Source organism: Wolbachia endosymbiont (group A) of Yponomeuta plumbellus (assembly GCF_947251575.1).
Lineage (GTDB): Bacteria > Pseudomonadota > Alphaproteobacteria > Rickettsiales > Anaplasmataceae > Wolbachia > Wolbachia pipientis.
Window position 1 is genome coordinate 173,014 of the sequence record NZ_OX366353.1, and the last position, 57,671, is coordinate 230,684.

General features: G+C 34.6%; 50 protein-coding genes, 2 tRNA genes and 5 pseudogenes (2 of these 57 only partly in view). 31 read left to right on the forward strand and 26 right to left on the reverse strand.

Annotation, left to right across the window (positions count from 1 at the left end; translation table 11 throughout):
• On the reverse strand, positions 1-303 hold the start of the coding sequence (ligA, locus tag OPR39_RS00920; RefSeq protein ID WP_015589197.1) for an NAD-dependent DNA ligase LigA. 1,686 nt of this gene lie to the left of the window's left edge; only the first 303 of its 1,989 coding nucleotides appear in the window; it begins with the start codon at positions 301-303; the stop codon falls past the left edge of the window.
• Positions 304-517: 214 nt separating this feature from the next.
• Between ligA and gltX the strand changes: the two genes are divergently transcribed.
• The 8 genes from gltX to OPR39_RS00960 all read left to right on the forward strand — a co-directional run bounded on the left by gltX (position 518) and on the right by OPR39_RS00960 (position 9,223).
• Positions 518-1,840 (forward strand): glutamate--tRNA ligase, encoded by a 1,323-nt coding sequence (gene gltX, locus OPR39_RS00925; RefSeq protein ID WP_015589198.1) that lies wholly within the window; start codon positions 518-520, stop codon positions 1,838-1,840.
• 793 nt (positions 1,841-2,633) lie between these two features.
• Complete coding sequence (dnaE, locus tag OPR39_RS00930) at positions 2,634-5,963, forward strand: DNA polymerase III subunit alpha (RefSeq protein ID WP_265039423.1); 3,330 nt, start codon at positions 2,634-2,636, stop codon at positions 5,961-5,963.
• 48 nt (positions 5,964-6,011) lie between these two features.
• On the forward strand, positions 6,012-6,785 hold the full coding sequence (locus OPR39_RS00935; RefSeq protein WP_065094495.1) for a 30S ribosomal protein S6: 774 nt from the start codon (positions 6,012-6,014) through the stop codon (positions 6,783-6,785).
• Complete coding sequence (rpsR, locus tag OPR39_RS00940) at positions 6,785-7,060, forward strand: 30S ribosomal protein S18 (protein ID WP_007548890.1); 276 nt, start codon at positions 6,785-6,787, stop codon at positions 7,058-7,060. The genes OPR39_RS00935 and rpsR overlap by 1 nt, the downstream gene beginning before the upstream one ends.
• 7 nt (positions 7,061-7,067) lie before the next feature.
• Complete coding sequence (rplI, locus tag OPR39_RS00945) at positions 7,068-7,622, forward strand: 50S ribosomal protein L9 (RefSeq protein ID WP_265038846.1); 555 nt, start codon at positions 7,068-7,070, stop codon at positions 7,620-7,622.
• 33 nt (positions 7,623-7,655) lie between these two features.
• Complete coding sequence (locus OPR39_RS00950; RefSeq protein ID WP_265038847.1) at positions 7,656-7,862, forward strand: hypothetical protein; 207 nt, start codon at positions 7,656-7,658, stop codon at positions 7,860-7,862.
• Positions 7,859-9,151 carry an adenylosuccinate lyase gene (gene purB, locus OPR39_RS00955; protein WP_012673216.1) on the forward strand — a complete coding sequence of 431 codons (1,293 nt, stop codon included), beginning with the start codon at positions 7,859-7,861 and terminating at the stop codon, positions 9,149-9,151. The genes OPR39_RS00950 and purB overlap by 4 nt, the downstream gene beginning before the upstream one ends.
• Positions 9,151-9,223, forward strand: a tRNA-Met gene (locus OPR39_RS00960). Before purB ends, OPR39_RS00960 begins: the two co-directional genes overlap by 1 nt.
• A gap of 170 nt (positions 9,224-9,393) precedes the next feature.
• Here OPR39_RS00960 and OPR39_RS00965 read toward each other — a convergent pair.
• Positions 9,394-10,674 carry an iron-containing alcohol dehydrogenase gene (locus OPR39_RS00965; protein WP_265038850.1) on the reverse strand — a complete coding sequence of 427 codons (1,281 nt, stop codon included), beginning with the start codon at positions 10,672-10,674 and terminating at the stop codon, positions 9,394-9,396.
• A gap of 42 nt (positions 10,675-10,716) precedes the next feature.
• On the opposite strand from OPR39_RS00965, the gene dapE reads away from it, so the two are divergent.
• The gene (dapE, locus tag OPR39_RS00970; protein ID WP_015589204.1) at positions 10,717-11,913 is read left to right on the forward strand and encodes a succinyl-diaminopimelate desuccinylase; all 1,197 of its coding nucleotides are present in this window, start codon (positions 10,717-10,719) and stop codon (positions 11,911-11,913) included.
• A gap of 117 nt (positions 11,914-12,030) precedes the next feature.
• Here dapE and nth read toward each other — a convergent pair whose 3' ends face one another.
• Together nth and icd are read right to left on the reverse strand one after the other, a co-directional pair.
• Positions 12,031-12,669: an endonuclease III gene (gene nth / locus OPR39_RS00975; protein WP_006279797.1), complete on the reverse strand. Its 639-nt coding sequence runs from the start codon at positions 12,667-12,669 to the stop codon at positions 12,031-12,033.
• A gap of 27 nt (positions 12,670-12,696) precedes the next feature.
• On the reverse strand, positions 12,697-14,133 hold the full coding sequence (gene icd, locus OPR39_RS00980) for an isocitrate dehydrogenase (protein WP_265038852.1): 1,437 nt from the start codon (positions 14,131-14,133) through the stop codon (positions 12,697-12,699).
• Between the two features lie 145 nt (positions 14,134-14,278).
• Between icd and OPR39_RS00985 the strand changes: the two genes are divergently transcribed.
• Together OPR39_RS00985 and OPR39_RS00990 are read left to right on the forward strand one after the other, a co-directional pair.
• Complete coding sequence (locus OPR39_RS00985) at positions 14,279-14,815, forward strand: RDD family protein (protein ID WP_006279799.1); 537 nt, start codon at positions 14,279-14,281, stop codon at positions 14,813-14,815.
• 22 nt (positions 14,816-14,837) lie between these two features.
• Entirely contained in the window at positions 14,838-15,314 is a 477-nt protein-coding gene (locus tag OPR39_RS00990; protein WP_006279800.1) for an RDD family protein, read from the forward strand.
• Positions 15,315-15,480: 166 nt separating this feature from the next.
• On the opposite strand, the gene rho is transcribed toward OPR39_RS00990, so the two are convergent.
• Together rho and OPR39_RS01000 are read right to left on the reverse strand one after the other, a co-directional pair.
• A complete protein-coding gene (gene rho, locus OPR39_RS00995) occupies positions 15,481-16,884 on the reverse strand; it encodes a transcription termination factor Rho (protein WP_007549497.1) in 1,404 nt (467 codons plus the stop codon).
• Between the two features lie 199 nt (positions 16,885-17,083).
• The gene (locus OPR39_RS01000; RefSeq protein WP_320109780.1) at positions 17,084-17,686 is read right to left on the reverse strand and encodes a cell cycle transcriptional regulator TrcR; all 603 of its coding nucleotides are present in this window, start codon (positions 17,684-17,686) and stop codon (positions 17,084-17,086) included.
• A 331-nt stretch (positions 17,687-18,017) separates the two neighbouring features.
• On the opposite strand from OPR39_RS01000, the gene OPR39_RS01005 reads away from it, so the two are divergent.
• From OPR39_RS01005 to trpS, 5 genes are all read left to right on the forward strand, one after another.
• Positions 18,018-19,826 (forward strand): peptidylprolyl isomerase, encoded by a 1,809-nt coding sequence (locus OPR39_RS01005; RefSeq protein WP_265038856.1) that lies wholly within the window; start codon positions 18,018-18,020, stop codon positions 19,824-19,826.
• 402 nt (positions 19,827-20,228) lie between these two features.
• Positions 20,229-20,549, forward strand: a complete 321-nt coding sequence (gene rpsP / locus OPR39_RS01010; protein ID WP_006279266.1) for a 30S ribosomal protein S16 — start codon at positions 20,229-20,231, stop codon at positions 20,547-20,549.
• A gap of 10 nt (positions 20,550-20,559) precedes the next feature.
• Complete coding sequence (locus tag OPR39_RS01015; protein WP_015589208.1) at positions 20,560-21,546, forward strand: polyprenyl synthetase family protein; 987 nt, start codon at positions 20,560-20,562, stop codon at positions 21,544-21,546.
• 61 nt (positions 21,547-21,607) lie between these two features.
• Entirely contained in the window at positions 21,608-22,177 is a 570-nt protein-coding gene (locus tag OPR39_RS01020) for a nucleotide exchange factor GrpE (protein WP_265038858.1), read from the forward strand.
• A 17-nt stretch (positions 22,178-22,194) separates the two neighbouring features.
• Positions 22,195-23,193 carry a tryptophan--tRNA ligase gene (gene trpS / locus OPR39_RS01025; RefSeq protein ID WP_006280207.1) on the forward strand — a complete coding sequence of 333 codons (999 nt, stop codon included), beginning with the start codon at positions 22,195-22,197 and terminating at the stop codon, positions 23,191-23,193.
• A 175-nt stretch (positions 23,194-23,368) separates the two neighbouring features.
• On the opposite strand, the gene OPR39_RS01030 is transcribed toward trpS, so the two are convergent.
• The 3 genes and pseudogenes from OPR39_RS01030 to OPR39_RS01040 form a co-directional block, all read right to left on the reverse strand.
• Positions 23,369-24,130 (reverse strand): alpha/beta hydrolase, encoded by a 762-nt coding sequence (locus OPR39_RS01030; protein WP_012673268.1) that lies wholly within the window; start codon positions 24,128-24,130, stop codon positions 23,369-23,371.
• Position 24,131: 1 nt separating this feature from the next.
• Positions 24,132-24,659, reverse strand: coding sequence for a c-type cytochrome (locus OPR39_RS01035; protein WP_015589210.1), 528 nt, complete (start codon positions 24,657-24,659; stop codon positions 24,132-24,134).
• A gap of 440 nt (positions 24,660-25,099) precedes the next feature.
• Positions 25,100-26,355 (reverse strand): annotated as a pseudogene (locus OPR39_RS01040) (IS4 family transposase).
• 211 nt (positions 26,356-26,566) lie between these two features.
• Between OPR39_RS01040 and OPR39_RS01045 the strand changes: the two are divergent.
• On the forward strand, positions 26,567-26,704 hold the full coding sequence (locus tag OPR39_RS01045) for a hypothetical protein (protein WP_265038859.1): 138 nt from the start codon (positions 26,567-26,569) through the stop codon (positions 26,702-26,704).
• A gap of 1,305 nt (positions 26,705-28,009) precedes the next feature.
• On the opposite strand, the pseudogene OPR39_RS01050 reads toward OPR39_RS01045, so the two are convergent.
• Together OPR39_RS01050 and OPR39_RS01055 are read right to left on the reverse strand one after the other, a co-directional pair.
• A pseudogene (locus OPR39_RS01050) lies at positions 28,010-29,339 on the reverse strand (IS4-like element ISWosp9 family transposase).
• Positions 29,340-29,467: 128 nt separating this feature from the next.
• A complete protein-coding gene (locus OPR39_RS01055; protein ID WP_174517027.1) occupies positions 29,468-30,706 on the reverse strand; it encodes an IS256 family transposase in 1,239 nt (412 codons plus the stop codon).
• A 166-nt stretch (positions 30,707-30,872) separates the two neighbouring features.
• Here OPR39_RS01055 and OPR39_RS01060 point away from each other — a divergent pair.
• From OPR39_RS01060 to OPR39_RS01075, 4 genes and pseudogenes are all read left to right on the forward strand, one after another.
• Positions 30,873-32,202, forward strand: a pseudogene (locus OPR39_RS01060) (IS4-like element ISWosp9 family transposase).
• A gap of 314 nt (positions 32,203-32,516) precedes the next feature.
• Positions 32,517-33,785 carry a proline--tRNA ligase gene (proS, locus tag OPR39_RS01065; RefSeq protein WP_265038860.1) on the forward strand — a complete coding sequence of 423 codons (1,269 nt, stop codon included), beginning with the start codon at positions 32,517-32,519 and terminating at the stop codon, positions 33,783-33,785.
• Positions 33,782-34,138 (forward strand): holo-[acyl-carrier-protein] synthase, encoded by a 357-nt coding sequence (locus tag OPR39_RS01070; RefSeq protein WP_007549151.1) that lies wholly within the window; start codon positions 33,782-33,784, stop codon positions 34,136-34,138. The genes proS and OPR39_RS01070 overlap by 4 nt, the downstream gene beginning before the upstream one ends.
• A 359-nt stretch (positions 34,139-34,497) precedes the next feature.
• The gene (locus OPR39_RS01075) at positions 34,498-35,994 is read left to right on the forward strand and encodes a proton-conducting transporter transmembrane domain-containing protein (protein WP_041573531.1); all 1,497 of its coding nucleotides are present in this window, start codon (positions 34,498-34,500) and stop codon (positions 35,992-35,994) included.
• Here OPR39_RS01075 and OPR39_RS01080 read toward each other — a convergent pair.
• From OPR39_RS01080 to OPR39_RS01100, 5 genes are all read right to left on the reverse strand, one after another.
• Positions 35,991-36,644, reverse strand: coding sequence for a type IV secretion system protein VirB8 (locus OPR39_RS01080; RefSeq protein ID WP_015589213.1), 654 nt, complete (start codon positions 36,642-36,644; stop codon positions 35,991-35,993). The two genes, OPR39_RS01075 and OPR39_RS01080, sit on opposite strands and share 4 nt — an antisense overlap.
• Positions 36,645-36,712: 68 nt before the next feature.
• Positions 36,713-37,507, reverse strand: coding sequence for a hypothetical protein (locus OPR39_RS01085; RefSeq protein ID WP_265038863.1), 795 nt, complete (start codon positions 37,505-37,507; stop codon positions 36,713-36,715).
• A gap of 73 nt (positions 37,508-37,580) precedes the next feature.
• Entirely contained in the window at positions 37,581-38,402 is an 822-nt protein-coding gene (locus tag OPR39_RS01090) for an AAA family ATPase (RefSeq protein ID WP_141457205.1), read from the reverse strand.
• Positions 38,403-38,419: 17 nt separating this feature from the next.
• Positions 38,420-39,007: an L-threonylcarbamoyladenylate synthase gene (locus OPR39_RS01095; protein WP_141457207.1), complete on the reverse strand. Its 588-nt coding sequence runs from the start codon at positions 39,005-39,007 to the stop codon at positions 38,420-38,422.
• A 118-nt stretch (positions 39,008-39,125) separates the two neighbouring features.
• Positions 39,126-39,596: a hypothetical protein gene (locus tag OPR39_RS01100; protein WP_015589217.1), complete on the reverse strand. Its 471-nt coding sequence runs from the start codon at positions 39,594-39,596 to the stop codon at positions 39,126-39,128.
• Between the two features lie 75 nt (positions 39,597-39,671).
• On the opposite strand from OPR39_RS01100, the gene miaA reads away from it, so the two are divergent.
• Positions 39,672-40,556 carry a tRNA (adenosine(37)-N6)-dimethylallyltransferase MiaA gene (gene miaA, locus OPR39_RS01105; RefSeq protein ID WP_265038865.1) on the forward strand — a complete coding sequence of 295 codons (885 nt, stop codon included), beginning with the start codon at positions 39,672-39,674 and terminating at the stop codon, positions 40,554-40,556.
• Here miaA and OPR39_RS01110 read toward each other — a convergent pair.
• Positions 40,553-41,383 carry a hypothetical protein gene (locus OPR39_RS01110; protein WP_265038867.1) on the reverse strand — a complete coding sequence of 277 codons (831 nt, stop codon included), beginning with the start codon at positions 41,381-41,383 and terminating at the stop codon, positions 40,553-40,555. The two genes, miaA and OPR39_RS01110, sit on opposite strands and share 4 nt — an antisense overlap.
• A gap of 296 nt (positions 41,384-41,679) precedes the next feature.
• On the opposite strand from OPR39_RS01110, the gene recG reads away from it, so the two are divergent.
• Together recG and OPR39_RS01120 are read left to right on the forward strand one after the other, a co-directional pair.
• Positions 41,680-43,701, forward strand: a complete 2,022-nt coding sequence (gene recG / locus OPR39_RS01115; RefSeq protein WP_265038869.1) for an ATP-dependent DNA helicase RecG — start codon at positions 41,680-41,682, stop codon at positions 43,699-43,701.
• A 670-nt stretch (positions 43,702-44,371) separates the two neighbouring features.
• A complete protein-coding gene (locus OPR39_RS01120; RefSeq protein ID WP_007549783.1) occupies positions 44,372-44,659 on the forward strand; it encodes a hypothetical protein in 288 nt (95 codons plus the stop codon).
• 15 nt (positions 44,660-44,674) lie between these two features.
• Here the strand turns inward: OPR39_RS01120 and OPR39_RS01125 are convergent, their stop codons facing one another.
• The 5 genes and pseudogenes from OPR39_RS01125 to OPR39_RS01155 all read right to left on the reverse strand — a co-directional run bounded on the left by OPR39_RS01125 (position 44,675) and on the right by OPR39_RS01155 (position 47,059).
• Complete coding sequence (locus OPR39_RS01125; RefSeq protein WP_022626355.1) at positions 44,675-45,133, reverse strand: hypothetical protein; 459 nt, start codon at positions 45,131-45,133, stop codon at positions 44,675-44,677.
• Between the two features lie 135 nt (positions 45,134-45,268).
• Positions 45,269-45,343, reverse strand: a tRNA-Gln gene (locus tag OPR39_RS01130).
• Positions 45,334-45,669, reverse strand: coding sequence for a divalent-cation tolerance protein CutA (gene cutA, locus OPR39_RS01135; protein ID WP_015589221.1), 336 nt, complete (start codon positions 45,667-45,669; stop codon positions 45,334-45,336). Before cutA ends, OPR39_RS01130 begins: the two co-directional genes overlap by 10 nt.
• 327 nt (positions 45,670-45,996) lie before the next feature.
• A pseudogene (locus OPR39_RS07365) lies at positions 45,997-46,937 on the reverse strand (IS5 family transposase).
• Entirely contained in the window at positions 46,922-47,059 is a 138-nt protein-coding gene (locus tag OPR39_RS01155) for a hypothetical protein (RefSeq protein WP_209452472.1), read from the reverse strand. The pseudogene OPR39_RS07365 and the gene OPR39_RS01155 overlap by 16 nt, the downstream one beginning before the upstream one ends.
• A gap of 122 nt (positions 47,060-47,181) precedes the next feature.
• Here OPR39_RS01155 and OPR39_RS01160 point away from each other — a divergent pair.
• The 4 genes and pseudogenes from OPR39_RS01160 (at position 47,182) to OPR39_RS01175 (ending at position 51,365) form a co-directional block, all read left to right on the forward strand.
• Positions 47,182-48,567, forward strand: a pseudogene (locus OPR39_RS01160) (IS4 family transposase).
• A gap of 378 nt (positions 48,568-48,945) precedes the next feature.
• Complete coding sequence (locus OPR39_RS01165) at positions 48,946-50,337, forward strand: hypothetical protein (protein WP_265038871.1); 1,392 nt, start codon at positions 48,946-48,948, stop codon at positions 50,335-50,337.
• A 177-nt stretch (positions 50,338-50,514) separates the two neighbouring features.
• On the forward strand, positions 50,515-50,862 hold the full coding sequence (locus OPR39_RS01170) for an IS630 transposase-related protein (RefSeq protein ID WP_022626382.1): 348 nt from the start codon (positions 50,515-50,517) through the stop codon (positions 50,860-50,862).
• Positions 50,863-51,029: 167 nt separating this feature from the next.
• Positions 51,030-51,365 (forward strand): transposase, encoded by a 336-nt coding sequence (locus tag OPR39_RS01175; RefSeq protein WP_049973597.1) that lies wholly within the window; start codon positions 51,030-51,032, stop codon positions 51,363-51,365.
• Positions 51,366-51,781: 416 nt separating this feature from the next.
• On the opposite strand, the gene ubiB is transcribed toward OPR39_RS01175, so the two are convergent.
• Complete coding sequence (gene ubiB / locus OPR39_RS01180; protein ID WP_265038872.1) at positions 51,782-53,212, reverse strand: 2-polyprenylphenol 6-hydroxylase; 1,431 nt, start codon at positions 53,210-53,212, stop codon at positions 51,782-51,784.
• The gene (locus OPR39_RS01185) at positions 53,209-53,949 is read right to left on the reverse strand and encodes a metal ABC transporter ATP-binding protein (protein ID WP_015589282.1); all 741 of its coding nucleotides are present in this window, start codon (positions 53,947-53,949) and stop codon (positions 53,209-53,211) included. The genes ubiB and OPR39_RS01185 overlap by 4 nt, the downstream gene beginning before the upstream one ends.
• On the opposite strand from OPR39_RS01185, the gene OPR39_RS01190 reads away from it, so the two are divergent.
• Complete coding sequence (locus OPR39_RS01190) at positions 53,941-54,822, forward strand: zinc ABC transporter substrate-binding protein (RefSeq protein ID WP_012673303.1); 882 nt, start codon at positions 53,941-53,943, stop codon at positions 54,820-54,822. The two genes, OPR39_RS01185 and OPR39_RS01190, sit on opposite strands and share 9 nt — an antisense overlap.
• A 56-nt stretch (positions 54,823-54,878) precedes the next feature.
• Here the strand turns inward: OPR39_RS01190 and OPR39_RS01195 are convergent, their stop codons facing one another.
• Both OPR39_RS01195 and rpmG read right to left on the reverse strand, forming a co-directional pair.
• Positions 54,879-55,154 (reverse strand): helix-turn-helix domain-containing protein, encoded by a 276-nt coding sequence (locus tag OPR39_RS01195; RefSeq protein ID WP_010082632.1) that lies wholly within the window; start codon positions 55,152-55,154, stop codon positions 54,879-54,881.
• A gap of 25 nt (positions 55,155-55,179) precedes the next feature.
• Complete coding sequence (gene rpmG / locus OPR39_RS01200; protein WP_015589280.1) at positions 55,180-55,380, reverse strand: 50S ribosomal protein L33; 201 nt, start codon at positions 55,378-55,380, stop codon at positions 55,180-55,182.
• Positions 55,381-55,529: 149 nt separating this feature from the next.
• On the opposite strand from rpmG, the gene OPR39_RS01205 reads away from it, so the two are divergent.
• Both OPR39_RS01205 and dnaK read left to right on the forward strand, forming a co-directional pair.
• On the forward strand, positions 55,530-57,302 hold the full coding sequence (locus OPR39_RS01205) for an Rne/Rng family ribonuclease (protein ID WP_007549119.1): 1,773 nt from the start codon (positions 55,530-55,532) through the stop codon (positions 57,300-57,302).
• Positions 57,303-57,388: 86 nt separating this feature from the next.
• Positions 57,389-57,671 carry the 5' portion of a molecular chaperone DnaK gene (gene dnaK, locus OPR39_RS01210; RefSeq protein ID WP_265038873.1) on the forward strand. It continues 1,640 nt past the right edge of the window, so only the first 283 of its 1,923 coding nucleotides appear in the window; the start codon lies at positions 57,389-57,391; the stop codon falls past the right edge of the window.

A 57,671-nucleotide genomic window follows, 5' to 3' on the forward strand; every position in this document is an offset into this window, starting at 1 on the left:
TATTTTGTCCTCAATTAAAAACCTCTTTATTTTAGACAAAAATTTCTCTACACCTTGTTCATCATAAGCATTCTCAAGAGAAAGCATAGGTTCTTGATGTTCCACCTTAGAAAACCTCTCATCAGGTGGAGCACCAACACTATCTTGTGTTGCATAAATTTCTGGCTCTATTTCAGCTAACTTTTTCTTCAGTTCATCATATTCAGCATCACTTATTTCTGGCTTATTTTTTTGGTGATACAAAACATTATGATAATTTATTTGATCTTGCAGTTTTTCTCTCATCTTTTCTAAGTTAGTCATGATACCAATATAATGCTACATTAGCCTTTGTCGTCAAGCTGTGAATTTTCTTGAATTTATCATATGGTCTTAATCCATCAAATATCAAAGGTGCCACAATGCTATAGCCATACTTATTCTTCTCTCGCTCAATTGTATTAGCAGATCTCACTTGCTTTAGCCATATATTTATATAAAATTAAAATAAATTAGAGTAAACAATATTGCTGTTTAAATGCTAACAAGATTCGCTCCAAGCCCAACTGGCTACCTCCACGTAGGAAACGTACGAACTGCCTTGGTTTGTTGGATGTACACACGCAATCAAAATGGAAAATTTTTACTCCGTTTTGATGATACTGACCTTCAGCGTTCAGATGTCAAATATATAAATGATATCATACAAGATTTGAAATGGATTGGTATCAATTGGGATGCAAGTTTCAAGCAATCAGAGCGCTTTGAGCGTTACAATGAGGTGTTTTTGCAGTTAATAAAAGAAGGGCATATTTATGCATGCTATGAAACAAGAGAAGAGTTAGACATTAAACGAAAATTGCAGTTAAAACAAGGACTTCCCCCTGTATATGACAGAAGCGCGTTACTTCTAACTGAGCAAGAGAAAATTAGTTATGAGCAAGAAGGAAGAAGACCACATTTTAGATTTAAGTTGGATAGAAATGAGGTTGTTAAATGGAATGATGAAGTTAAAGGTGAAATAAATATTGCAACCAGTAGCATAAGTGACCCTGTGGTAAAAAGAGAAGATGGAATTTACACATACATGTTACCTTCTGTTATTGATGATGTTGACTTTAATGTAACCCATGTTGTACGCGGGGAAGATCATGTAACTAATACCGCAGTTCAGCTCCAAATGATTAAAGCATTAAAAGCGAAAATCCCTACATTTGCTCACCTTTCTCTGCTACATTTTGATGATAGCAAGATATCCAAGCGAGCCGGCGTGCTAGATATCAAATCTATAAAAGAAGATGAAATTGAACCGATGGCACTAGTTAGTTATTTAGTGAAGCTCGGAACATCCAATCCAATTGAAGCTTGTGCCTGTATGCAATCTTTGATTGATTCATTTAATATTAAAAAATTTAGCTCAGCATCTGTACAATTCAGCTTGAGTGAAATATATAAGCTAAATAGCAAAGTTCTGCAACAAATGCCATTTGAAATGGTGCAAGACCGTTTAAATCAAATTGGAGTGGACTCCTCAGAGTTTTGGTATTTTATAAGGAACAATATAGAAAGGTTTTCTGAGGTGGCCAAGTGGTGGAAAATATGCAAATCTGATATAGAGCCTGTGATTCTTGATAAGGAGCTTATAAAAATTGCGTTCAATGCATTGCCCCAAGGTGATTGTAATGAAAACACGTTGTCAGAATGGGTCAAAACTATTCGACAAACAGTGGATATAAAGGCAAAAAACCTATTTACGCAGTTGCGTTCAGCTTTAACAGGAACAGAAACAGGACCAGAGCTCGCTAAACTATTAATTTTTATCGGCAAAGAAAATATCATTGCAAGGTTAAAAGAAAAGTGAAAACTAAAGAATTATAGCTAATGCAATCCCTACGTCATACCGCGATTCATTCGCGGTATCCCTTAACATAGATCCCTTACTTAACCGTCATACCTTAACATAGATCCCGCTAACAAGCAGCGGGATGACGAGCTTATCGTCATACCATCGCAAACCGTCATACCGCGATTCATTCACGGTATTTCTAGATCCCGCTAACAAGTAGCGGGATGACGGTTGTCGTTTAGCCATAAATATTAAGAAATTTACTAAATGAAAAAAAAGGCAAAAGAAGCCCTGGGGTTATTATCTGCTTTAAAATATTGGCGTTTTTTATGTTTTAAACGCTTGACAAGCGAGATTCAGCCGCTTTTAATTGCAACTAACTTACGCTGCAAATGTTTAAGAAATTTACTAAGCAGAAAAAAAGACAAAGAATCCCCGAGTTAGCTAGTCTTTTACTATCTCTGTCGAGTATTGGCATTTTTTGATGTCTTGTAACGCTTTATAAGCGCGTTCAGCTTATTTAGATAAAAATCTAGATGTAGATGAAGTTTTGTAAAGACATACAGTATCTATATACTGCAAAAAATTGAACATAAGACGCCGATACATTAAGTAATCCTTACCTTTTAATCTGCAGATTGGCGAAAGCAAATACAATAGCTTCACTGTTATGATAAGGGGGCTGGCGAAGGGTGTCAAGGAAGTTTTTGTATTTTAATTTTAGAATTTTATAGGCTTTTGTTCTCATGAAAATTATGTTCTCATGAGTAAATTAATGTTATCCTTTTTTGTTGATCTAAAGTTTCTTATGTTCATACACTTACGTGTTCATAGTGTTTATTCGCTGCTTGAAAGCTCGGTTAAAATTGAGGAGCTGATCGGCCTTTGTTTGCGAAATAAAATGCCAGCGGTTGCAATTACTGATTCAGGTAATTTATTTGGTTCACTTGAGTTTGCAGAATATGCGGCAAGTAGGAGAATACAGCTAATAATAGGATGCGATATTATAGTTAAACATTCAGAACAAAATTTACCTATATTATTGCTTGCAAAAAATGAGCAAGGGTACACTAATTTAGTCACTTTGGTGAGTGAGTCTTTTAGAAAGCGCAAGAATAACAGCGATATTCCTTACGTTGATTTTGATGAGCTATTGAATTTAAGTACGGGTCTGATCGCTTTAACCGGTGGATGTTTGGCTCAACTATTGTTGGGGCAAGATAAAGAAACGGTTGAAAAACTGCTTTCAGCATTTAATGGTCATTTATATGTTGAATTGCAGCGTCATGGGCTGAGCAAGGAGCTAGAGCTTGAAGAAACTTTAATAGATTTTGCTTATCAGCACAATATACCACTGGTTGCAACAAATGATGTATTCTTTACAAATAGATCTGACTATGAAGCTTATGATATATTAACGTGTATATCAGAGGGTAGTTATGCTCTCGAAAATAACAGGAAAAAGCTAACCTCTGAGCATTATTTCAAATCTGTGGCAGAAATGGAGGAGCTGTTCAGTGATATTCCTGAAGCAATTCATAACACTTTAGTAATAGCTAAGCGGTGCTCTTACATGCCAAGAAGCAGGCAGCCTATTCTGCCTAAATTTCCTTGTAGAGAAAATAAAACTGAGAATGAAGAACTGAGGGAGCAGGCAGTTGCGGGATTAGAATTCCGCATTACGAATGAGACAGACATAGACCTTAAACAATACTACGATCGGCTAAATTACGAACTAAGCGTAATAACTTCAATGAATTATTCCGGGTATTTTCTAATAGTTTCTGACTTTATCCGTTGGAGCAAAGCAAATGGCATTCCAGTTGGTCCAGGAAGAGGCTCTGGTGCTGGATCAATTGTTGCTTGGGGCTTGCAGATTACAGACCTTGATCCAATAAAGTTTGGCCTAATATTTGAAAGATTTTTGAATCCTGATCGTGTATCGATGCCTGACTTTGATATCGATTTCTGCCAAGAGAAAAGGGACCTGGTTATTGATTATGTTCAGAAAAAGTACGGTTATGTTGCTCAAATAATCACTTTTGGAAAATTGCAAGCAAGGGCAGTATTGCGTGATGTTGGTAGAGTATTGCAAATGCCTTACTCTCAAGTGGATAAAATATCTAAAATGGTTCCATTTAATCCAGTAAATCCTGTAACTTTATCACAAGCGATAGAGTTTGATCAAAACCTGCAGAAAGAGCGGGATAGTGATGAGGTAATTGCAAAGCTTCTTGATATATCTCTTAAGCTTGAAGGAATATATCGTCACGTTTCAACCCATGCTGCTGGAATTGTAATATGTGATCAAAAGTTGGAAAATTTTGTTCCTGTGTACTACGATCCAAATTCGGCTCTGCCAATCACTCAATACAGCATGAAATATGTGGAGAAAGCTGGGCTAATAAAATTTGATTTTCTTGGGCTTGGTACGCTAACGCTAATAGATCATGTATGTCGTTTAATTAATCGTGATGGAAAAAAGATTGATATTTCTTCAGTTCCTTTAAATGACCAAAAAACCTATGAGATACTCTCAAGCGGTGATTCAATTGGAGTGTTTCAGCTTGAAAGTTCGGGAATGAGAGAAGCTTTAATTAAACTAAAACCGGACTGCATTGAAGATATTATCGCTTTAATTTCCCTTTATCGTCCAGGACCTATGGATAACATTCCAACTTATGTTGCAAGAAAACATGGACTTGAAAAGCCAGATTATATTCATCCGTTACTTGAGGAAGTATTAAAAGAGACATTTGGGGTAATAATTTACCAAGAACAAGTGATGGAAATAGCCCGTATTCTTTCCGGGTATAGCTTAGCGGAAGCAGATCTGCTGAGACGTGCCATGGGTAAGAAAATCAAGGAAGAGATGGATAAACAACGTGAACTTTTTGTCCAAGGGGCAACAAAAAATGGCGTTGATTATGACAGGGCAAGTTATATCTTTGACCTTGTTGCAAAATTTGCTGGTTATGGGTTCAATAAATCTCATGCTGCAGCATATGCGGTTATATCTTATCAAACGGCTTACCTTAAAGCTAATTATCCATTAGAATTTTTTACAGCACTAATGAATCTGAATATTGATGATAGAGATAAACTGAATTTATTTTATCATGCAGCAAAGTTTAGTGGCGTTACCGTTCTTCCACCTGATATAAACAAATCTAAAGCTGAATTCTCAATAGAGAACGAACGCATACGTTATGGTATTGCTGCCTTGAGGAATGTTGGTTTTTCTATAGCGGAAGGAATAGTGAACGTACGTTCAAGCGCTTGTAAGGACATATGGGAATTCATTCAAAATTCAGGTCATATAATAAATAAGAGAGCGCTAGAAAGCCTGATTAAATCCGGAGCATTCGATAGCGTGCATAAGAACAGAAAGCAGCTATATGAGTCAATGGACACGCTGATTTACTTTGCAAATAAAAACAAACAGGATAGAGAATCAAGTCAAGCTGCTTTGTTTGGTAGCCTTGATGTCCTCAAACCGAAACTTGAGAATGTGGAAGATTTTGATGAAGAGAAAAAATTAGAGCATGAGTTATTTTCACTAGGATTTTATTTAACTAATCATCCACTTGAAAAATTTAGAATTCTTCTGGAAAAGTTAAATATTGGGTTTATCGGAGAAAATAGAACAGCAAAAACTGCTGGGGTAATATTAAATGCACGTATGAGAACTTCAGAGCGTGGAAGGTTTGTTATCCTCACACTTTCCGATCCCCATAACGTTTCTGAAATAGCATTCTATAATAATGAAATAATAGAAGAAAAAAGAGATTTATTTTCACCAGGAACATTTGTGATAATTGATCTTGAAGCTTCGGAAAATACGACAAGATTAGCAGGCAAGGATATATCTGAGTTTACAAAAAGAATCGCTTCTACAATAAAAGAATTAGTTCTCACCACTGAGTGCACGGATTCGCAAAAAGCCGCTATGGAATTAAACGCAATATTGAAAGATGAAGGCAGAACCAAAATAATGCTAAGACTTCTTCTCGAAAAACATAAAGTGAGCATCTTATTACCAGGTGCGTACTCAATTGCTCCTCAAGTTATGTATGAAATATCTAACTTAAGCTGGATTAAAGGCGTAGAAATTAACACAAATAACTTGCTTATATAAAAAAGCTTTATATAATGAAATATTTAATCGGTATTAAAGGAAGATATAGTGAATCTTTATGAATTTACTTTTATAACACAACAAGGATTATTACAGCAAGAAGTAGAGGAAATGGTCCAAGAGCTAGCTGTTTCATTGAAAAATATTAAAGCAGATGTTATGTTCCAGCAAATCAGGGATATTCTGAAAAAAGGAAATGACAAGCTTACAACACAAGAGTTAGAAGTGCGTGCTGAAAACATTAAAGAAGGTCTAGTTGCTTACTCTGATTTCTTGGAAGATCTTACAAAAATTTTATGGGTTGAATTGGAAGAAGATCTTTCAAATTTGAAAGAAGTGAAGTCAAAAATCGATAAAGAGTTGAAAGATGACCTAAAAGATTTAGGAATAACGCAAGATTTTACAAAATTTCTAGGAGGCAGTACTAAAAGTGCGTTTATCCATAACGCAGTAAATGCTTTGAAGAGAAATATTTCAGAACATCTAATAAAGATTTTTCAAGATATTTTGAAAGATTTTAGAATAAACGGTCCAACTCAATCGAGCAAAGCGTTGGAAATGCTTTTGAAAAACATTGAAGCATCAGGATTAATCAAGTATGAACATTGGGGTCTTTTGGATTTTGCATATCACAAAAATAAAATGAAGAGCGGTCATTATTGTATAATGTGCATAAGTTCTACTGCAAGCATTCTGGATGAATTTATGCGTAGAATGAAACTTAATGAGAACGTTATTCGCCACTTTCCTGTGCAGGTTGATAAAATTTTTGAAGGTAAATCTCATATGATGAATAAACAAATTGAGGAGCAAAGCGCATAATGATGAAAAGACGAAATAGTTTTAATAATTCTTACGTATCTGTAAATAATAGGACTGGCTTTAGGCGTTCTAAAGTTTGCCCTCTTGCTGCGTCTAAAGATGAAGACATAGATTATAAGAATATAGATTTATTATCCAAGTTTACCTCTGACTATGGTAGGATATTACCTAGAAGATTAACAGGCGTATGTGCAAAAAAACAAAGGAAGTTACGCTTAGCGATCATAAGGGCACGTTTTTTAGCTCTTATTCCTTACTGTACTAAAAAAGTTTAGGTAATTTATGTTGATAATTTTAAAGGAAAATATAAGGACTTTAGGTAAGCTTGGTGAAGTTGTCAAAGTTAAACCAGGTTATGCACGTAATTTTCTTTTTCCACAAAGAAAAGCGGTGAAAGCTACCAAGGAAAATTTAACAAAGCTAGAGGAGCAACGTTTATTACTGGAAGAAGAGAATATAAAAAGATTAAATGTAGCAAAAGAGCTTGCATTGTCACTGCATGATAAGTTTGTGGTATTGATAAAGCAAGCTTCAGAGGATGGTAAAATTTTTGGTTCTGTAACAACACGTGAAATTGCGAAAATTTTACTACAAGAAGGACATGTGATAGACCACCTTAGTTTATCTTTTGGTGGAGTAAGCATCAAAAACTTGGGTGAATACCAAGTAAACGTAGAATTACATAGTGAAGTAGTAGTACCAATTACTATATACGTCGTGAAATCCGAAACAGATGCAAATGAGCTAAGGCAAGTAAAATTGCAAAATCAGAAGTCTGAGCAACAAGAGGCAGAGCAAGATGCGAATAAAGAAGCTGCTGATGGTGATGATAGCTGATCAAAGATGATCCCTTGTTATAGCCGAAAAGAAATGTCTGCCATGGCTAAGCTGGTGTCATCCCAGTGCTTCCCTCATGTCATCCCAGTGCGTGACACTGGGATCCAGTTTATTTCATCATGGACATTATTTTATGCTTCTAGAATCCGTTGTCCATTGAATAATTTGCAAATACTTTTATACCTGGATTCCAGTGTCAAGCACTGGAATGACACCATTATTGGAATAAATCAAAAATGATTCCCCGCTATAGCAGAAAAGAAATGTCTTCCATTTGGGAGGAAAATAATAAATTTAATATATGGCTTAAAATAGAAAAATTAGCGTGTGAAGCTCAAGCAAAGTTAGGAGTGATTCCGAATAATATTGCTGAGAACCTCTCTGGTGCTATTGAATTTGATGTTGAATGTATCAACGAAATTGAATCCATTGTAAAACATGATGTTATAGCTTTTCTGACATATATTGCTAAAAAAGCGGGAGTTGATGTTCGTTATCTTCATTATGGAATGACAAGTTCTGATGTTTTGGATACATGCCTTGCGGTGCAACTGAAAGAGTCCTGTGATATTTTGCTCGAGAATCTAAAAAATTTACTTGCAGCATTGAAAAAAAAAGCTGAGGACTATAAAGATATTGTTTGTGTTGGACGCAGTCACGGAATGCATGCAGAACCAACAACTCTTGGAATAAAATTTGCCAGATTTTATGCTGAATTTAAACGCAATTATCAGAGATTAATTAGCGCGCAAAAAGAGATCTCAATTTGTAAAATATCAGGTGCAGTAGGCAATTTTGCAAATGTTGATCCGTTTGTTGAAGAATATGTAGCGAAAGAAATAGGACTCATACCTGAAATCATATCGTCTCAAGTCATTCCTCGTGATAGACATGCTATGTTCTTTTCAGTTTTGGGAGTGATTGCAAGCTCAATAGAAAATGTTGCTGTTGAAATTCGTCATTTGCAAAGAACTGAAATCGGCGAAATTTCTGAGCATTTTTCCACGGGGCAGAAGGGAAGCTCTGCTATGCCACACAAATGTAATCCTATTTTAAGTGAAAATCTGACTGGACTCTCACGTTTAATACGCAGTTATGTTTTTCCTGCGTTAGAAAATGTTGCATTGTGGCACGAACGTGATATATCACACTCGTCTGTGGAAAGATGCATTGCTCCTGATGCTTGTATAACAATGGATTTTGCTTTAGTGCGATTAACAGATTTGATAGATAAATTGGTGATCAATAAGGAAAACATTGAAAAGAACTTAAATTCTTCAAAAGGTTTAGTTTTCTCACAGCGTGTATTGCTTGAGTTAGTAAATAGTGGTTTGGCGAGGGAAGAGGCGTATAAAATTGTTCAGAGCAATGCAATGAAAGTGAAACAAAACAACAGTGATTTTCTGGCCGAATTGAAACAAGATAAACCCTTACTTAAGGTTATTAACTCGGAAAAACTTGAATCTTTGTTTGATTTGAAGTATTATACGAAACATATAGATCGTGTGTATAATAAGGTTTTTAATTAGGCTGAGTAGCTCAGTTGGTAGAGCAGGAGGATCATAATCTCTTGGTCGGGGGTTCAAGTCCCTCCTCAGCCACTCGAACTAAACTATGTTTAGCAAAGCAGTGCTACTGGTGAAACCCAGTGTCAGTTACTTGGAATGAGTTGTATATCCACTCAGGTGAGGAGACAATGGATAAGAGATTGTGAAAAGGGTTTAGCTTTTGGCCTATGATCTCTTTAAATGACAGAATTTCACTACAAAACTTAACTTTCTTCTATGCAGTTAGCTAAGTCAAGAAAGGTGAATCTATCTCTTGTTGTAAACGCAAGATCGACCACTTTACAATATTGTTCTTTATTCCAACTGAGGTGCTCTGGTAAGTGTGGAATTGATAGATCTTCAAATATTTTTTGCAGGTGTTTTGCAGGTAGTAAATTTTGCTTAATTAAACTGGAAATATTATGCCATTCTTTACAAATAATCTCTTGGATTTTTTGCTGCATAATTTGCTTCTGTTCAAAAGTTCTTACAAATTCGATATTATCAAAGCACTGAGTTATATGTTCTACATCTAAAGTGGTCGGTTTGATAATCGGGTTTTGTATTGATAATATCTTTTCCTGCAAATTAGCCATGGTAATCGTCGTAACAGCAATTTTTTCGCCATGTAGTAAGGAATGATCTCTTGTTACCATTTCCATTGCGTGAGCTATCATATGCTCTCCTTGGCTTGCAGAATAGCTGCCTTTTGATATTACCATTCCAAGTCCTGAAATTAGTAGAACTTCCATAAGTAATAGGACCACTTTTCTACTTCTTTTAGTAAGCGCCGTATACTCTCTTAGCAAAATTTGCTCCAAATCGCGAACAAGTGTAAAAGGTAATTCATTGTATTCTGTGCCAAGCAACAAATGAGATAGTAGCCAGTCAGCCTGAACTGTTGAACGACAAATGAAATCTGCAAATCCGCTTAATGTGAGACGCGGTGGTGCATTGGCAAGTATGTCTATATCTATATATACTGCTCTTGGAAGATGTGCTTTGAACGATTTTTTATATCCATTTACTAATATTGAAGCATTTGCAGAGGTATATCCATTCATAGAAGCGGCTGTTGGGAACGATATATAATCTTTTTTCTCGAGGTAGCTTGCATATTTGCAGATATCGTTAACAGTGCCGCTACCAAATGCAACTATTAAGTCACTGTCTTTTGCTTTGTTTCTAACTAGATTTACAGTTTCAAGAGAGGCAGCTCTGCTTGGTGTCATGCAAGTAGCTGACACTGGGATCCAGGAAAACAACTTATGGATTCCAGTGTCACGCGCTGGAATGACAGGTGGAGCTGGAATAATTAAGTTAGGAATTTTATTAAGTGCGTTTTTGTTTAAAAGTTTTGCTGTATTTTTATCTGCAACTAGAAAGACGTCATTTCCGTGTCGTGTGCATATTTCATAGATATCATCAGCAAGGTAGTAATCTGTTATTACTTCCCTTAGAAAAGTTTGTTCGGTTTGATGTAATATTTGTTTTAAATAGTGCATAGAGTGTTTACAATATAGCAGTATAAGTATTTTAAGATTGACATGAAAATTGACCCTGTAGAGCTAACTAGGAAATTGATCTCTTTTGAGAGTATAACACCAGAAGACAGCGGGGCAATAGAGTATATAGCAACAATCTTCAAGAAGAGCGGCTTTGATTGTGAGATTTTAGAATTTGGTGATAAAGTTAAAAATCTTTATGCGAAATATATAAATGGAGTACCAAATTTGTGCTTTGCTGGGCACGTTGATGTTGTACCACCGGGTCAGTTAAAAGATTGGGCATTTGGTCCATTTAATCCAGAAGTGAGGGATGGAATGCTATATGGAAGAGGGGCCGCTGATATGAAAAGCGGAGTAGCTGCATTTATTGCTGCTATGGTAAATTTGATTGCAGAGAAGTTTCAATTTAATGGTTCGATAAGTGCATTGATTACCAGTGCTGAAGAAAGCATGGAAGAATATGGAACAAAGGCAGTTTTGGAATGGATGAAAAATAAGCAGAAAAAGATAGATTTTTGTGTGGTTGGCGAACCAACCAGTAGTGAGAAATTAGGTGATACCATAAAAATAGGCAGAAGAGGTTCTGTAACATTTGAATTAATTTGCCATGGAAAACAAGGGCACGTTGCCTACCCAGACCTAGCAGACAATCCAATATATAAGGTAATATCGATATTGAGTAAGGTAAAAAATACTACTTTTGATCATGGTAATAAATATTTTCAGCCTTCACATTGCGAAGTTACTACTATCGATGTTGGAAATAATACTAGCAATCTAATACCTGGCTCAGCAACTACACGTTTTAACATTCGATATAACAATGAACAAACACCGGGTGGCTTATATAAGCTGATTGATGAAATATGCTCCAGTGTAACTAGCGATTATAAACTTTCTGTGCATAGCAGCAGGGACGTTTTCCTCTCTACTCCCGATAGAAATACTGATATTATGCTTGATGCAATAAGTAAGGTTACCAACATTGATGCTATACTTAGCACAAGTGGTGGCACATCTGACGCTGCGTTTATCAAAGATGTTTGTCCAGTGATTGAATTTGGTATAATCAACAAAACCGCACATCAGATAAACGAATGCGTATCAGTAAACGATATACACAAGTTAACAGCTATATATAAGGAATTTATAGAAAATTATTTCAATCCCACTAATAAAATATTGAATCAGGTCAACGTGGTTAGGAATATATCTAGTGGTCCATTGTTAGCTTAGATGTAATCAGATCTCTTGCATAACTGTTGTCTGAATAACAACTGGTGTCATTCCAGCAAAATGTGTCAAGTAAGTTTTTTCGTTTCTATAGCTACTTGGATGACAAAAGAAGAAATACTAGACTTTATACCTTTTGCACTCAAATTCACATAAATCATGAATTATGCACGTTTCACACGAAGGTTTCTGTGCTTTGCAAACATATCTACCATGCAAAACTAGCCAATGATGAGCATAAAGCAGGTATTTTTTGGGAACCACATTTAAAAGAGATTGCTCTGTTTTAAACACATCTTTTTCTTTCACAAGCCCAATTCTATTGCTCACTCTAAAAACGTGAGTATCAACTGCCAATGTTGGAATGCCAAGCCCCGAATTTAAGAACACATTAGCGCTCTTTCTCCCCACTCCAGGCAAAGACACCAAATCATCAAAATTAGTAGGTACTTTGCTGTTGTATCGTTCTACCAATATTTTACTAAGCCCGATTATATTTTTTGCTTTGGAATTATATAAACCAATACTGCTTATGCATTTTTTCAGCTCACTCTGCCCAAAGCTCAGCATTTTTTCTGGCGTATCAGCGATATTAAATAGTTCTCTTGTAATTTTATTAACGCTTACATCAGTTGTCCGCGCTGATAAAACTATCGCAACCAGTAACGTAAAATGATTGGTATAATTTAGCTCTATTTTTGGCGCAGGATTTGATTGTTGAAACTTTTCAAATATTAGTTCTACTTTTTTTGAGTCCATCTCATTTACCACACCTCTTTTAAATATTTAAACAAAGAACCCCTCTTTCCCATCATACAAATACAATTTGTCCATTCTCACCACGTCAAAATTGTGTTCTTCGAGTTTGATTAGCAAGTTATTTACATCACTATTTGTAATAGCTTGCTTTTCATTATTTGCGATAAACCTACAGGTTATTTGGTCACTTGAAGGTTTTGAGTTTCCTGGCCAAATCGCAAGTCCTTTTGAGTATATTGCTATCATTTGCAGATTACTTGATTCAAATAATCCTACTATTTGATCAACATTATTGGATTTGTCCCAAGCGAGAGTTATATCACTACCCACTAGCTTTTTAACTTTGTAATCTTGTTCGTAATTGTCTTGTACTTTATTTATTTTACTATCCAAATTTATTTTACTATCCGAACCACTGCCAATTATAAGCTCAGCAGGTTTCTTTCCTAAATTATCTATAACAGCTTCTGCAAATTCTTTGGTACCAACTTTCTGTTTACTTCTTTTCTCCTTATATAAATCGGCAGTGTGTATTCCATCCTCCAAAGTCTTGAGCCATGCATCGTAGATTAGTTTTGCAGTACCCACTTGACCTATGTAAATTAGCATATGCACTGCAGCATTTAAAAGACCAGAAGGATTGGCTATGTTTTTTCCTGCAATATCAGGGGCAGAACCGTGCACTGCTTCAAACATTGCGTATTCATTCCCGATGTTGCTACTTCCGGCAAGCCCCACAGATCCAGAGGTTTGTGCGACTATATCTGATAATATGTCGCCATATAAGTTCTCGGTTACTATAACATCAAAATTCTCCGGTTCTGTTGCAACACGCGCCATTCCAATATCAACTATATAATGTTCTGCCTTTATATCTGGGTATTCCTTTGCAATGCGATCAAACGCGGCATGGAAAGTTCCGTCAGTCATTTTCATGATGTTATCTTTAGTCAGGCAAGTTACTTTTTTTCTGTTGTGTTTTTTTGCATATTCAAAAGCGTACCTGCATATCTTCTCTGAGCCAGATCTAGTAATAATTTTAGTGCATTGGTAAGAGTCACCAGTGAGCCTATGCTCTATTCCGGTGTAAACGTCCTCTTCATTTTCACGTATCACTACGATATCAAACTTATCGAATTTATTTTCTATAACAGGATGATATGAAATGCATGGTCTGATATTTGCATACAACCCTAGATTTTTTCTGAGTGCAACGTTTAAGCTTTTGTGCCCTTTACCTTGAGGAGTTGTTGTCGGAGATTTTAATAATATTTTTGTCCTTTCAATTGATTCCCAACCACTTGGAGAAATTCCGTGAGACCATTCTTTACTGTAAACACGCTCCCCTATTTCAATAATATCTATTGAGATTTCCGCTTCTGCTTCGCGCAATATCGACAGCACCGCTTCCATGATTTCTGGTCCGATACCGTCGCCATATGCAACTGTGATTAGTGTTGACATAACTTCCCTAGTTATAAATGATTTAATATTAATTTAAATAATAGAGTGGCACAAGTAGCTAATATTACCCAAGTTAGTATATTTACGGTTATTTAATAACGTATTTTTATATCATATGATGATATTATGAAATATAGGTGGGGTTATGAATACTGAAATAAATGTTAAAGTAAATTATGTAGGATTTACAAGGCGTATTGTAGCAGAAATACTTGACCTCATCATATTTTCCCCTCATTTTATCTTCGGTTTTATCTATGGTGTATTCATCGTATCATTACAAGATCAAGATAAAGACTCTTTTCAGGAACTTGCACAACTAGCAACAGAAATACCATTTATAGTTTCTACAGTGGTCGCAACATTAGTACTAACAATATCCAAAATATTAATGGTAACAAAACTTGGTGGTACCCCAGGAAAACTATTGTGTGGTATGCATATTAAAGATGCTAATACATTTACAAATGTTACCCTTATGCAAGCAACAATAAGATGTATTTCTAAGGGAAGCATCTGGATTATTTTTCGCTTTTTGCTTCATCTGCATTATCATGGTTATACTTTTCTATATCTTTTAATTGTGCTAATTTTATTTTTGTTTGCAGTATTTGATCAACGCAAACAGACTTTTTACGATAAAATTGCAAAAACAGTAGTGATAGACTATAAATCTAGTTGATATTTTTCTTTATAGGTAGTACATGGATAAAAAAGTAAACTACTCAACGATGACAAGACGTACTCTAGCATTTATAGTTGATTGTATTTTATTTATCGCAATACCATTTGGTTTAATGGCGGTGGGTTTCTCACTTACACACGCAATACAAGGGATCATGGGTGCAATAATTGTAATCACCACGATTGTATTTTCTTTATTTTTAATGATACCATGTATATTTCATATATTCATGCTAGTAAAATTTGGCGGCACTCCAGGACACTTGTTATTTAGCATGCGTGTAAAAGACAAAGATACATTTGAGTCAATCACTACAATGCAAGCAATGAAAAGGACTATAGCTCTTTTTATAATTTATTGCATATCACTTTGTAATCCCATTTTATTCTTAGCTATACTAATCTTAGTTTTAGTATGTGCAGTAGGTGATGAACATAAACAAGCTTTTCACGACAAAATTGCAAACACGGTAGTGATAGATTATAAACCTAGTTGATATTTTCCTTTAGCTGTCTGCCACCAAGGGTGTCATTCCAGTGTCACGCGCTAACTTAAGGTAAATTGCCAACTTAACTATAAATATATTTTGGTAAATCCAAATTATTTTAGCTATAAGAGCGTTTTACTTTTTGCTCAGCATATCCATCATAACTGGCTTACTTTTAGTGATTCATGGAGTTAAAAAAGTCAGCATTGCTCTTTGTTAAAAGTAGTTTGTCACGTAAAAATTCCATTGCTTCAACGGGTCCCATAGGATTGAGTATCCTACGCACCACCCATATTTTATTTAGTATAGCCTTATCAACTAATAGCTCTTCCTTCCTTGTTCCGGATTTTGTAATATCAATAGCTGGAAATATACGTTTATCAGAAAGTTTTCTATCAAGTATGATCTCAGCATTTCCTGTACCTTTAAACTCTTCAAAAATAACTTCATCCATTTTTGAACCAGTCTCTATAAGAGCTGTGGCGATTATAGTTAAAGAACCCCCATTCTCAATATTACGAGCTGCTCCAAAAAAGCGTTTTGGTCTCTGCAGTGCGTTTGAATCTACACCACCAGTTAGAACTTTCCCAGACGAAGGAATAACCGCATTATAAGCACGTGCAAGTCTAGTAATATTGTCAAGTAGAATTACCACATCTTTTTTATGCTCAACCATTCTTTTAGCTTTTTCTATTACTATTTCAGCAAGCTGTACGTGACGGTAAGCAGGCTCATCGAACGTAGAACTTACTACCTCACCTTTTACAGAACGTATCATATCTGTTACTTCTTCAGGTCTTTCATCTATAAGTAACACTATTAATTCTACTTCAGGGTGATTTATAGCTATAGAGTTAGCCATTTGCTGAAGCAATACAGTTTTTCCTGTGCGAGGTGGAGCAACTACTAACGCTCTTTGCCCTTTTCCAAGAGGAGCTACTATATCTATAGCACGCATGCTTAAGCCTTTTTTATCATCACCATTATTACACTCAAGTACTATGCTTTCCTCAGGATAAAGAGGAAGCAAATTATCAAAATGGACGTACTTTCTTAATTCACTTACTTCAGTAGAGTTTATACTTTGAACCTTAGTTAAAGTAAAATATCTCTCTTTATCACCAGGTGGCCTTATTTCTCCATATGCCATATCTCCTGTACGTAAATTAAACTTCTTTATTTGCCCGTTAGAAATATAAACATCATCGGTACTTGGGGCATAATTTGCACTTGCTGAACGTAAGAAACCAAAACCATCAGGCAATATTTCCACTATTCCACTCCCTGTGGTTATGCCTCCTTCTTCACTCATTTTTTTCATTAAGCTGAATATTATTTCCTGCTTTAGCATTCTACCATTGCTTTTACCGTTAGTTGAAATTTTTCTTTCTTCAGCTAACTCTAACAATTCTTCTGCTGTTTTCTCTTTTAATTCGCTCAGATCTAATGTTTTTCTGTTTTTCTCAGTACCTTCATTGACCATCTGTTTTACTGTATCGTTATTGTAAATTTGCTCACTTTTTTCAGGTTGAGCTGTAACCTTTCCTTTTGCCAAAACATCTTCATTGATTGTTGTCATAATCCTCCAAAAATTTTAATTGATGCTTACTAACCTAAAATGTGACTATAAGATAATAAATTAGGCTGAGTTAGTTTCAGTGCGTATTAAGCTTAATTATCATTAAACCCCGTACTTTACTTACATTATACTAATAAACACTAGCAAGTCAAGTTAATTTAATGTTAACAAAGCACAAAAATTTGAGGATTTTCAATAGCTATTCTTTATATTTTTTTAACCTTTCTTGCTTCTCCTCTTCTACTTTTGCTTTTTCCACTTCTGCTTCTAAATTTTCTTGACTACATAAGCCGAGTAGTACAGGATCTTGGGGTTTTATATTTTGCATGTTATGATGAGATCCATTTCTTACCTGCTCAACTGTGTAATTTGTTGTACTAATTAATTTAGCTATAACGTTATTGTCCAAGATAGGAAATTTTTTTACTAAATAATAAATCGCATCAGGTTTATCTCTACGTCTTGCCGTAGAGGCAAAGCCAAGAATGCTACCAATCGCTTTACTCCTTTTTTTTATATTTTTTATAATCAAATTTGGTACACGATTTGGATTTTTTTTGCAATCATCGATTTCTTTTTCAGTAATTATTCCAGAAATAATAGGGTTATATTTTTCTACTCCTATTTCCTCATCAGCTATGTCTTGTACTTCTTCAAGGGCCAATCTGCAACATTGTGCTATTTGATTAAAAGTTAAACCAGTGTTGTCTACTAACCAAGCAGCTATTTGCACTAGAAACTGTTTATTTCTATCGTTATTGCCCTTAGAAGATTCCATTGACATCAAAAAAGCATCTCCCATTTAAAGTATCCCTTACTGTTATACAGAGCTAAAATATAAACTATTAAAACTAAAAAAGCATTAATTTTGTCATTCAATAACTTTTTGTTTGTCATTTCCCGCCTCTTAAGTTAATTAAATGCGCTTACCTTTAAGCATATTTCAAACAAAATATTTCCCCTTCCTAAGGTATAGTATAACTCAGTTAAACATATGTTCCTATTTAAGATTAGAGAGTTAAATTTTAAGTTAATATATTGTAATATTATATATATTAGCTAATAAAGCAACAGGTTTACAAGCATTAAATTATCACTATTCTATAATTAATCATTAATTAACTGGGTTTAAAATGAATGTTAAAAATTTTTTCACTAAAGTAACCGTTGTCCTTTTAGCTTGCTTGTTAATCTTCATGGGAATTGGCAACCTTTTATCAGGTGATGATGAAAAAGAAGAGGTAGCTAGGGTTGGAAAAGAAGTTATAATGTCAGATGAGTATAAATCACTATATCAAAATTATGAAAAGCAAATTTCTGGATCTGATGCGAGTAGAGAACAAGTAAAAAAGCTGAAATATCATTTGCTTAACGCACTTATAGAGCAAAAACTATTGTTTAACCTAACTAGTGAGCTGGGGTTGACAGTTGGAGAAGAATCTATAAAAAACCATATTAAAAACACCAAATACTTTCAAAATGATAAAGGTGAATTTGACAAAAATAAATTCTATGAAACGCTAAATGACCTGCATATGACAGAGAAAGAGTATATAGCAAAGCTAGAGAAAGTCCTGCCTGCAATGATGTTCATGACTTCATTATTTAAAGATAATTATCCAGTAACTTTTGGCGAGAAAATTGATGAGCAGATATACAAAAGTCGCTACCAAACTAGAGTAGTTGATATTGTTAAAATAACTGAAGATGCAGTTACAAACATTCCTGAACCAGATGATCAAGCCTTACTTGATTTGTACGAAAGAAATAAATCCCATTTTTATTATCCTGAGTATCGAACTGCGCAATATATTTCCCTAGGCCAAAAGTATTTTGAAGATCAAATCAAGATCTCAGATGAAGAAGTTGATGGTATAATAGAACAACAAGAACTTAAAAATCAAAGAGATATATTCAATGCAATATTTTCTACCAAAGAAGAAGCTGAGACAGCAAGAAGAGCATTTGAGGAGGGTAAAACAAGCTTTGAACAGATAGTAGAAGAGTTTGGCAAAGCAAAACTTGAGGAAACTAGAGTAAATAATATAACTAAGGATTTTTTACCAGAAGACGTGAGAGAGAAGGTATTTGCTCTTAAAGTAGGTGAAGTAAGTGAAGTTTTAGCAAGCAGTTTTGGTTGGCACATAGTAAAAGTGGAAAGTGCGCATCAAATCTCTGATGAAGACTTAGTTGATTTAAAAAAAGACATAAAGTCAGTTCTAACTAACCAAAAGTCTTTTGAAAGAGTCAATGATTTCATAAACCAAGTGAACTATAAGATATACAATGGTTCAGAAATTGAAGAAATATTGAGTGAATATAATTTACCTATACAAACTATTGGTCCAGTAGATGCGAGTGGAAAAGATCAAAGCGGTAATAACGTAGGAGATTCTGGTGATTTGATTTCTTTCATTTTTTCGCGAGAAAAGGATCAGAAAGGTTATTTTAAGGGCGTTGGGGACGCCGTTGTTAGTGTAAAAATCGTCGATATCTTTCCACCCAAATTGCAAAGTTTTGAAGAAGGCAAGGCATTAGCGGTAGAGCTTTGGCGTAGTGAGTTTATAAAAGAAAGAATGTTTAAATTCGGGCAAGAGGTTGCAGTTCAACTAAGAGAAAAAACAGATTTGGAAGAAATTCAAGGTGTGGAATTAGTTAAAGGTCAGCAGATGCACCGCAATAAAGTGGATCAACAAAACTACCCCTTTTCTTTTGTAGAAGAGATTTTCAATATGAAAACAACTGGTTCAGTGACAGATCCTATTCAATACAATAATGAAATTATAATAGGTGTTCTAAAAGAAATGCATTCATCAAATGGCAAATTAAACACGCTTGACACCGGAAAACGTGTGATGATATCGCTAAAAGAGCAATTAATTAGCTATCTGGAATCAAAGTATAAAGTCGAAGTTAATCACGCTATACTTGATGATATATAATCAAAAATCTTATAAGCTGCTTCAAACGCATCCAGTGCCCAGACACACAACTGTACGAACATTGCGATTTGAGAGCAATCTTCACTAGAAAGGATGTCATCCCAGTGCCCAGACACTGGGATCCAGGAATTTTATTAAGTTGGTAAGCATAAAAGTAGCCGTTTTATGTAAAAATACAACGTTTTAATGATTAAAAAAAAGGCTGGATTCCAGTGTCAAGCACTGGAATGACACCATTTGCTGTGCAATTTACCTTCAAAAATGAATGTTCGTATAGCTGTGCGCCCGGCACTGCCCTACATTATTGGTAATTATATTATAAGGTGCAAAAGTTGTATAATTCATTTGACTTAAAACGGCTCATTGTATAAAATTGTGGCTAATATATGAATAAAGGTTAACATGGCAGTTAAAATAAGGTTGGCGAGGTTTGGCGCAAAGAAACGCCCTTTTTATAGGATAGTTGTAGCTGATTCACGAGCACCAAGAGATGGGCGTTTTATTGAGAAAATAGGACAATATGATCCAATGTTACCAAAAGACAATAAAAATCGTGTTGTGGTGAAAGCTGATAGATTAAAACATTGGCTAAGTGTAGGCGCGCAGGCAACTGAAAGAGTACTGTGGTTTATCAAAAAAGGCATAGTAACTTTAGAAACAGAACCAAAGAAAACAGAAAAGAAGAAAGTAGAGAACGAGAAAGCACAAGGGCAAGAGGCATAAGTCTCTTAAAATGCTAAATACTGATTTAACAAACAGCGATAAATTAGACGATATTGTATCTTCTGATTTGTCAGCTATGAATGACTTTGTCTTCAAAAATGTCAATGATGAAGATGCTAAGCTTGCTACTGATATTATATCTCATCTTGTTAGGTCAGGTGGAAAAAAAATAAGGCCTAAACTAGTTTTTATTATATGTAAAATGCTAAACTATTCTGGGGAGAATAGGATCAACGTTGCTGCATCGGTAGAGTTTATACACAATGCTACTTTACTTCATGATGATGTGCTCGATGAAAGTGAGGCACGCCATGGAGTTAAAACAGCGAATAAGATTTGGGGAAATAAATCAAGCATTTTAGTTGGTGATCTATTGTTGACTCTAGCATTTAGATGGCTTATAGAGTGTGGAAATTTAAATATTCTCTCTATTTTATCTAAAGCATCGCATTTACTTGTGAAGGGTGAAATAAAGCAGATGACAGCACGTTTTGACCCCCACACAGTCAGGGAAAATTATTTTGATATCATTGGAGAAAAGACAGCATCTTTATTTTCTGCATGCTGTGAAGCTGCATCAACAGTATCTGGTGCAACAAATGACGAAACAGAGAGGCTAAAGAATTTTGGTTTTAATTTTGGTATGGCATTTCAAATAGTTGATGATATGCTCGATTATACTGCTAATCAAGGCACTTCTGGAAAGCAAGTCGGAAAAGACTTTTTCGAAGGTAAAGTCACCTTACCTGCTATTATAGCATACGAAAAGGGCAGTCCAGCAGAGCAAAAATTCTGGGAAAAATGCTTTTCTTCAGCTAGACACAATTTTGACCAAGCATTACACTATATTAATCACCATAATGCCATTCAGCTTTCTATGGAAAAAGCTAGACACTACATTAATATGGCACAAAATGATATTAGTACTTTTTCTGATTCTTTTTATAAAACTACTTTAATTGACTTTTTAAATGCGAGCATAGAAAGACGAATGTAGCTGGCGCTTGATATTTTCGAATTAATTGCTATATATTTATTAGATTCTTAAGGGTAATAATATGTCAGATAGCAGTAAAGAGAAAAAGAAGAAGTTTGCTGATATGGTAAGTAGGCAGAAAGGTGACGACCAACAAAGTGATAACCATAAGCAGACTGATGATTTAAATGAAGATCTCAATACATTAAAAGAACGTGCAGCTCAGCTTGAAGATCATTTACGCCGTGCTGTTGCAGATAATGAAAACGTCAAACGTATAATGCAAAAGCAAATTAGCGATGCAAGTGACTACGCAGTCACAAAACTTGCACGTGATATGATCGACTCGCGCGACAATTTAAAAAGAGTAATGGAAATTTTGAAAGACGGTGATCCTGTTCATGAGGGGATTAAAGTAGCTTATCAAAAAATTATAAATGATCTAAAAAAACATGAAATAGAGGAAGTAGATCCACTTGGTGAGCTTTTTGATAGTAATTTACACCAAGCTGTTGTGGAAAGAGAAGACAATGAAAAAAAGCCTGGCACCATTGTAGAAGTACTACAAACTGGTTATACTATCAAAAATAGGTTGCTCCGTCCTGCAATGGTTATTCTTTCTAAGAAATCTGCTGATTGTGGAAGCGATTAGCATGAGGTAAATGTATAATGACAAGTATTGTCTTTTCAGGTATCCAGCCAAGTGGCGTACTACATTTAGGTAATTATCTTGGTGCAATCAAACAGTGGATAGACTTACAGGATAAATACAAATCTCTTTTTTGTATTGTCGACCTACACGCAATCACAGCAAATAAGCTTCCCGCAAGTGAATTAAAAAGTAATATTTTCAAAACAGCAGCAGCTTATATTGCATGCGGAATAGATACAGAAAAGTCCATTATTTTTAGTCAGTCCACAGTTAGTGGTCATGCAGAACTGGGCTGGCTGCTTGGATGCTATACACCAATTGGTTGGCTTAATCGCATGACTCAATTTAAAGATAAAGCTGGCAGCGATAAACAAAAAGCCTCTCTTGGATTATATAGTTATCCAGTACTTATGGCTGCAGATATATTGTTGTATCAAACTAAATACGTTCCTGTTGGTGATGATCAAAAACAGCATTTGGAGCTTGCACGTGATATTGCATCAGCTTTTAACAATCATTATAAGCTGGATTATTTCATCGTACCTGAAATCTTAACTTTGGATTGCACATCAAGGATAATGAGCTTAAGGGATGGCACAAGCAAGATGAGTAAATCTGATCCTTCAGAACATTCGTGCATTAACCTTGATGATACGGATGACTTAATTGTCAAAAAAATAGAAAAAGCAAAAACAGATTCAATTCTAGGCTTTGCTACTTTAAAGTGCCGACCAGAAATAAGCAATTTGATAAACATTTATTCAGTGCTTAGTAATGTAAATGCAGAAAAAGTATGTGAAGAAGTGAACAAACATGACATGAAGCACTTCAAAAAAGAGTTAGCTGATTTAATTATCAGTGTTATATCACCCATACGTGAGAAAATGAATGATCTTTTAAAAGACCAATTCCATTTACATGAAATATTAAAAAAAGGCACAAAGAAAGCAGCAGAAATTGCAACCCATAATATAAAAGAAATCAAGGATATTATTGGATTTGCTCAATATCTGTAAGGTTCCAAAGTGTGATGGTGCGAACCGTCATACCGCCGCGGTATCTCAGCCGCTAACACGTAGCGGGATGACGGTTTTTCAAATTGTCGGTAAATCTAAGTCAGTTTAGCTATAGGCAGCAATTTTCTGTATTTATTTTAAGTTGAAGAAAGCTCAAATGAAAAATCGTGTTTTGCTAAAAATCACAGAATGCAGTCTGGTTACAAAATTCTCTAATGGTCTTAAATAAAACTTCCAGTGAATGATTGTCAGACATATTGTGCTCTGCTGATTTTATTAAGTGTACTTCAACATCGGTTGACTTAATTTTTTCAGCTAAATTCAATGAAGTTTGATAAGGAACATCTTTATCATTAATGCTATGCAGCAAGCGCACAGGACAGTTTATATCTATTGTCTTTTTGTTTAAAAGAAGGTTCTTTCTGCCATCTTCGATCAAATTTTTAGTTATTTTGTATGTACAATGCTCTGAAGTAAAATCTATTACACCTTTAGAATCTAGTTCTTCTTTTTGCTTGCCTGACAATTGCTTGAATATCAAATCTTCAGTAAAATCGGGAGCAGACGATATACCAATTAGTGCTGCAATTTTTTCTGGAAATTGAAGGGCAGTGAGCAACATCAGCCATCCTCCCATACTTGAACCTATAATTATTTGTTTATCGCTAGTTAATTCACTCATTACTTTAGCACAATTTTTTTGCCAATCACTTATCGTGTAATCAATAAAATTACCACTTGAATGACCGTGACCAAAATAATCAAATAGCACAAGTGCTACGTCATTTTCTTGGCAAAATTTGTAAATAGCAGTTGCTTTAGTTCCATCCATATTGGATGCAAATCCACCGAAAAAAACTACAGAAGCTTTCTTTCCTTGTAGCTTTCGATATGCTATGTGACCATTATTTCCATCAAACAATTTACAATAATCCATACTACTTTGGCAAAGCAACCGGGCTATCACTCAATTGATGCAAATAACTAACTAGATCTGCAATTTCTTGTGGATTGGAAATACCTGCAAATGCCATACGTGTACCTTTTATATAGGCTTTTGGGTTCTTTAAAAAGGCAAATAGCTCCTCATACCCCCATTTTCCACCTCTGTCAAGCACTGCTTTTGAGTAATTGAATGAGTTACCAAGATGGGCCTTTTTATTTCCAACTATGTTCCATAAGTTTGGTCCTACTTTATTCATTCCACCTTTCTCAAAACTATGGCAGGCTATACATTTTTTTGCTGCTGATTTACCTTTCTCAAAGCTAGCATTCTGCATGAGCGCTCCAATATCAAGCGCCACTTGCTCGATTTTTTGCTGGAACTCATTGCTGCCAGCAGCTACTATCGTTTGGTGTTCAATCTTATATTCTTCTGGACTGTAAAGCATATCAACTACATTACTAACTATCATAATGATTAGCCCAGAAAGTAAAATCGATGCTGCAATCTTATTAAGCTCCATAGTTAATTTTTATTAAGTAATGTTACTTAAATTATGCGAATATTTTCGCAAATAGCAACCAATTACCTTGAAGCTCGCTAAAGATGAGAGTCTCTATAGCTGACCCAAGAAAGGTTTTCTTACGTCCATACCGCCGCGAACCGTCATACCGCGATTCATTCGCGGTATCTCAGCCGCTAACAAGAGATCCCGCTAACAAGTAGCGGGATGACGAGGTTCACTGCCATTAAGTTAAGGAAAGAATGGTTAAAAACTGAACTAAAAAGTCAGAAATAATTAAGGATTTATGACAAATGCTGAAACAGAATAGAGTAAACTTTAAAGCAGATAAACTCTGAAGTGTAAATTACTTAAGAAATAGTTTGTTTAGAAGTCATTTTACAGGAGCTATGGCAATAAGCTACCCAGTTATTATCAGAAGATATGAATACTACCTCTAGTCAAAATATGTGTTTTCTAACCCTTTTTTGGTAATTGAACGAACGAAGATAAGGTACCTTATGACGATCAACTTTCCTTCCCTTTCTTACCGCCAAAGTGTTCATCAAAAATAGCTTTGATAATTGATCCATAATGCAGTCAGTATCTGATTCCGTAGCAAAAATGTCGAAAGCCAAGTTTTTGATCGCGTTAAATGAGACAGATTTGTTAATGCTCCTCTTAAGCTTATCATCGGTTAAGTCCATATTCAACGCTTCTTCTACATCTTCTGTCATAACACTTTCTAGGTTGCTAATAAAGATAGCTGACCAAAAATCCTGTTTAACAGACTCAACACTTTTTCCTGTAAAATTTTCTAGACTTAGTCTTCCTTTGAGTTTTGCAAAAAATGTCTCAACTCCCCAGCGTAAAAAATATAACTCCTTAAATCCTCCAGTTTGAAACTTTTGTTCATCCATTAATGATGTAGCTAACACTTCAATTTCACCAGATGGCAGTACCACTTTGAAGCGTTATTCCACTATTTTCTTGTTTTATCTTACGCTGAGCACATATGGTAACCTCAACACTAGATGGGCTTTTTTCTTCAAACATAGCATTCACTTCATTAAAAGATGATCTGGGACATCGAATGACATAAGCAATTTTTCTTTTTGTAAGGCTAGAAAGAAATTTATAAGATAAATATACAAATCAGTAAGTCATTAGTATTTACAACTTTAAGCATTTCATCTGCTAAGTTAATTTCATGAGTGTTACCTCTATCTAACACTGACCTTATGGCAACATTATTTAGCACATCTTAACAAACCGCAAAGGTTGCACTTGCATAATCACCTAAATCTTTTGGTTTTTGGTTACGTATTTTTCTTGAGCCAAATTCATTTTTTATTTCAACGCTTGTTGGTAAAATGATTTTGGAGGCATCAAGAGCTAACACTCTAAAGCCAAAACAAGTTTTAAATTTTTGGTCTTGGTAGTACAAGGAAACCACACCTTCGTTAATTTCTGAAAATGCACTGTGTTTCATTTTTTTTCTTGCTTGACTAAAAGCACTAGCAGTAACGGTATAGTCTTTTTTCCTATATAAAATAAATTCGTTTAGTATTACTTGCAGCGACTTTACACTTTTTCTTAAAATTAAGATAAATATGTCAATAAAAGATAACTTCCTCTTTCTCATAAAATCTTTTGAAGATGATTTATGGGATTCTATAAATTCTAGACTTGCCAATTCATTTTGAATAAATTTTATTACTGCCTTTTTTACTCATACTACCTTTAAACTTATTGGTATACATCATTATCCCATAAAATCTATCTTTTTTCCTTAACTTAATGGCAGTGAGACGAGGTTATCGTCATGCCGCCACGAACCGTCATACCGCGATTCATTCGCGGTATCTCTTAGCCGCTAACAAGTAGCTGGATGACGATTGTCAGGGTGTAATCCCAGTGTCCCTATGATGTCATCCCAGTGCCCAGACACTGGGATCCAGGAAAAAGAATGGTGTCATGAAAGTAGCCTCCTGTCATCCCAGTGCCTTGACTACTTGGATCCAGAAAACTTAACTTTAAATAAGTGGCTGCATAATAAAGACTAGATTCCAGTATCAGCTACTTGCATGACACTATTTGTTGTAAACTCACTTTTACTCTATGGTTATCTTTTTATACTACCTTGTCTACCTTATTTTACCGCTTTCCTAAACGGATACAACTTGGAGCTATTTTGCCTTTTTTCTATGCAAGAAGTCTATTGTATAGCTATTGCCGGTTGTATATTACTTATAGTTTATCTATTCAAATTTTGACTTTATTTTTCATAATTAATTATTGACACTGTTGATAATCTAGTTATTATTAATATTCTAGTGGTTAATGAGGTAAAAAATGTCTACATCTAACCTTAAAATTTCGATTGCTGCTTTATCATTATGTGTATCTGCCGTTGCAATTTATATACATCTCCCTTATGTTATTGCAGCAGTTTCTGGTTCTGGTGCCATTGCAGCAGTTCCTTTAGCAATCTTTGCTGTTTCTGTGGTTGTTGCATTGGCTTCAGTAGCATATCTTATTAAACTTGCCGTTTCTAGAGATGATAATAAGAAAGAAGCAGGTCTTAATGGACAGGAATTTGGCCATACTGCATCTCAAGAACCACAAAAATCTGCGTGTAAAAATTGTAATAATCTGGACAGTGAACTAATTAGAAAAGGATTGTCTGTTAAGCAAGATAGTGGATCACAGACGGAAGTGAGAAGTTCGGAACATGTTCCGAACCTTACTCCTCAACAACCTCCGCTAACACTTGGTACAGCAATTCCTCAAAATAATAATGCACCTCCGCCACCACCTCCACCTCCAAGTTCAAATGGAACTTCTTCATCAAAGAATGCTAGTAGTCCTAGTGATCCTGACGTTAAACCTGACATGAGCGCTGTATTTAATAAAATAACACAACAAAAACCAAATCTCATGAGCAAGGAAGAGCGTGATAAGAAGTTAAAGGAACAGGCAGCAAAGAAGTCAAGCAATAAAGGAGGTGGGCAACAAGAAAAAAATGAAGATCTTATGGCTGATTTGAGTAAAGCACTTCAGAAACGAAGGGCAGGCGTTAATGGAAAGCAAGGGAGCGACGTACAACAGCCAAGTCACCTGGGCAGGGCATTCAGTAAAGTGTTAGCTATGATCCCACCACCACGGAGTCGTAGTAGTAGTGTATCAAGTGATAGTAGTAATGTATCTGATGATGAAAATTGGGAGACAGACCCAGAACCTATTGAGCAGGCATCTTCAGGCTCCCAATCGCTCCATAGAGAAAGAAGCGGGAGTCTTGACAGTGGTATAGGATCTGGTTCTGAACCCACATCTCCGTCACATTCGGGAGTGTTAATAAACCATACGCGTCAAGTTAAGGAATGTAGAGAGCTTAAAGTAGATACCCTGGTCTTCCTATATCTGTCTTTCAAAGAAAACTTTGACCAGATTATAGTAAGCTTTTTTAGAAAAATTTTTAAATTATTGACAATATTGTTTAATATCAAAAAGAGCTCTCTAACCCGCCTTTTCAATTCAATAAATGCCTTTGTTAAACTGAGCTCCGTGTTCTTTTTTAGTTTTACACAGCCAATCATTCCGTGAAATACGAGAATAGCACATAATTTTGCGTATAGCTCGCACAATACTCTAAATGGATTTGTCTTTCCTTTTAGTTTATCAAGATTGATATGACTTTTATATAGTTTAAATAGTAATTCGATTTGCCATCTTACTCTATAAACCGTCAATATTTGTTCAGCATTAATTTTACTCTCTGGAACATTAGTTATAAATATTGACCAATCTAATAACTTTTGATTCTTTTGAGAAGATGTATATCCATGTGACTTTGCTAATTTATTAGCCTTTCTTCTTCTAGCCATAGACTGTTCTTCAGTTAGCTTTTGACATATAATTCTTACCTTAATTTTTACTTCCTTTCCTAATAATACTTCTTTTTCTGAAGATAATTGACCTTCCAAATACTCCAATAGCTCTATTTTTTGATTTGTTTCTATATCATATATATTGGTATCAGACTTATAACGACTAACAAAATATGCACCTGCTTCATCAATCTGTTTAAAAGAACTAGGCACAAAGTAGCCCAAGTCAAATATTAGCAAATCATTGGCTGATAAACCGTTCAGATAATCCCTATAACCTTGATCCGACCTTATTCCTTCCATAAAATTTAACTTATCTAGCGCTTGATTCAGGTAATCAAAGACTAACTGTAGCTTTATTCCTGATTTGGTATTATTCTCACAATCTCTATAGCTACTGCCATATCCTTTGTACATATCTTCCATGCTACTGGGCAGGCTAATGTAGCTGCTATCCAATAATTTAACGCTTCCAAATTGCTGTAAAATTTTGCAATCAATCTGTAGACTTTTTTTTAAATAAACACAAAGCTTCGTTATACATTTTTTTCATGAACTCAACTGCTTCTTCACTAAACCTAAAATCTAAACCCTGTTTTGTAATTTCTATCGAGTCTTCATTTAGCAATTGGCACATTGTTTCTATGCTGCAATCATCAACTCCTATGTTACCAAAAACCATAGCTTTTATGAATGATGAGCCATTAAGTTTTCTCTTTCTTTTTATAAAACCTACTGCAATTGATATTTCGTCTGCTTTTTCATTAAAGAATTCATTGAGGTCTTTTGATAAGCAAGCTATTCTGTCCATTGTAAGTTCTCTCATTCATATATCCAAGAGAATTTATACCTTATTATTTTCCTTCACTCTATCAACTTTACTTACACTTTTCCTTAACTTGACGCGTATGGTTAAATAAACTGTGTCAAACCGCATTTTTAGTTCAACTCAATTTTCAATCTATTAGGAAAGAAAATGTCGAGCTGAGACATAGTTAATGCCCAATTAGGCAAAGCCATAGTCCATTTTTGCTCTACCTTTTTTATAGCACAATACACCTGTTTATACAAGGCATTTGTGCTGGTAAATGAGCCCTTAGTTTTAGTGAATTTTCTAATCTGTCTATGCAGTCCCTCAATAGGATTGGTAGTATAAATTAGCCTTCTAACTGGGCCAGAATACTTGAAATAGCCGGATAAGTTTTCCCAATTATTCTGCCATGATTTTACAACCAATGGGTACTTTTCTCCCCATTTTTCTTCCAACTCAAGTAGATAATTTTCAGCTATTTCTCTACTTGAAGCCTGATATACTTTTTTTAAATCACTCATGAAAATCTTTACATCTTTGCTAGATACATATTTCAGAGAATTGCGTATCTGATGCACCACACATAGCTGTACCTCCGCATTAGGAAACACACTGTTTATGGCTGTAGGAAAGCTTTTCAGCCCATCAACGCAGGCAATAAGGATATCTTCTACTCCTCTTTCTTTTAGATCATTTAGTACTCCCAACCAGAAGTTAGCTCCTTCACTTTCAGCCAAATAAAAGCCCAAGACTTCTTTTCTGCCATTTTGATCTATGCCCAATATATTGTACATGCATTTACTTACGCAATGCCCATCCTCTTTGACTTTAAAAAACATGCCATCCATGAACACTATCGGATATACAGATTGCAGCGGACGACTGCGCCATTCATTGATTACTGGTAGCAATTTGTCAGTAATACTTGATATCTCTGCTGCCGATATTTTGTGATCATAAATTTCCTCAACATGTGACGCTATATCTCTATAACCCATACCACTGGCAAATGTGCTCAAAATCTTCGTTTCAAGCTCTGGATGTAAGTTTGTTTGCCTTTTTTTGACTATTTGTGGTTCGAAACTTCCTTCTCTATCTCTTGGTGTTAATAGCTCAAATGAGCCTGCACTTGTACGTAAAGTTTTTGCATTCCTCCCATTTCTTCGGTTATTTTCTTCGCTTTCAGCCAACAAGTGGTTTTCTATTTCACCCTCTAGACTCGCCTCCAGCAACCTTTTTATAAACGGTGTTAACGCTCCGTCCCTTCCTGTCAGCGGCCTTCCTTCTCGTATAGACGACAGGATATTTGTTTCTAATTCTTTATAATCTACCAATCCGGTAGTTCTGTTTACTACTTTCTGACTCATTGTCAAACCTCCATTTTTTTATATCAATTTATTACTTTTTTTTCGGTTTGACACAGTTTATTTAACCATACGCGTCAAGTTAAGGAAAAGTGTAAGTAAAGTTGATAGAGTGAAGGAAAATAATAAGGTATAAATTCTCTTGGATATATGAATGAGAGAACTTACAATGGACAGAATAGCTTGCTTATCAAAAGACCTCAATGAATTCTTTAATGAAAAAGCAGACGAAATATCAATTGCAGTAGGTTTTATAAAAAGAAAGAGAAAACTTAATGGCTCATCATTCATAAAAGCTATGGTTTTTGGTAACATAGGAGTTGATGATTGCAGCATAGAAACAATGTGCCAATTGCTAAATGAAGACTCGATAGAAATTACAAAACAGGGTTTAGATTTTAGGTTTAGTGAAGAAGCAGTTGAGTTCATGAAAAAAATGTATAACGAAGCTTTGTGTTTATTTAAAAAAAAGTCTACAGATTGATTGCAAAATTTTACAGCAATTTGGAAGCGTTAAATTATTGGATAGCAGCTACATTAGCCTGCCCAGTAGCATGGAAGATATGTACAAAGGATATGGCAGTAGCTATAGAGATTGTGAGAATAATACCAAATCAGGAATAAAGCTACAGTTAGTCTTTGATTACCTGAATCAAGCGCTAGATAAGTTAAATTTTATGGAAGGAATAAGGTCGGATCAAGGTTATAGGGATTATCTGAACGGTTTATCAGCCAATGATTTGCTAATATTTGACTTGGGCTACTTTGTGCCTAGTTCTTTTAAACAGATTGATGAAGCAGGTGCATATTTTGTTAGTCGTTATAAGTCTGATACCAATATATATGATATAGAAACAAATCAAAAAATAGAGCTATTGGAGTATTTGGAAGGTCAATTATCTTCAGAAAAAGAAGTATTATTAGGAAAGGAAGTAAAAATTAAGGTAAGAATTATATGTCAAAAGCTAACTGAAGAACAGTCTATGGCTAGAAGAAGAAAGGCTAATAAATTAGCAAAGTCACATGGATATACATCTTCTCAAAAGAATCAAAAGTTATTAGATTGGTCAATATTTATAACTAATGTTCCAGAGAGTAAAATTAATGCTGAACAAATATTGACGGTTTATAGAGTAAGATGGCAAATCGAATTACTATTTAAACTATATAAAAGTCATATCAATCTTGATAAACTAAAAGGAAAGACAAATCCATTTAGAGTATTGTGCGAGCTATACGCAAAATTATGTGCTATTCTCGTATTTCACGGAATGATTGGCTGTGTAAAACTAAAAAAGAACACGGAGCTCAGTTTAACAAAGGCATTTATTGAATTGAAAAGGCGGGTTAGAGAGCTCTTTTTGATATTAAACAATATTGTCAATAATTTAAAAATTTTTCTAAAAAAGCTTACTATAATCTGGTCAAAGTTTTCTTTGAAAGACAGATATAGGAAGACCAGGGTATCTACTTTAAGCTCTCTACATTCCTTAACTTGACGCGTATGGTTTATTAACACTCCCTCACATTCTGCGCCAAAGGCAGATAAACCACTGATATCGCCTAAGCCTGTTAATTTAAAAACGAAACCTGAAGCTCTTCCTGCAACAACAGTGACTAATGAAGCAGGAAAGCTACCAGCTTCTTCTGTTAAGGACCGTTGTAAAATGTTTGGTGGAGCGGCTACTAAATTTGAGAGGGGATCGGTATTAGTACGTTAAGGAAAGCACCACACACTTCCCTTCTTTTTCAAAATAAGTTTACCTATAGATCTGATTGTATTAAGATTGTTTAATACAATCAGATCTATTATATGCGTTTATCCAAGTATTACTTACCAACTCTAAAGGAAAAGCCTGCTCATGCTAAAATTATCTCCCATCAATATTCTTTACGTGCAGGTTTAATAAAGCAGATAGCATCTGGCATTTATTCCTGGTTACCACTTGGTCTCTTAGTGCTTAAAAATATTGAAGACATTATCAGAGATGAAATGAACAAATCCGGTGCTATTGAAGTGTTGATGCCTTGTGTCCAACCAGCAAATCTTTGGCGAGAATCAGGGCGTTACGATGATTACGGTAAGGAAATGTTACGTATAAGGGATAGGCATGAGGAAGACATGCTTTTTGGTCCAACGCACGAGGAGGTGGCAACTGATCTAATTAGAGATATGGTAAAAAGTTACAAAGATTTGCCACTTTGTTTATACCAAATTCAATGGAAGTTTCGTGATGAGGTAAGACCACGTTATGGCGTTATGAGGGGCAGGGAATTTTTGATGAAGGATGCATATAGCTTCGATGTAGATTACGAAGGTGCACTGAATTCATATAATTTGATGTACAAAACTTACATAAAAATCTTCAAACGCATGGGACTTACCCCAATTGGAGTTCGAGCTGATACGGGGCCAATTGGAGGAAATTTGAGCCACGAGTTTCATATATTGGCAAACACTGGTGAAAGCACTTTATATTACGACAACAAATTTTCTGAGTTGCTAGAAAGCGAAGATATTGAAAGTTTGAAGAGTATATACGCAGTTGCAGATGATATGCATGATCCTGAGACTTGCCCTATATCACAAGAGCAGTTAAATGTTAGTAAAGGTATTGAAATAGGGCATATTTTTTATTTTGGCGACAAATACTCAAAGCCTATGAAGGCAAGTGTTACTTCTCAAGATGGAAAAAATGTCAATATACATATGGGTTCGTATGGCATTGGAGTTTCAAGGCTTGTCGGTGCAATAATAGAAGCTTTTCATGATGATAAAGGAATTATCTGGCCAGAATCGGTGGCTCCTTTCAGAATTGGTTTAATCAATTTACAAACGAAAGTAACGGAGGCTGCAGATAAAATATACAAAGCTTTGAAGAGCGATGAAGTGCTTTACGATGACACGGAAGGAAGTGTAGGAGTAAAATTTTCTAGAATGGATCTGATAGGCTTGCCGTGGCAAATAATTGTCGGAAAAAAGGCAATAGATGAAAAGATAGTTGAAGTAAAAAATAGAGCAACTGGAGAGGTAAAGGAAATGCAGATTGAGGAAGCAATAAATCACTTTAGCACAAAATGATACACGGTATCGGCACTGACATAGTATATATACCAAGAGTATCGAGGATATTACAAAAATACGGGGAAAAATTTCTCAATAGAATCTACACTGAGAAAGAAATAGAGCTAAGTAGAAAGTATAATAGTCAAGAAATGCGAGCAAGGTATTTCGCTAAGCGTTTTGCGGCAAAGGAGGCTTTTGTTAAAGCACGAGGTAGTGGTCAGGGTATTATAATGAAAGATATAGAAATATACAATGATGTAAGAGGCAAGCCATATCTTACCGTTAGCAAGGATTTTATCTCCAAAATTCATCTTTCTCTGAGTGACGATGGAGATTACGCTACTGCATTTGTTGTAATTTGCGTCTAGCAGATATTGTTTCAATTTATGCAGTTGACTTTATGCTATCTATATAGCTAAACCGACTTACAACAATTTGAAAAACCGTCATTCCGCTACTAGTTAGCGGAATCTATGCTGAGATACCGCGGCGGTATGACGGTTCGCGGTGGCATGACGATAAGCTCGTCATCCCGCTACTAGTTAGCGGATGAGATACCGCGAATGAATCGCGGTATGACGTAACGACAAATTCGTCATCCCGCTACGTGTTAGCGGGATCTAGAGATACCGCGGCAGTATAGCTATAGCATATGCAACAACTAAAAAACATAGCAGTTTTTCTATGATTTTAGTATAATTCTAGCTTTACCTAAACAAAAAATTTAATGGACTATATCTTAATGTATCTTTCCTTACCATTTTCAATTACTGAGAATTATTTATTAATTACTGCGTTGATTCCACTTTTAAGTGCGTTAGTTATTTTTTTTACTGGTAAATGGCCCGGAGTGAACAATAGTATTACTGTCACTTCTTCTGTACTTCTGTTTACGTATACGTGTCTGTGCACTTTATATTGGGTGTATGGTGATCATTCTCAATTTATCCTCATGGATTTTGGTAATAATTTGCACATTAGTTTAAAGCTAGAGTCTACCGGAGTAATATTCAGTTTATTAATATCGTTTTTATGGGTGCTGACCAGTATATATGCAATATGTTATATGCAGAATAACTATGCTGATAGCAATCACTCAAGTTTTCTATGCTTTTTTTCAATATCAATTAGCTGTGCAATGTTTATTGCTTTTTCTGGAGATTTGCTCACTACATTTGTCTTTTATGAGCTTCTAACTATTAGTACATACCCTCTGGTTACTTACAACTCAACAAATGAATCAATGATTGCAGGGCGCTATTACTTTGGCGTGCTATTTTTCTCTTCTTTGGTATTGTTTTTTCCTGCAATAGGCCTTTTATATAATGAATTTCATACTTTAGACTTTGTAAGTGGTGGAATATTCAAATTTGATACTTCACTCATCACTTTCATTGCAGTGTGTTTTGCTATGCTGATTTACGGAATAGGAAAAGCTGCATTAATGCCAATGCATTTTTGGTTACCAAAAGCAATGGTTGCACCAACTCCTGTAAGCGCACTACTGCATGCTGTTGCTGTTGTGAAATCCGGAGTTTTCATCATCATAAAAGTTATATTATACACTTTCGGTATCGGTAACATGCAACGTTTTGCGCAGCAAAGTTGGTTTGCTGGAGGGTGGCTTCCGTACGCTGCTGGATTTACTATTATTACTGCATCATTGATTGCATTAAAGCAAAAAGAATTAAAAAAATTGCTTGCTTACTCTACCATCTCTCAATTGTCGTATATTATATTATTCGCTTCAATTTTTAGTGAGCTCAGCATGAGGGTTGCAATTTTCCAATTAGTTTGCCACGCATTTGCAAAAATCACTTTGTTTTTCGTTGCAGGAGCAATAATAACAAGAGCAGGTGAGAAGTATATAGATAAGATTTACGGTATAGGACGCAGTATGCCAATTAGCATGACAGCATTTGCTATAGGTGCGTTGTCTATGATAGGGGTGCCGCCTGCTCCGACTTTTTGGGGTAAATTTCTCATTTTTCAAGCTGTTTTCAACTCTGGCAATGTAATACTTTCTGTGTTTGTAACTCTAGTGTTAATTGTTAGTACTATACTCAACGCTCTGTACTTTTTACCGATAATTTACAACGCCTTTTTCTTAAAACCTTCTCAGAATTACTTTATTAAAAAAACACCAATTCTTCTAGTTTTACCTCCAGTTATTACTGCTACATGCACTTTGGTTATTTTTTTTAGCTACCAAGTAATATTTTAAAATCTGTATTTATAACCATTAACAATAAATTTAAATGGTATTATACCAGCCAGAGTTGCTTTTATATTCGACAAAGTGAAGCTAATCTCCACAGTATCCTCCTTATTTTGCTCGGTTGTAAAAACTACAGTAGCATTTCCAGCAAATGTAACTAGGTCCTTGGTCGATCGGTCAATAGATAATGTTATTACGTTTATGTTGGTAATTTTTCTTTTGGATGAAACAGCTTCATTATTCGTTTTTTCCTGAAAGCCTTGATGGATTTTATGTATAGAATTGTTTCTTATAAAATTTTCTTGGTACTTCGGTTCAACGGTCTTAATGGACTCGTATACTTCAATGTATTTACTTATTAAGTACCTCGCTGTGGAAGTGTATTCATCTTCCTTTTTACTGAAACTAAGCTTATGCATTGCAGAGAACTCATCTTCTGTGTGGTTCATATACTTCACAAAATTTAAATCTTTTTTAACAGGAAATAACAGGTATATGTTTAATGTTAATAAACATAAGCATACTAGGAGAAGCGATACTATTAATGCCATCCAAGATCTTTCTGCTACACAAAACAGATACCTATGGCAGTACCATTCGACTGCTTTACTGAAATAACTTTTGTTTTTTACTGATTCAAGCAATTTATCTTCCATAACACAATACTACCAGACCTAATCGGATCATTATAATAACAATAAGCTTAGATACTCTAAAAAAAACTTTAAAATATGTCTAAATTTTCCCAAATAGGATGAATGATTATATCACCTTGTTCTGCAATGAGGTAGAATTTATCGATTTTGCTCACATCTATATTTATCATTTTTACACTGAAATTTTCAGGATCATAAGTATTACTTTCTACACTTTTGTGATAATTATAATAATGTAATTTATTTTGATCATCAAAATAACCAAATTCATCAGCAAAGGTTCCCACTTTTCTACCTTTACCACTTTTGACTAGCTCAAATAGATCAATTACATGGTTTTCGGATCCAGGCTCAATAGGCCCTTCTGCAGCAAAAAATTTAGGTGCATGACCAACGTATTCCTTAAATTTTAGATTATGAGTCTTTTTTACACTACCAAAATCCACAAACTTATATTCATCTGAAACGCCAGAATATTGTGGATCATACTTTTTATATTCAAAAAACTCATTACCTAAAAAATTACAAAACGTTAATTTATAATTATCATGATCGGATTTTACGACTTTAAGGTAATGAAAATCTCTAGGAATCCTTACTTCCTCTTCCGTGATATGATTACGTACAACAAACTCACCATTTAGCATATGATAGCCAATTTTTGGCAAAGTGGCTATATTGATTGCCTTGTTTAGCTTAAAATTTGCCTCATAGATGCCACTTAATAACTCCTTTCCTTTTTCTAAGGTGACGTCCTGGTCTAAAGCTATATTCTTGATTGAACTCAATTCTTTCTGCATATTCAGTATAGCTTTCGTCAAAACTTCTATTGATTGCCATACAGTTAATTTATTATCAGTCAAATTATATACTTCAAGTATTAAATTAACAGGATTTTATCATGAATTTATGTTAAAAGTATTATACTTTGTAAACTTATGTCATGATATTAACTACATTAGCTAAAACATGCTTTTTATCTAAGTGGAGTTGCTTAGCAACAACAAAAAGTTCATCTATTTTTTTCCACTGACTTAGCAGAATTTCAACATCATTTACCTCTCTCTTTATGCTTTCTAAAATGAAGGCCTGAATTATATATGATGCTAGTTCTAGTTCGATTTCGCTATTAATTACTTTATTAATCATATTGGGATTCTTTAAATCATGAAGAAATTTATAAAAGCACTTGTATGCTTCATAAGCATCACTACTTATTGCATTTATTATCATTCCTGGCATTCCAGGAAATAAAGTAATGATTTCATCAAATATTTGATCATCAAATTTACATTGAGATGAAACAACTTGCTTTGTTTCATCATAAGTTAATGGGAGTAAATTCAGCTGAAAGCACCTACACAAGATAGTGGTTTGTATATCATATGGCTTATGGCTAATTATAAATATCTTAGAATTTTTTGGCGGCTCTTCTAATATTTTCAATATTGCGTTTTTAGCGTTATTAGTCATTGCCTCTAAGCTATCTATTATAGCTATTTTGTGTTCTGATTGAATGGGACTTAAGTGTAGAAAGTTTTTCATTTCTCTGACTTTTTCTATTCCGATAGTATCACCTTCAACAATGTGTAAGTCCAATGCTACTTCATTATAGCTTTTTATGAGTAACCAATTGGAGAAGGATTTTGCAAGTGTTGCTTTTCCTATACCTTTTTTACCACAGATCAGCCAAGACTGAACAGATAAGTTGTTCATTAATTTTTTTTTGGCCTGGTTGTGACCTATTACTTTTTTCATTCTTTCTCCTATAGATCTTAGTTTGAAAATGCATTGTTTACTGTTTGTAATAAAATTGCACCTTCCCTTAAAACCTTAATCTTATCTTCGGTTAAGTCAATAATAGTAGATTCTATACCAGAAACTAATTCGTCATCTTCAATCACTGCAGATAAATGTTGCTTAATGGATTGTGGTATATCGTCTGCCTTACATACACTTTTTTCTCCTGAAATATTTATACTAGTTGCAACTATTGGAACTTTCAGTTTGTTTAGTATTGAAATTGCAATAGGATGCTCAGGAATTCTGATACCTATACTATCTTTAAAGAATTCGTTTGGCAATATGTTGTTGTTTTTAAGTGGTAAAATATAGGTAATTGGTCCAGGAGAAAAGTGGTTTATTAAATCAATATATCTTTCCTTTACCTTTGCTATTTTTGTCAAATTGTAAATATCACTAACAAATATAGACAGTGGTTTATTTTGAGAGCGTTTCTTTATCTGATATATTTTTCCTATAGATTCATTATCTAGTGCATTACAAGCAAGAGCATACACTGTTTCTGTTGGAAAACACACTAATAAATTGTTCTGTATTGCATTTATTATTTTAGATACCATATAGCTAAAAACTTATTCATAACAACTAGATCAGTTTTGTTGCACTGTATCTTATATAGTAACTGCTAGTTTTTGTAAACGTAATGCAACGCAGCTTACCATTTGTTATGCAGATTTGCTACAACCCAAACTCTTCATTGACTTTATCAATTATTGCCTGTGGTGGATCCTCTCCCCATCCTGAATACAAAATCTCTCCATAGTCTGCAACATCTATAGAGCCAGTTCTGCTTTTTGCTAGAAACATTTCTCTTTTCTCTTTATCAACTAACACATAATGCCACGCTGATTTTCCACGATCTTTACCACGGACTAAGTATACAAGATCTGACCTACTTCTTTTTGTTGCATCAGCAAAAGATCTTTCATTGACAGTTCTGCTTTTACTTTTTATGCCGCCACTTTCAGAAAAAGCTTCCTTGGATTCGGTTTTTTTGCCTGCTAATTCAGAAATTTTTCCTTTTTCCCCTAATGCCCGTTCTTTGGTGTTTTGAGACGAATACTTACTGGAAAAACCTTCCCCTGTACCGCCAGGAGTCCTGTTTGTGAAACGCTTAGTAAATGAATTATTGTCGTTGTTTTCTGCCATAAAAATCTCCAAACTTTAGATTGTAGAATCCAAACTTTTACTACACTTTATCATATGTTAATTAAATTAATATAAATGAAAAATAATATAGTAATTATTACAGGAATTACGGCCTCAGGTAAATCAGAATTATGCGATAACCTGATAGAAAAATATGGAAATATTAGTATAATAAATTGTGATTCAAAGCAGGTATATGAAGAAATTCCCATAATTACTGCTCAACCACCAAAGCAAGAAGTATTTTATAAACTATATGGTTATGTTTCAGCAAAAGAAAATTATTCCGTGGGTCTATGGTTAGAAGATTTAGAAAAAGAAGTTAATCACGCATTAGAAAATGCTCAAATACCTATCATCACTGGAGGAAGCGGGCTTTACATCAGCAGTTTAATCAAAGGCTTATCATCAATGCCACAAATAAGTCAGAAAGTGAGAAAAAACGTAAGTGAGCTCAGGAAAAATTTAAGTAAAGAGGAGTTTTACAAATTAGCGCTAAGCAAAGATCCAAGGATTCAAGGTAAAGTGTTCATGAATGACTCGCACCGCCTTTCAAGGGCACTTGAAGTTATCACTGAAACTGGCAAGTCAATTTTTGTATGGCAAGAGAATAGACAGCCTCCTTTATTCAATAATTTTAAGATATATACAATTCTGCCTAAACGTGAAGATGTATACCGAAAAATAAATTCTCGTTTCATTACAATGATTGAAAATGGAGCAATTGATGAAGTAAAAAAGCTACTTAGCATGAACCTAGCCCCACATTTGCCAGCTATGAAAGCACACGGAGTGCCAGAAATTATAAAGTACTTGAAAGGTGAGATTACTTTAGACGAAGTGATACAAATTGCTCAAACAAACACAAGACACTACGCGAAACGTCAGTATACCTGGTTTAAAAAACAATTTCTAAATGCTGAAGTGATTGATTGTGCAAACAAGCTCAAGATATTTTAATTCAGGCCGTGCTCATTACTACGAATAGGGGGTTCCATATTTTCCAGATGGTCGCTTACTTCTAGTGGATCGCCTAAACCATGCTCTATTTTTATTTTAAAAAATCCAAGCCTCTCGCACAATTTCTGAAAGTATTCTTTTATAATGTCAAATAAGCTTTTATCACCTATATTATAGTCCTTCAGTCTCTCAGGAACAGTAAGTGACAAGTTACCATTTGTGTATGTTACATTTTTATCATCTTGAGACTTAAGCGTGAATTCTAGTGAGCTGGATAGATCATACACCTTGTCACCGAATGTACCGTCACTCCTTTGGAAAAATATTGGTAATGTCATATCAGATTTAACACTCACATTATTTTGGCTAACACAGTCAATACTTATCACTTTTTCAGGTCTTTCTATTATGAATGAATGCTGGCTAAGTGCACCTTGAAACTCTATATGTACACCAGCTTCATATCCTGCTTGATTACAATTGATAACTAATTCTTCCAAGATAGAGTCACTTGGAACTTCTGCCTTAGCGTATTTGAACATCTCCTTAAAAACTTTTCTTGCAAATGGGCGGTAGTCTTCATTTTTACCTTCACTTTTTGGCAGTAAACTATCATGTTCTTTGTATAGCTCGGCAATCAAATCTCTACTTATACTTTTGCCGTTAATAACAAAATCCATTCTCTGAAAATCTAAGAACGCTGTATTACCAGAATTCGCTTCAGCATTGTCTTTACCAGCTCTTAACTTGCTAAAACCAAACTTTTCTGCTTGAGCTCTTAATGTAACTACTGGATTTTCCTTTTCTTCTGATATAGAGCTACTCATTATGAATACCTTGATATAGACTGCTGATAGTATAATAATACATAAAAATGATTAATAAGTTAATAAAATACCTACTATAAGCCCTATGATAGCAAATATAGTTAGGGGTAACTTAGGCTTACCGATGATTTTAAAAACAACAAATTCGTCATTCCGTTACGTGTTAGCGGCTGAGATACCGCGAATGAATCGCGGTATAACGTTAGAGAGCTGTGCTAGCTATAGTGCATACCTGACCATAAGGTGACAAGATTTTAAAAAGGCTCTATAACAGTTTTACACATGTATGAATCTCAATGAGCAATCAGATTTTTCTAAATAGCAGGCTGGAGAATATACCTAAGTTCCATTCCGCAATATTGCCTAAACTTTGTGGTGGGGACAAGGTGGTGGATCTGCTGTTTTATAAGCCACTTAGTTATGTGGATAGAAGCAAGTTACTATCTGATGCTCGAGTTGGAGAATTTACAACTTTCATTGCAAAAGTTTATGAGCATCAGTCGCCCACTTTTAGAGGTAGACCATATAAAATAGTCGTTGAAAGTGAGAGTCAGTATATATTCATAGTCTTTTTTAATTACTCAGTTAAGTATTTATATAAACTATTTCCAATTGGAGCGAATGTGATCATCAGTGGCAAACTCGAAAAATTTGCTGAACATTGGCAAATTACTCATCCAGATTACGTGTCGCTTGACATCAACCAATTTAAAAAAATAGCTTGCATAGAGCCAGTTTACCAATTATGCCGTGGCATTACCAATAAGCGCATTGGGAACATAATAAGCTCTAATCTAAAGGAATTGCCTGATTTACCAGAGTGGATAGATGATACATTAATCAAGCAAAAAAAATGGTTAAGTTGGAGGGAAAGCATCATAAAGTTGCACAGACCAAGCTCATTGGTGGAAGCTGAGGTTTGTAGAAAAAGGCTTGCTTATGATGAATTGTTTGCGTATCAGCTAGCGCTGAAACTTGCAAGAAAAAATCATGTGAAAGAAAGGGGAAGAGAATTTATAATATTGAGTAAATACAAAGAGCAAGTTTTAAATGAATTGTCGTTTCAATTAACAAATGATCAAACTCGTGCAATAGATGAGATCTCAGAGAGACAAAAATCCAAGTATCGCATGATAAGCTTGCTGCAAGGTGATGTTGGTAGTGGCAAAACCGTAGTTGCACTTTTTGCAATGATAAATGTGGTAGAAAACAACATGCAGGCAGCTCTAATGGCACCGACTACTATCTTGGCGGAGCAACATTATAATTGGATTGAGGAAGTTTTATCCTGTACCGATATAAAAGTTGCGCTGCTTACTGGTAAAACTTCGCGCAAGGAAAGAAAGATTATCATGAACGAACTTGCAAGTGGTGTTTTAAATATAGTGATTGGCACTCATGCACTATTTCAAGCTAACGTTACATTTAAAAATTTAGGGCTTGCAGTCACAGACGAGCAACAGCGATTTGGAGTGATGCAGAGAAATCGCTTGGTAGGAAAAGGAGAAAATGCCGATATACTTTTCGTTACTGCAACTCCCATTCCAAGAACTTTGCAGCAAGCTATGTATGGTGACGTTGAATGTTCAATTTTGAAAGAAAAACCAAAATCCAGATTGCCAATAAAAACTGTAACTATGAACATTAGTAGGGTGCCAGATGTTATTGAAAAGCTAAAAGGTGCTATAAACAGGGGCGAAAAAGCATATTGGATTTGTCCATATATAGAAGAAAACGAAGAGACCAATATTGCTGCAGCAGAGATGCGTTTTCAGGAATTACAAAAAACATTTCTTGATAAAGTCGGGATAATACACGGAAAATTGACTCAGGAGCAGAAAGATCAAGTTATGTTTTCCTTCAAAAGGAATGAATTTTCTCTGCTTGTTGCAACCACTGTGATAGAAGTTGGTATAGATGTGCCAGATGCAACCATCATGATTATAGAAAATGCAGAGCAATTTGGGTTATCACAATTGCATCAGTTAAGAGGCAGAGTAGGGCGAGGAAACAAGCCATCTTTTTGTGTATTATTATACGATAATTTAAGTAAAAGCTCATCTTCAAAGTTAAAGATCATGTGTGAGTCACAAGATGGATTTTACATTGCTGAAAGGGATATGATGCTAAGAGGCAGTGGAGATATTTTAGGCACAAAACAATCAGGATGTATGGAATTTAAATTTGCTGATTTATATCAGGACAAAGAGCTGCTCAATCTCGCGTATAATAACGCAAAAGGCGCAATGGCTGATTTTGAATTACTGCTTGATATATTTGAATATAGGAGTAGATTACATTTTTCAAAATTTCAGTAGAAAAACCAGGTAGCCCGCAGAAACGAAAAACTTCCTTGACACCCTTCGCCAGCCCCCTTATCATAACAGTGAAGCTATTGTATTTGCTTTCGCCAATCTGCAGATTAAAAGGTAAGGATTACTTAATGTATCGGCGTCTTATGTTCAATTTTTTGCAGTATATAGATACTGTATGTCTTTACAAAACTTCATCTACATCTAGATTTTTATCTAAATAAGCTGAACGCGCTTATAAAGCGTTACAAGACATCAAAAAATGCCAATACTCGACAGAGATAGTAAAAGACTAGCTAACTCGGGGATTCTTTGTCTTTTTTTCTGCTTAGTAAATTTCTTAAACATTTGCAGCGTAAGTTAGTTGCAATTAAAAGCGGCTGAATCTCGCTTGTCAAGCGTTTAAAACATAAAAAACGCCAATATTTTAAAGCAGATAATAACCCCAGGGCTTCTTTTGCCTTTTTTTTCATTTAGTAAATTTCTTAATATTTATGGCTAAACGACAACCGTCATCCCGCTGCTTGTTAGCGGGATCTAGAGATACCGCGAATGAATCGCGGTATGACGGTGTAATGACGGTTAAGTAATTCGTTATCCCGCTGCTTGTTAGCGGAATCTGCTGTGGCGACATAAACTCAAATCATTTCAAATTTCAATCCAAAGAGGTATCATTATGTCAAACAACTTCAATTTTAAAGAATTTTTTAACCACTATGAAACAAATAGTACGTCAGATGATATACAAAGGTATTATTTGCTGTGGAAATCAGTAATAGCGCAGGCAATGATTGATGCAGCAAGTCACTGCAAAAAAACAGAAAGCTTGGTAGAAAAACGTAAGGCAATTTCTTGGTTATCAGACTTTAGTCAAGATTTTGTGCACACATGTATATTGGCTGATTGTGATCCGGTATACGTAAAAAATAAAATACAGCCAACCTTAAAAAGCCTTACTAGATAAAGCCTTTTTATATACTTAATGAGGTTTACTCCTTTTACCGAAAAAAATATAATTCAATCTCCTATCTATAGTTGCCTCTATATCTTTGATTAATAGCTGCTTTATCATGTTTACTTTTCGCTTTGCATCTTGAGCTTGACGCTCATTGTTACCACTGTTATTGCTGTAATTATTCTTATCACTATAACTACTGCCACTTGGTTTGCTACTGTTACTGAACTCACTACCCTTTTTTCTTCTTGTGTTGAGTATCTGTATTATCTTTTCCTTTAAAAAGGACTTCCAGCCTGTGCCAAGTAATAATTTATAGAGAAAATGCGGAGTAAGAAACGCCACTAATATTCGAATAGAAATTCCGTAACCGAGATCTTCCCTATTTTCATAATACCACTTGCAATATTGAAACAAACGGTAAAACGCATTTTTGAAAGAGCAAAATTCTACAGCATACCAAAAACCATTGCTGAGAAACATGAGCACAATGCTGAATGTGTAAAGATACATTGTGAAGAGAAACAGTTTCACAATTATATCTTTTAGACTACCTAATATATAATTCAATAATCTTAATTTATAGAAAAGTGATATCATTTCACACCCACTTCAACATGGCTGGGGTGGAAGGATTCGAACCTTCGCGTGGCGGTATCAAAAACCGCTGCCTTACCACTTGGCTACACCCCAATACTACTTACATCAATAACACTATTAGCCCAATTAGTAAAAGATTTATTTGCTTTTTCTATGGGCATCACAGCAATAGCTGGCTGATCATAAGAATGCATTGCTTCAATTTTTTCTACAATTTTATCAACTTGATCATTTTTGCTTTTCATAATTGCTACTACTTCACAACTATTACTAATTTTACCTTCCCATAAATACAGAGAATTCACTTCGGGAAATATATTTACACATACAATTAATTTCTCGTTTAACAATTCTTCAGAAATAGTTTTAGCTTCTTCAAAATTTGAAAAAGTTGTATAAATCAAAACTAAACTACTCATTAGAATCTATATAAACGCACTGCTACTATACTCTACCGAGGTTTATTCATCAAGAGAAAATAACGCCAGCGCGTACCGTATGAACATTTGTTTGCAAAGGTAGTATGTTAAGTGTTATAGCTAGTTTGCCTCAAACGTAAAGGTGTCATTCCAGTGCCCCTGTGATGTCATTCCAGTGCTTGACACTGGAATCCAGTTTTCCATATAATCTCATCGAAAACGTTGTAACCACTTTCTATGCTAGTTTGCTTGTAAACAAGCAAACTTTCCTGGATCCAAGTGGGCTTTGTTGCATCACACTTTATGAGATGGTGATTTATGGTAAATTCATGTAACTATCTCAAATTTAGCCATACCAATATCAGTGAATTTATTAAGCAAATAGCATTTGATTGGCAGTTCTTTTTCTCGATTTATCTCAGATTTATTCCTAAAACTAAATCCGAATATTTGCTTTAATCTTGAGAAAAACCCTTCAATATAAGATCTTTTCCCATAATTTACTTCTTTTTTCCATTCTTTCATGCCATCTTCACCGTATAATTTTATTAACCTAATAGCAGCATTCCTGTCAGACATATAATCTATTTCTGGATGTTCTGCCGCATTGTTTATTGGTGGAATTTTTGTCTTTATATCATATTCGTTACACAACTTATAAAACTTGTGCCTATCACATGCTCTATCTGCATATAGTGCTTTTATGGCATGCTGAAAATCGACTTCTTTTAGCAAATCACAAGCTCCATAGTGATCAGCCGTTACTGTATTTTACAGCTATGGCTTTTTTGCTGTTTGTATTCAACATTACATGCAATTTTCTTGTCTGTTCATAGCTGCGATACTTTCTATCTTCGCTATTTTCTTTGCTATGACCAGGAGTGTTGTTGTATATACTAATTCCTGTACTGTCTATAGCAATTTCGATGTCTTCCATATTATTTTCTGCAATCATTTATCTTAATATTAAGTTTCTTAAACCTTCTTGATGCTTGTGAATAGCTGATAACTGCCAAATCTCTTCCTATTTGTTGCAAATACCCTTTTATAAACCCGACTGTTTGTCTTAAACCAATTCTAAAGAAACTGACGATTATATGCACCAAAATCACAACTTTATCACTATAAATATAGTTGCCGCCCTGCATTTTTGGACAATTCTCGTACCAATTTTCTATGGCGTCATTGATATAACAAAAAATGCTTCCTCTTTCTTGGAGAAATTTGTTATATTCATGGCAGTTACTGACTCTCATTTTTTGTGGCATATTTTTTCTTCAACAGTTAAATGGCTATTTATAATGAATTTTGTCAGTAACTGCCAGTTCTTTTCACTTGAGCGATGCAACAAAGCCCACTGGGATCCAGTTTCACCTTGTGATGGTGTCATGAAAGTAGCTGACACTGGTTTCCATCCAAGACGGTGTCATTCCTTACTATTACCCACAAATATAAATGGACTAAAAAGTAAAATATTACAATATTAAAGTTTGCAAATATTGAGGGTGTAAAATGGCAAGTAAAAGTAGTGAATGGGCTAAAAATGAATTTGGAGATAAAAGATTAACTGACCGATTAGTAAAGATTGCTGATAGTTTGATAAGTTTACCTGAAAGCTCAATTAATGAGGCATGCGGAAGTTGGTCAGAAGCAAAAGCAGCATACCGTTTTTTTCAAAATGAGAATGTAAAAGAAAGTGATATTTTAGCTACACATATTAATAAGACGGTTGAGAGAACAAAAGCTCACAAGAGGGTTCTTGTCATTCAAGATACCAGTTACATTGTATATAATAACCATAAAAAAACAAGCGGATTAGCAAATTTGTCCAGTTATGATACTGCAAAAGGTATTATAATGCATACAGCTCTTGCCGTTAGTATAGAAGGTTTGGTACTAGGGATACTAGATCAAAAAGTTTATTCAAGACCTGAAGAAACTGAGAACCTTAAAAAAAAGAGCGATCGCATTGAAGATAAAGAAAGCGTAAAGTGGTTGGAAACTTTAAGAAAAACAAATAATATTATTGATCCAACTCAAACTGAGACTATAACTGTATGCGATAGAGAAGCAGATATATATATGACTTTTTTGAGCTTGCACATAATCTTAATTCGGCAGTGCTAGTTAGAGCATGCAGAGATAGAGCAGTAAATAGAAAATCTCGATATCCTGAAAAAGGTGAGCAGAAGTTATGGGCATTTATTAAATCCTCTCATTGTGCAGGTACGGTAGAAGTTGAAGTTCCTGTAAAAGATAATAAGCCAAAAAGAACAGCACGTTTGGAAGTTAGATTTGGAAAGTTTATGATGAATCCATCTAAGAATAATATTAGGCATAAGACGGAAGAACTACCTAAATTACCACTTTATGCAGTTTATGTTGTTGAGAAAACTCCCCTTCCCTTAAAAAAAACCGCTAGAATGGATGCTATTAACGAATCTTTCAGTTAATACTTTCGATGAAGCTGTTGAAAAAATTAGTTGGTATTGCCTTAGATGGAAAATAGAGATATTACATAAAATTTTAAATTCGGTCTCAAAGTTGAAGAATGTAGGCTTGGAATAGCAGAAAGACTAATGAGATATCTAACAGTTATGAGTATTATTGCTTGGAGGATCTTCTTTATTACATCAATTGCAAGAGCTAACCCAACATTACCATGTACTACCTTATTAGCTGAAGAAGAATGGAAAGTTTTATACGTTAAAATACACAGAAAACCATGTCCAAGTGTAGTTCCCAACATAAAAGAAGCTGTTTCATGAACTTGGAGGCCATTTAGCAAGAAAAAATGACCCAAAACCAGGACCAATTACTCTTTGGAAAGGATATAAACGTCTCTTTGATTTAGCAGAAGGATGGCGACTTGCTCACGAACCTCATATTTGTGGGTAATAGTAAGTTGTTAGGGGGATCTGGAGATACCGCGGCGGTATGACGTAGGGAAATCTTACTTATTATAGCTATAGTTCTACATGAATTACAAAAGTAATATTTACTAGATCTTAATATTTTAGATCTATATTTTAATAAATAATGAGCTGTAATTAGTATGAATAATCCATTTAAAAGTGAGAACTATAAAAAAATCTCGATTCTCTGATCAAAGCTGTAAAGCTAGGAAATGCAGAGAAACAATATAACAAAACGTTAAGGGATTTATCTCATGCATTAGAAGGTTTTACAGGTGAGGCAAAAGGTATAGCTGAGTTTGTTATATATACTGACTTGAACAATTATGTAGAACAGCCATTAGGTCTTTTTAAAACATTAATGAATAGAATTTTGGGAAAAAATTTTCCAACCAAGAACAGTAGTATAAGTAATTTTGTAAATGATGAGTTGTCAAGTTTCACTTTAGAAACAGCAGCTAAGTATACAAGAATTTTAAAAAAAATTGATCTCTTGGAACAATTAGAAAAAGATTTCAGAAAAAATAATATTTTAAAAGATTCTTTAAATTTAGAACAAAGTGAAAAGAGTCAAGGAAAAGATAGATCACACGAAGTGAGTTTGGAAGGTAGAAAGCAAAAGGAAGGTACTTTTGAGCTGCGAAAAGAAGAACAGCCGAAAGAAAAATTAGGTGGTAATCGCATGAGGCAAATAAAGCGACCAACAACAGCACCTCCGGCTGCTCCAGATTCGAGGAAGGTACGCTTTAAATCAGAAATATCCTCAGATGGAGAAAGCAAGGCAAAGTCTACATCTTCTTTACTAAAAGGAGCTAATAGTTTTAGTATGCCTGATGCTAAGGAAAATCCTTCTGAGGATTCAGGCTATGAAAGTTCATTAGATCAGGGGTCTGAATATGAAGACATATCAAATTATCAAGAGAAAAAGCAAAAGGAAAATCCTTTATATGAGCAGAGAGAAGATTCAGGCTATGGAAGTTCATTAAATGAAGAGTCTGTATACAAAGAGATATCAAATTATCAAGAGAAGAAGAGTAAAATTTTAATAGAAAATTCGCAGAGTTCAAAATCGCCCAAAGAAGAGCCAATTTATGCAACAGTTCCTAAAGAACATATAGAAGCAAAAAGAGAACGTAAGCAGAAACAACAACCTCAATCCCTCGTACCACCAAAACCACCGCAAGTGCCAAAAAAAATGTTTACTACTGGTCAAGAAGTTAGACAAGAATCGAAAGTGGTAATCAAAGATAAACCTGCAGTACCGCCAAAGCCTAAAAATCTAAGCCGTGCTAATCAAAAAGTAAGCACAGAGCCAAAAGTAGTAGGAGTAATTCTTAAAAAATCAGCTGAAAGAGTACCACTAGAATCTGAAAATCAAGACAATAGGAAATCAGCACAAAAAGCTGCTGGTAAGGCGATACCAAAAGTAGCAGCAGCTACTATGAAAGGAGGAGCTAATCGCGAGATGGGCAGTAAAGTAAAGGCATTAAAAGAAAAATTTGAGCAAAATCAAGCAAAAGGAAATGCTAATGTACAGCTTGCTGAAAGCAAAACCACTCCAGCAGCACAAGCGGATATCGGTGTGAAGAAAAAACAATCTCATTCATTTCTAACAGAGAATAAAAGATCTGCAACGAAACACGTAACAGCAAAATCTGATCCAAAATCTCATATCAGCAAAAATTCCCTTCTCACGCATGCAAATGTAAAGGAAATGGTTGCACAAATTGAGAAAGGAAAAGGAGGAAGATAGTAACATTTGGGAAAAAAACATATGTGTCAAGTCAAGAGATTGTGAGCAAATTTAGGAAATTATAGCTAAACTGACTTAGATTTACCGACAATTTGAAAAACCGTCATTCCGCTAACTATAGTATTTTCAAAAGCGAATGATAAAGGTATAATATGTTTTTTTAAAGTAGGGAAAGCGATGGTATATAGTGTAGATTTAAGGGAAAAAGCAGTGTCTTTGGTAGAAAAAGGAAAGTCAAAGGTTGAAGTTGCAGAGGTTTTTGAGATAGGGATAGCAACACTATATAGATGGCTAAAAAAGAAAGCTACTGGCCAAGGTCTCAAAGCGGTAAAAAGTACTGGTTTTATTCGAAAAATAGATCCAGAAATACTCAAAGAATATGTCAAAAAACACCCAGATCACACACTAGCAGAAATGAAACAAAACCTTGGCTTTGGGATAAGTGCAATTTGGTATAGATTAAGACAGCTAAAAATAACCTTTAAAAAAAGTCACATTCTATCAAGAGCGCAATCAAGAAGATAGGCAGCGATTTATCGATAAAGTCTCAAAAATAGACCACTGTAGCATTTTATATATAGATGAAGCAGGAGTTGATAATAGACTATACCGAGAATATGCACGAGCTCCAAGAGGAGAAAAAATATATGCTGATGTTCCAGGAAAAAAGCGGGAAAGAGTGAGTATAATAGGTGGATGAGAAGTTTATTGCACCAATGACCTTCACAGGAGGGTGTAATAAAGATATATTTAATGTATGGTTAGAGCGAAGATTACTTCCACAATTACAGCGTGATACAACCATAGTTATGGATAATGCTACATTCCATAAAACTCCCAAAACAAAGTCATTAATAGAGTCTTTTGGCTGTCATTTGCTTTATCTTCCAACATATTCACCTGATCTAAATCCGATAGAGCATTGTTGGCACACCATCAAAAGTTGCCTCAGACCTCTAATGCATCAATGTACAGACTTACACCTTTTAGTTGGTAATACCATTTTAGACGTTTATCATTCGTTTTAGAAAATACTATAGTTGAAATAGCGCAGTTACTCACCCCATAAATTTGGTGCTCTCTTTCAATCAAAGGTGTCTTGCTGCTTGAAATGTTTTCTTTGTAAAAATTTGGCTTATCTTTATATCATCTCATTCAAACAGCATTAACATAACTTATGCCTTTTTTGGATGTAGAAATTTTCTAGGAATTGTCTTTTTGAATTCTATGGTATTTTGTTTAACATTGAAACAGGAGGCCAGTGTCACGCACTGGCATGACACCCATTTGTTCCTATAGTTGTCTTTTCTCGTCTACCTTATTTTGCCACTCTGCTGAACAGATACATAAAGAAAGTGGAAAATTGGACATTCTCAACTCGGCTCCTGCAGATTAAAAATTAAGTTGAATAAAAATTGGATTTGACGCAGTTTTTTCCCATAGTTTAAGAAATTAAAAGTTTAACGATTAGAATTATAATTACAAACCACAATAAAAAATAGACTTTTCCATTTGATTTATTTTTAATTTGGATGTTTTCTAATTTTTTATCAGCTATTAGGTTCAATTTTTCTATAAGGCTAAATATCCCTTGGATTGTTTTTACAGGATAAGAACTTCTAATTTTTTCCCTATACCCTATTTTACTTTCATGTTGACTGCTTATCCACGCTTCAACTACTTTCCACATATTGATTTCTGGGTAGATCTTTCTACATGTCCCTTCCAGTAAAATCATAGTTTTCTGCAGCAATAACAATTGTGTTTGAACTTTCATATCAAAATCACCAGTTATTTTTAATAGCTGAGCAAGTAAACTAGCAAATGAAATCTTCTGTATAGGCTGCCCAATAATGGGTTCACCTATTGCCCTGCAAGCTGTGACAAAATTTCTATGCTGTGATGAAACGTAACCAGCTTTAAAGTGCATTTTTGCAACGTGATCATAATCCCGATTTAAAAAGCCTTTGAGTATCTCTATAACGTAATAGCATGTCTCACGATCTATTCTACCCATGATTCCACAATCCAGAGCAATAATATTGTTATTACTATCAATCATTAGATTTCCAGGATGCATATCAGCATGAAAAAAACAATCCCTGTATACCTGATTACAAAACGATTCTATAAGATTGATAGCTATTTGCTTATGATTATTCAGTTTTTCAACTTCGTATATTGGCGTTGCTTCTATCCATTCTAATGTTAAAACCTTTTTTGCAGTTCTATTCCAATCTATTTCAGGTACATAAAAACCTCTGTCATTTTTTGTGTTTTCCTTTAGTTCCGAAGAGTGAGCAGCTTCAAAACGTAGATCTAACTCTAATCGGCAAATTTCAGCAAAAGTTTTAACTAATTCAATTGGCCTCAGCCTTTTTGATTGTTCGCTAAATTTTTCTGCAATTTCTGCAAGCCAAGAAAGCATTTTTATATCTCTTGAGAATGTTTTCTCAATATTTGGCCTTAAAACCTTCACAGCAACTTCCTTACCCTCAGTTGTAACCGCTCTATGCACCTGAGAAATCGATGCTGCTGCAATTGGCTTTTCAGAAAAGCTTGAAAAAATGTCGCTCAATTTACAATTAAACTCACTTTCTATAGTTTTAACTGCTATTTTATGTGAAAATGATGGCAATCTATCACATATCAATAACAAGTTATTTGTTATATCTTCATTTAAAACATCAGTACGTGATGAGATAGACTGCCCAAACTTAATGAACACCGGACCTAATTTTTCAAGAGCACACTTTAGCTTGTGGCCTTGTATTTTATTTATTGATTTTTTTGATGGTGGAAGTAAATAAGGTAATATATTGTAACGCGTCAGCACCGTAGTTATGTGCAGAAGACGCAAAATATTTTGAATCATTTCGCTGCGTAACTGCTAAATATTTCATTTAGGGTTCTATTTTTCATAATCTCATCAGGCTTGCCTTGGCAATAGATAGTATTATTTATACAAATTATGTAATCTGAGGATGGTAGAGCAGAGTTAAGATCATGAGAAGTCATAAGAATCGATACCAATCGTTTTTTTGCTATTTTATTTATAATATCATAAAATTTAGCCCGCGCGTTAATATCCATTGCACTAACTGGTTCATCTAGAATGATCAAGTCAGGCTCTGCAATTAAACAACGTGCAAGTAGCAATAATTGTGTTTGCCCTGCAGAAATTTCTAACACTTGATTCTTCAAAATGTTACCGATACTAACCAACTCTATCGTTTCTGTAATAATGGATTGATTTTTCTTTAGTCTTTTCAAGGAGCTATTTAAAAGGAAATATTCAACTGTTATTGGCATCAAATTACTAATACTAAAATTTTGCGGCATATAGCCAATTTTTATGTTGTCAGCAAATACGATATTACCGGTACAGCTTTTATTTATGCCAGCAATTGCTTTCACTAAAGAGGTTTTACCTCCACCATTTGGACCAAGTATTGTAATTATGTCTCCTCTTTCCATGAACATATTGATATTGTCAAGGATTCTTTTACCATCATATGTGAGAGCAAGATTTTCTATTTTTAGAACACGATTATTGACATTATTCAATTTATTGACAAAATTTAACTTCTTCTCAACGTTTATATGAGACATTTACTGACTTTTTTTCTATTACTTTCATTTACACTATACTATAATATCGCCTTTTCATCCAATTTAAAAGTTGTAGCTACAATCAAACCTATCCACTCACTTGTAGCTTCTATTACAGAAGGGATTTTAGAACCGGAATTGCTTGGCTATGCAACATCTGCGCATAATTATATATTAAAGCCATCTGATGCGAGTAATTTAGAATCAAGTGACGTTATATTTTATGTTGACGATAACTTAGAGACGTTTGTTCAAACTTTCGCCAAAAATAATAAAGAACTAGTGCAATTGTCAAAGGCAATCAACCTACTTCCTACTCGGCCACATTCATTTTCTAGAAAAATTACTCACATTAAAGATGAAAAAGATTTACACATTTGGCTGAGTCCCGAAAATGCAAAGAGCATGATACTTTCTGTAAGTGCAACATTGTCTAACATAGATAAAGAAAATTCCCATCGATACAACTCTAATGCAACAAAAGCTATAAAAAAAATAGACCAAGAAGTAAAAGAAATTATGAAAGAACTGAATGATTTTAAAAATCAAAAATATATCGTCACTCACGATGCTTATCAATATTTTGAAAAATATTTTGGTTTAAATCACCCAAGTGCCATTCTTTCCATAGAAGAGGATTCTTACATAGGTATGAGGAGTTTAATGAAGCTAAAAAAGATAATGAAGGAAGAAAACGTTAAATGTATATTTGCTCATTCACAGGAAGACAGCATAAAGCCTAATGCTCTTTCTAATGACGCAAAAATGGTAGTTCTTGATCCTATTGGATCAGACATAGAGCCTGGAAAAGATGCATATCTAGCTATAATCAATAACATTGCACAAAATTTTAAGTCTTGTTTTGTTGAGTAATAAGTTCCCTTTTAGCTTACTGTTTTATTGTTCTGCATTTATTTGTCCTTTACATATTATGCAGGTTTAGAATTATGCTTTATTCTTACGTTTATGTCTTGGCCCAATACAATCAATAAGTTAAGCAAGTATTCTAAGGAGAACCCTTCGATTTTTGACCTATTGATTTGAGATACTTTAGGTTGATCAATCTTTAGAGCGTTTGCTGCTTTTTTCTGTGTTGTGTACTTCTTACTTATTAATTGTGCAATGACCTTTATTAATTTCAGTTTTGTATCTTTCACATCCCCCAACTCTACTATTATAGGATAACTTAATTGTAAATTTTGCATAATAATAAAATCCCTTATAAAAAAATTACTTTAGTTTTTCTTCTTTAAATAACACATGCCTTCTGACTACTGGGTCATACTTCCTAAACTCCAGTTTTTTGGTAAGCTTTTTTGGATTACGCTTTTTTACATAAAAATAACCTGTTGATTTTTCTTCACCAGTTTTTGTTGTCTTGATTGCAGTGCTAACTAACTTAACGAGCAAAGAAGCATTTTTTTTCGCCATACTTATAATGATATAATAAATTCTATGCGAGTTTATTACGCAAAACACTAAAAGTCAACCGAATAATGCAGATCGTAAAATTCTTGACAATCAACAGTGCATTAAGTAGCATGAAGTTAACTTCAGAATGAAAAGCAAACGGTAAATAAGTGGTAAATAGTGGTAAAAGGTTATTATTGATAGAAAATTCCACCTGTTCTAATGAGGTAAGAGTTGCCTTGTCAGTTAATAATAAGGTTGTAGAATTTGAACAAGAATTCAAGGAAAAAAAACAATTAAGAGGTAATATATACGTTGCTTATATAAAGCGTATAGAGCCTTCTTTGCAAGCCGTATTTATCGAATATGGAAAAAATAAGCAAGGTTTTTTGTCTTTTTCCGAGATATCTCTAGATTACTTCAATATTCCAGAAAAAGAAAAGGAAACTATCTTTGAGAGCTACTCAAATGACGATTATACAGAAAAAGGGAACGATACCATAGCAAATGTCTCTTCAGATTCTGCAGCTAGTAAGAATGTCAACGAGTCAGGTAGTGGTTTTGTAAGAGAGGTACCTTTATATAAAAAATACAAATTACAAGATGTTATTTCAGTAAATCAAAAAGTATTGGTTCAGCTAACTAAAGAGGAACGAGGCAATAAAGGAGCTTCATTTACAACATACATAACTTTAGTGGGTAGATACTGTGTTTTCATGCCAAATTCCATGAGTAAAGGTGGAGTGTCTCGCAGAATTGAAGATGCTAATGTCAGAAAGCAGTTAAAGGAGATACTGAGTTCAATAAACTTGCCAAAAAGGTCAGGTTTAATAGTAAGAACTGTTGGTTCAGGAAAAAATAAGAAAGAAATTGAGCAGGATTACAATTACTTATCCTCATTATGGCAGAGCATTCAAAAAAATGCCTTCTCTGTAAACGTTCCATCATTAATTTACAATGAAGCAGATGTAATTATGAGATCTGTTCGTGATTTTTGTAGCGATGGTATAGAAGTTATAGTGTCTGGAAAGGAAGCTTTTGAGGCAGTTAGGCAATATGCTAACAATGCACTAAAAGGTAGTAAGTTGCGCTATAGATTGTATAGAGGTTATGCTCCGATCTTTACTTACTACGGAATCGAAGATCAAATTTCTGAGTTATATAGCAATAGAGTAGAATTGCCATCTGGTGGGTCTTTGATAATAACTTTAACTGAGGCGTTTGTTTCAATAGACGTAAATTCAGGAAAGATGACAGGAGAAGATAGCATAGAAGAAACAGCTTATAGAACCAACATGGAAGCAGTACCTGAAATATCAAGACAGGTGAATCTTAGGGGCCTATCAGGATTAATAGTAGTCGATTTTATTGATATGTTGAAATATCAGTATTGCAGAGCTGTTGAGTCTGCTATAAAGCAAGCGTTTAAAGATGATAAAGCTAAAGTTCAATTTAGCTACATAAATGACTTTGGTTTAATGGTATTTTCAAGACAAAGAATTAAACCAAACATACAAGAAATTAATACTACAGAGTGTTTACACTGCAAAGGTACTGGAAGAGTAAAATCAAACGAAGTAATTGTTTCATCAATACTAAGGGATTTACAACATATTGCTAACAAGAATCGAAATAAGTCTTTTGATTTAGTAGCACACAGTGCAGTTATAGCGCACATTTTTAATAACAAACGCAATACAGTTTCTACAATCGAAAAAGAGTTTAATATTACATTGAACGTTAGTATTGATAACAGTTTAGATGTAAATACATTTGTTTTAAAACAAGGAGATGATGTTAATTTAAACGGTTATAAGCCATTACAGAACTCTGGATACCAAATTGGGGATAGCAGCAATGAAGAAGCTGATAATTCAAATAAACTACGAGGCAATTTTTGGCTGACTAAGTGGCTTTCGCGCCTTTTAAGTTCTAATAACTAATTAGAAACCTAAATTGGGCTTGTAATTAATGAGCCCTATACTTATATATTCTTATATCAGATAATATTTACAATGGGGTACTCATTATGGGAAGAGCAATAGGCATAGATCTCGGAACAACAAATTCTTGTGTTGCAATAATGCAGGGCAAGGATACAAAGGTAATAGAAAATAAAGAAGGGGCAAGAACTACTCCATCTATAGTTGCATTGACTTCTTCAGGAGAAAGGTTGATTGGTGCTCCAGCAAAAAGGCAAGCAACCACCAATTCAAGTAATACCTTTTTTGCTACTAAGAGATTAATAGGCCGTCAATATAGTGATCCTGAGATGAAAAATCTAAGTGTACCATACAAAGTATTTGCAGCAA

Bases quoted from the DNA above. Each gene is read 5' to 3' on its own strand.
- OPR39_RS01075 (WP_041573531.1), top strand. From the start codon at position 34,498: ATGGACTATATCTTAATGTATCTTTCCTTACCATTTTCAATTACTGAG.
- OPR39_RS01055 (WP_174517027.1), bottom strand. From the start codon at position 30,706: ATGAGTCAGAAAGTAGTAAACAGAACTACCGGATTGGTAGATTATAAA.
- miaA (WP_265038865.1), top strand. From the start codon at position 39,672: ATGAAAAATAATATAGTAATTATTACAGGAATTACGGCCTCAGGTAAA.
- OPR39_RS01015 (WP_015589208.1), top strand. From the start codon at position 20,560: ATGCTAAATACTGATTTAACAAACAGCGATAAATTAGACGATATTGTA.
- OPR39_RS01185 (WP_015589282.1), bottom strand. From the start codon at position 53,949: ATGTCTCATATAAACGTTGAGAAGAAGTTAAATTTTGTCAATAAATTG.
- OPR39_RS01110 (WP_265038867.1), bottom strand. From the start codon at position 41,383: ATGAGTAGCTCTATATCAGAAGAAAAGGAAAATCCAGTAGTTACATTA.
- OPR39_RS01035 (WP_015589210.1), bottom strand. From the start codon at position 24,659: ATGGAGCTTAATAAGATTGCAGCATCGATTTTACTTTCTGGGCTAATC.
- icd (WP_265038852.1), bottom strand. From the start codon at position 14,133: ATGTCAACACTAATCACAGTTGCATATGGCGACGGTATCGGACCAGAA.
- OPR39_RS01090 (WP_141457205.1), bottom strand. From the start codon at position 38,402: ATGAAAAAAGTAATAGGTCACAACCAGGCCAAAAAAAAATTAATGAAC.
- OPR39_RS01080 (WP_015589213.1), bottom strand. From the start codon at position 36,644: ATGGAAGATAAATTGCTTGAATCAGTAAAAAACAAAAGTTATTTCAGT.
- OPR39_RS00965 (WP_265038850.1), bottom strand. From the start codon at position 10,674: ATGCACTATTTAAAACAAATATTACATCAAACCGAACAAACTTTTCTA.
- rplI (WP_265038846.1), top strand. From the start codon at position 7,068: ATGTTGATAATTTTAAAGGAAAATATAAGGACTTTAGGTAAGCTTGGT.
- dnaE (WP_265039423.1), top strand. From the start codon at position 2,634: ATGTTCATACACTTACGTGTTCATAGTGTTTATTCGCTGCTTGAAAGC.
- rho (WP_007549497.1), bottom strand. From the start codon at position 16,884: ATGACAACAATCAATGAAGATGTTTTGGCAAAAGGAAAGGTTACAGCT.
- OPR39_RS01120 (WP_007549783.1), top strand. From the start codon at position 44,372: ATGTCAAACAACTTCAATTTTAAAGAATTTTTTAACCACTATGAAACA.
- recG (WP_265038869.1), top strand. From the start codon at position 41,680: ATGAGCAATCAGATTTTTCTAAATAGCAGGCTGGAGAATATACCTAAG.
- OPR39_RS01170 (WP_022626382.1), top strand. From the start codon at position 50,515: ATGGTATATAGTGTAGATTTAAGGGAAAAAGCAGTGTCTTTGGTAGAA.
- OPR39_RS01190 (WP_012673303.1), top strand. From the start codon at position 53,941: ATGAGACATTTACTGACTTTTTTTCTATTACTTTCATTTACACTATAC.
- OPR39_RS01095 (WP_141457207.1), bottom strand. From the start codon at position 39,007: ATGGTATCTAAAATAATAAATGCAATACAGAACAATTTATTAGTGTGT.
- nth (WP_006279797.1), bottom strand. From the start codon at position 12,669: ATGGACTCAAAAAAAGTAGAACTAATATTTGAAAAGTTTCAACAATCA.
- OPR39_RS01155 (WP_209452472.1), bottom strand. From the start codon at position 47,059: ATGACACCATCACAAGGTGAAACTGGATCCCAGTGGGCTTTGTTGCAT.
- gltX (WP_015589198.1), top strand. From the start codon at position 518: ATGCTAACAAGATTCGCTCCAAGCCCAACTGGCTACCTCCACGTAGGA.
- ubiB (WP_265038872.1), bottom strand. From the start codon at position 53,212: ATGATTCAAAATATTTTGCGTCTTCTGCACATAACTACGGTGCTGACG.
- rpmG (WP_015589280.1), bottom strand. From the start codon at position 55,380: ATGGCGAAAAAAAATGCTTCTTTGCTCGTTAAGTTAGTTAGCACTGCA.
- OPR39_RS00990 (WP_006279800.1), top strand. From the start codon at position 14,838: ATGGATAAAAAAGTAAACTACTCAACGATGACAAGACGTACTCTAGCA.
- OPR39_RS01020 (WP_265038858.1), top strand. From the start codon at position 21,608: ATGTCAGATAGCAGTAAAGAGAAAAAGAAGAAGTTTGCTGATATGGTA.
- OPR39_RS00950 (WP_265038847.1), top strand. From the start codon at position 7,656: ATGTCTGCCATGGCTAAGCTGGTGTCATCCCAGTGCTTCCCTCATGTC.
- OPR39_RS01165 (WP_265038871.1), top strand. From the start codon at position 48,946: ATGAATAGAATTTTGGGAAAAAATTTTCCAACCAAGAACAGTAGTATA.
- OPR39_RS01195 (WP_010082632.1), bottom strand. From the start codon at position 55,154: ATGCAAAATTTACAATTAAGTTATCCTATAATAGTAGAGTTGGGGGAT.
- OPR39_RS01030 (WP_012673268.1), bottom strand. From the start codon at position 24,130: ATGGATTATTGTAAATTGTTTGATGGAAATAATGGTCACATAGCATAT.
- OPR39_RS01100 (WP_015589217.1), bottom strand. From the start codon at position 39,596: ATGGCAGAAAACAACGACAATAATTCATTTACTAAGCGTTTCACAAAC.
- dapE (WP_015589204.1), top strand. From the start codon at position 10,717: ATGAAAATTGACCCTGTAGAGCTAACTAGGAAATTGATCTCTTTTGAG.
- rpsR (WP_007548890.1), top strand. From the start codon at position 6,785: ATGATGAAAAGACGAAATAGTTTTAATAATTCTTACGTATCTGTAAAT.
- OPR39_RS01045 (WP_265038859.1), top strand. From the start codon at position 26,567: ATGTCATCCCAGTGCCCAGACACTGGGATCCAGGAAAAAGAATGGTGT.
- cutA (WP_015589221.1), bottom strand. From the start codon at position 45,669: ATGAGTAGTTTAGTTTTGATTTATACAACTTTTTCAAATTTTGAAGAA.
- trpS (WP_006280207.1), top strand. From the start codon at position 22,195: ATGACAAGTATTGTCTTTTCAGGTATCCAGCCAAGTGGCGTACTACAT.
- purB (WP_012673216.1), top strand. From the start codon at position 7,859: ATGATTCCCCGCTATAGCAGAAAAGAAATGTCTTCCATTTGGGAGGAA.
- OPR39_RS00985 (WP_006279799.1), top strand. From the start codon at position 14,279: ATGAATACTGAAATAAATGTTAAAGTAAATTATGTAGGATTTACAAGG.
- proS (WP_265038860.1), top strand. From the start codon at position 32,517: ATGCGTTTATCCAAGTATTACTTACCAACTCTAAAGGAAAAGCCTGCT.
- OPR39_RS01000 (WP_320109780.1), bottom strand. From the start codon at position 17,686: ATGGGAGATGCTTTTTTGATGTCAATGGAATCTTCTAAGGGCAATAAC.
- OPR39_RS01125 (WP_022626355.1), bottom strand. From the start codon at position 45,133: ATGTTTCTCAGCAATGGTTTTTGGTATGCTGTAGAATTTTGCTCTTTC.
- OPR39_RS01005 (WP_265038856.1), top strand. From the start codon at position 18,018: ATGAATGTTAAAAATTTTTTCACTAAAGTAACCGTTGTCCTTTTAGCT.
- OPR39_RS01070 (WP_007549151.1), top strand. From the start codon at position 33,782: ATGATACACGGTATCGGCACTGACATAGTATATATACCAAGAGTATCG.
- rpsP (WP_006279266.1), top strand. From the start codon at position 20,229: ATGGCAGTTAAAATAAGGTTGGCGAGGTTTGGCGCAAAGAAACGCCCT.